Below are 57,671 nucleotides of genomic sequence, written 5' to 3'. Positions count from 1 at the left end.
CACCGCCGTCCAGCCCATAGTTCGCGATTGACCAGAACAGAAGCATAAAATACAATATCATCATAACTGTGACAATCAGTATCACTTTCCATGTTTTCATTATCGCCCCCATCCGTACCCGTAGATATCCGGGTACATCCCGTTTTCCATCATTGATTCCATGTACCTCTCATACGCCTGTCCATCATCGTGTCCGATAAACCACGCCGCTTTGCCGCATAAAGTCCAAAGTAAAGCTCCTGTCACGATTGCTGCCAGAATCACGACCAACACATCTTTCAGATTCATGTGCGTTTCGCCTCCCCTGCCAGCACGACCTGGTACATTCCCTGCCATTTCATCCGCTCCCGCGCATAGCGGTTCACCCTTGCTTTCGGCAGCCCTATGAGCGTTTCAATTTCTGATGCCCGGTATATTCCCATATACCGCCCTCTCTTATAGATCTTATATGCACATGCTGTCCCCCTCATCTCCTCCGCTCCTTTCCAAATTCCAGTGCAGGGAAGCGCCGCTTACTTTCTTTTACGTCCACTTCTTTCCCGCTGCTATCGCGCATCCCTGCTGCCTCCTGTACTCCTTTTCTCTTCTCCGTCCCATAAATCTCCGCATTTGTGATGCAACATCTGGTTCCCTTCGCGTTCTCGACGAGAACATGGTGCGGGTATTGTTTGATCACTGTTGCCCGGCGTTGCGGCGCAGTCTTTTGGTTTTCATCCTTCTGTGCCCATGCTTCTCGAATCATAATCTTATCTCCCGGTTTCAATTTTTTTACTGGTAACATCCTGTGCTTCCTCCTTTGTTTCCCAAAACACAAATCCTTCCGGCGGTACCGTCCTGCTGCCTGGCTGTACTTTTTCAATCTCTTTCCCGGCATCACCCCAATCTGCAGACAAATGCTTTTTTTCATTTACGCTGTCTTTCCGATATGTGACCTTTTCCCGCGTCCATCCGGGATACATCCGCCGCATCCGCTTTTCAAGCATCCTTATCATTTCCTTCCGGTTATCAAGATTCCCGTTATCGAGCATCTGATGGTGCCAGACGCACCCAAGCACTCCATTCTGCTCCACTCCCATCCCCAGCTGAGAACGCGGGACGATATGCATGATCTGCAGTGCCGTCCGGCAGTAGGCCGGGTCTTCCGGCGGCTCATATCCGGCCGCGCAGAAGACGCAGGTTTCATTATCACGCTTATGTATCGCTTTCCGGTCTTTCGCTGTAAATTCCAGCTGCCGCGTCAGCTTCTTTTTCACTCTCTTCTTCATCCTTTCTGTCCTCTTCTGTTTCTTTTCCCATCTGGTCGATGCTCATCTGTCCCGGTATCTCTTCCGGCGGCGCGGGAAGGATCTCAAACTGCAGCGCCACATATCCTGGCACCAGCCCACCGTGGTCGTTTATCAGGTGCGTTATCCTGATATCTATCTCTGCGCCGGTCTGCTCCCCATCCTTCTGATGCTGCAGTCGCACTGTATTCCCGACCCGGTACGGGTCATGAATGCGGAGGATTAAAAAACGCTGCCCTTTCCGGATGTCCGTCATCACGTTCGTTCCCATCGGATAGGTATAGACTGCGTCCTCCGGCGGCAGTTCTATGGGGCGAGGTTCCTTTTTCTCCGGTTCCTTCCACGAAATCCCGTCTCCTTTGGACGTTCCGTGTGGCAACAGCTCCGGTCCGATCTCTTCCGGAACACCTGCTGCCTGCTCTGCCTCTTCCTGCCTCATCTCTTCCCGCTCTTCGTTTTCCGGAATATTCTTTTCCGCGCCCTGGCTTCCCGGTTTCGGTTCTGCCGCTTTCGTTACTTTTGACTTCGGATCGAGTTGCACCGGTGCAACTGAGCTGTTTTTGCCGTAAGTCTTTGCCCAGCTTTCTTCCGGCGTGTCTCCCTCCATCAGGAGGCCTATTGCTTCCATCATGTCATCCCAGGAATATTTTTCTTTTTCCCCGGACCGGACATTGATCAGCGCAATGTCCTGATCTGCGCCGTGCAGGGTAATCATCAGGCGTCCGATCCCAGCCACCCTGACGCTGTGCATTCCTTCGCCCGCAGGTGCCAGAATGTCCATGATCTCCCGCGGAAGCTCCGGCCACTTCTCCTGCTGCCACCCATTCCATATCTGCCACACATTCCATATCTTCCGGTGCAGCTCTGGAATGTCATGCCCCAGCTGGTACATCGCCCTTTTCAGGCTGTTGTCCAAAAGCTCTGTGTCAAAGTCCTGCTGCTCCATCATCACTTCAAGGTCCGTGACTTTCTTTTCCTCTTCCACTTCGTCCTTGATCTTCTGGATATCCGACTTGCTGTAATCCGGCGTCAACTCTTCTGTGATTTCTTCCGGGAGCAGTAGCATAACGGATAACTTCGCGCGCCCCATTCCCCGGTACTGGTCTTTCAGTCGGTCTGAATAGCCGTCTTCTGCGAATCTGTCATTGATCGCAATAAATCGGGATACCGCCGACTTGTCCAGACCATATTCTGCGGCGGCAAAATCCGTTACACTCTTGTAGCCTGACTCCTGCAGCACCTGTGTGTCCCGTGCAATCTTTAAGTAATAGCCGATCTGTACAAAGCCTTCCTCAACCCGCTCCACTACTGCATCCATTGATGCCTTAAAATCCACATAACTGTTCTGGATTTCCGTTTTTTTATAATTCAAAATCTCCATCATACTGCCTCCTGAAGTTCTACTTTCTCTTCTCCCAATGTTCCACTTTTTAACCGGTCTATATAGTCATTCAGCCATTTTTGCATCCGCTGCTCATCTGGCTTTCTGTCATGTGCGCCGTACCACTGCCGGATCCGATGCTGTTTTGCATCGATCTCCACTGTGATATATGGGATTTCCGGTGCTTCCTGCTGCCGCAGGAATAAAATATAGCTCTCGCCCTCATTGTGCTTTCGGAGATAATTGTCCCCGCCCACGCAATGATGCAGCAGCCTGCCTTCTGTCACGATCTCTTCCGCCGACCTGGCGGGGCGGATCAGGAACGCTTCGTCATCCCAGAAATACTGTCTTCTTAGCTTCCTGTAATTGATCCGGATATTCGGGAACCGGATCGCAACCTCCGTCATCCGCTTATCCACTTCTTTCTGGTTCTGTTCTGTAATCATTGCCGTATGCGCTTCCTCTAGATTCCTGGGTTGCAGATAAACGGTGTTTGTCATGTCATATCCCAGTGCCTGCCTCATGGTCAGGTAGTCAACATACGTTGTTGCTGTATTTCGAAGCATGTTCACAGCGCAGCTGAGGCCTGTCCCGTAAACGCACCCGGAATATTTCTGCACCCGGTTCAACAGCTGCCGGAGACTCATATAATTCAATGCGATTTCCAGCTGTCCACGCCCCAGCTGTGTTTCTGTCAGCTGTTCTATCTCTTCCTCCGTCCACGCTGCGTTCATCCGTTTTTCCAACTGCAGCGTTTCCAGTGTCGGGATATCTCCGTGTTTTCTGATCAAAAGCCTGATATGCTCTTTCCGGATTCCGAGAAACTGATCCAGCCGCTTTGCAGACTCATTATTCACAATGCCGTATTCACAGCGAATCAGCTTTTTTACTACTTCCGTCAGTCCCATTTTGACCAGCATTTCCAGCTGCGGCGTCTGTATGTACCGTCTAAAATAATCTGCCGGGTTAAACTCGCTGACCTGGGAAGCATATTCCCGGATCGCACTGTACTGGAAGATCGTCCCCTGCAGCTGCCCGTATGTCTCTGCCATAACCGGCGCGGCTTCAATGTTTATATTCACATTTCCATACAGGTTGCAGTCATCCCAGAAGTCCTTTCCATCGACATAACTGTGCTTGTGATAATCCGTCTGAATTTTTTCTCCCGGATAAAAATAGGTCCTTGCAATTTCCACTCTGGAGAGCTCTTCGCTCGCGTTGTGCATTTCCAATCCCTTTTCCCCGGCGATCAGCCCCAGCCGCCAGACTTTAGACACCTGAATGTATCTCAATACCATTCCAACCTCTTTGTATTTCTGTCCGAGGAACAGATGAATTTTTCTTTCCTGCTCTCCGTGGACCTTTCCCTGGCACTTGTACTCCCCGCGTGTCCCGCACATCGGACACGTTCCGAAATCTCCTTGCCTTGGTTCTTCTTCCAGATGCTCAAACTGGGATTCGTAGGAGATCCCGCTTTTCCATCGGATGTCCGCGACACCCCCGCATTTACTGCATGCGATCTGGGCGCGGCATCCACGCTTTTTGTAGTACAAATAATGTCTTTCGCGGAAATACAACCGTTCTGCCCGATCCAGAATCAACTGCTCCGGGAGCGGTCCTGTGTGCTCCGCCCGATCTTTCAATGCCCGCTGTCTGCGCTCATACTTCCTGTTCTCGGCTTCTCGCCGTTTTGTCAGTACGATATTGTTTTCATGTGTATAGATGTATTCCCACCACCTATCTTTCGGCCAGATGGGTTCTGTACAAAATTTCCTGATCCTTCCCAGATCTGCTTCGTCCAGAAGGGTATTCTTTGCTACAGCCGTCTTGTAAAAATCCTTCCGGTCTTCCGGCTCATTCCAAATCAGCCTTCTGTCATAATAGTGGTCCACCTCAATTTTTTGCTTCGTCCACTCATCGGCTTCCGGAAAATAGTTTCCAAAGTCCTTTTTCGTCAGCACGATCCGAACCAGCGGGATTTCTTTTGCATCCCCGCGATTCCTGTATACCTCCAGAAGCAGGTGCTGCTCCCCTGCGATCTCTTGCAGTGCCGTTACGCCAACATACTTTGCGGTGCGCTTTCGAACTACTTTCGGCAGTGTCAGATACGGGATTTTCTCAATCGCTTTTCTTTTCATGCTGTCCGCCTACTTTCCCAGATAATATTCTGTGATGATCCGGCGTGCCGTCGCCATTCCGGGAATTCCGAGTGTGCAACGGCCGGCAGTGACACCTGCTGCCTTTAAAATCTCCTTATCCACCGGGTGCTGGTTTCCAAACGACCATTTCAGCAGCGCAGCGATACACCCCTTTAGGCTCTTCTCTTTCTTTCGCACTGCTTCCGCCGTCTCCGGGTGCTCCGCGCACTGGATACGGATATAGGTCAGCCAGTCCTCCATGATCTCCTGCGGCTCCAGCTCTGCTGCTTCTACCTTTAATTTTCCAAGCGCTGCCATGATGGGTGTGCACAGCTCCGGCGCTGCGCCGTCTATGTAGTCCTCTGCATCCTCCCGGTCAATTCCGTTTTCTTCTGCGATGCCATAGATTGCATCGATATCTCCTTCCGCCAGTTGTGCGGCGGCGGCACGGTTCAATTCTTCCGCAGAGTCAAATTCTCCGAATTTTTCAAACAACATTCCGATCCCTCCTTGCGGGGCAGTCTGCCCCGCTGTGTATTCCGTGATATATATTGCATGGTCGTCATCATCAACGGGTTTCTTGAGGTGTTTCAACCATTTTTTTCAGTTTCTCCTGCATCCAGAGCTGGTATGAGTGCCCGCCAGCCCGCATAAAGACCAAATGCGGAGCCATTTTCAGCACAATCTCCTGCCATAAATCCTTGTGCTTTATATCCTGCCCTTTTGCCGTCTTCCAGCCCCGCTCCTGCCACTCCTCCAGCCATCCGTTTTCAATGGTGCTCCGTATCTGGCTGCTGCCCGCATGGGCATTAATCACACAAGGCAGCCGCAGTCGGTCCAACGCCGCAGACAACGCCTGCATAATCAGCACGTTTTCCTTCTCCGCCTCCCAGTCCCCAACCTTCCATAGGGTCACAGGGTCGCCCCGCCGGGTAACAAATTCCAGAAGGTACATCCACCTGCCTCCCTGCTGCCTGGGACCGTGTACTGTTGTCTCTATGTACAGGTTGACCTGCGGGTACCGGTTGACCTGCGGGCTACTTTCCATGGTGTTTCCCTCCTTTCTTCCGCTTCCGGCTGTATCCGGGCAGCATGACCAGCGTATAGCAAAAGGTCTCGTGCCCGTCATAGCCGCTGATGCCCCGGCGCACACTATCCCGGTCTAAGTAATACCCTTTTGGGATTCTAATCTGCCCCAGCTCCCGGCTCTTGATCATCTTCGGTTTCCCGATTGTCGGCTTTTTTAATCCCTGTGACGGATACCAGAGCTTTTTCGTCTCCTTTTCTTCTGTCTCCATCGTCCTTTTTGCATATTTGACAAAATACTCCGCAATCTTCCGGTAATTTCCATCGGTGTAGAGCGGGTCTACATGGATTCCGCCCTGCTGCCAGCACTCCCGCAAAAGCTTTAGGTCTGTTTCCTGCATGACCAGGTGGTGGTGCCACGCTCCCTTCTTGCCGACTTCCATTACGCGAATGTACTTCGGCGGCGGCATCCCCAGCTTTTTTAAGCGGCGTTTTAAACGGTCGTAGAAATTTTTGAAATCCTTCTGCATCCTGTCAGAACCTTCCGGCCGGTTCTCTTTTTTATAATCCAGCGTCACCAGTAGGTCCCCATCTTTAAAATTTTCTGCCATCAGCCATCCCAGCATCTGTGTTGCCCGCCTGAGGTTACCTTCCTTCTGCGCCGGTGTCGTCCCGTTCTTTCTTTTCTCCCTCGGCCCTTTCCTCCCCGTCCGGCGCTGCCCCTGCAACACTGTCACCGTCCGTCCAGCTTTGATCCGTTTCTCCACTACCGCCATATCATCTGTGCCCCTATCGTTAATATCCTTTACCAAGCTTTTAAGCGGATTTTCCCGCTTTTTTCTTGATTTTTTCGTCACAGAGTGATATATTTTGAGTAGGTTATTTTCGTCTCTGGACGATTAGGACATGCGCGCCAACGCATGTCCTTCTTTTTTATGTATTTCTTTTATGTATTTCTGACTGACGCTTCATAAAGCGCTTTCTGCACCAACTCTTCCGGAAAGGCTCCATTTCTCAAGATCTCTCCCTTTCCGCCACGCACTCCGAACAGCTCCTCTTTGATATCCTCTGACAGCTCCATTGTCACAGCAACGCTGCGTGCCACTTCATACCGCGCTTTCGCCTTGCCGTACTGCCGCTGCTTCATCAGGTCCTGGAACTCTTGCGCCATCCCTCGCAGTTTTTCCTCAGCTTCTTTTTCTGTCAACATCTTCCTCTGCCCTGCTTTTTATAATCTCCTCTACCAGTTCCCGAATTTTCTTCTCCACAGGGCTTTCTTCATAATCAGATGACGCATGTCGAATTCCCACCTTTACCGCATGCATAATCTCTTCTTTCGCACTTTCCACATTACTTCCATTTTCCACTAACGCTTCCATTATTGCTTGTACAGCTACAGCAAGGTCAGTCAGCACCATCGACCTTTTCCCTTCCACTTTTACACTTCCCATATGTGATTTAATCATTGCATTCTCTCCATTCCCGCCTTATACTAAAGGCGTAATATTTTTTCTTTGGCGCTGGTACTTTGGTCGGTTCAGCGCCGCTTTCTTTTCCGGCTTCTTAATTCTTCCTCGCGTGCCGCGCACAGCACTGTTGCCACAAAGCAGCCGCCGGCAGCAACTGTCAGTACCGTTGGCGTGATCATCATGCCAAACGTCTCCCACATAATCAGCGCTGCCGTAATCAACACCGATCCGGTCATCAGACACACATCAGACTTGTCCATCTTTACTTTCACCTCCTGTTCTCCAACTCGAATATTGCCCACCTCAGCGCCGAAGCCGCTTCGGTATCCTTTTTCCGCTCTTTTTCTTCCAGCAGCTCATAAAGCTTGTCGATCTTTCTCTGTTCATCCATGAGTTTCTCATCTCCCGAGCATCTGCAATAATTCATCATCTGTAAAATGCAGCACCTTATCCAGCGCCCATATTTCGCCCAGCCGGATTGTTTCGCCCTCTGCCTTTCTTTTTGTGAGGGTATTTATATTGATTATGTTCCGGCGGTCAAGATCTCTTCCCGTCAGCCCGCTGCGGGCCAACCCGATGTTGATAACCCGCCGGACGGCTTCTTTGCGGTCCGCATAAAGACCGATTGCTTTTGTTTTTGGCATGACGTTACCTCCCGCTTTTCTTTCCATTTGTTATTTCGGTTGTATTGATAACCGATACTCCCACTACGTTGCTGTCGCCAAATATAGAAAAGGAGTTTCAAAAGCCGTCTCTTTTATTGGTGAATCTCTTCGCCAACTTCTCGTTGATGTAGTGAGCGAAACAGCCAAAAAAGCTCTGTTTCCTTAATTTCTTTCCGCAATATTGACAGTAATGGTCTGTTTTCAGAACAACTCCCTTGCAATAAGCACAGTGATAAACTTTTTCTTGGTCAGAAATTCTATCATTGTGCTTTTGGGCATTCTTTGAAGCATATCCCATCTTCTCTCCACCTCCTTTGGAATCAATCCGATCTTGCCTTTCCGTAGCAGCAAGGCTTATACTTATGTCGAGCCCCAGAACACTTGGAGGAAAATAATATGCTCAATCAATCAAGCGTCCCTTTCGAGGATATTCTTCTTACGCCGCGTGAAAAATGGATACTATTTTCGCTGAGGTTTTATAAATCCCGTAAAGGAGATGTATTCTCTTTGCAACTATGGAAACTTAAAGAATACGATCTCATTTCACAAAATTATAAAAACACTCGGGATAAAGAAGGATGCCCTATTTCGAATGGAACATACTCTCTTACCGACAGGGCTGTTCGATTCAGAATTTACAGGTATAAACAATTCGTCCATCGTTACTTGACGCCTATTGTCGTAGCATTTCTAACATCCATAGCAACAAATTTGTTAAAAGAGCTGTGGTTGCCGGAATTGCTAAATTTCTTAAAGGGTCTTCCTTGATATCTGGCACTACATATTTTCTTATGAAATGTACCATCAAGATTGTTACCGCCACTCCTGTAACTACTTTCATCTGTTCCCTCCTTTGGAATCAATTTTAGATCACTTTTCGTGATCTATTTCATTAAAAAAAATGAATGGAACGCTCTTTTTATAGTACCTTGCTAATTTCATTTTCACAGGGTCACGCGGAATCCTTTTTCCAGCCTCATACATTGACAAGGCAGATTTACTAATTCCAAGAGCTTCCGAAACCTCTTCCTGCGTTCGTTTCCCTCTTAATCTGATAAGCTTCTCGCCCATTGCCTTTGTGTCAATCTGCAACATCATCATCTCCTTTCAATCACGTTTCGTGATCTGTTTGTAATATACACGATTCGTGATCGTTTGTCAATCACGTTTTGTAAATTATTTATTGATTTTTGTTCACGTTATGTGTATATTATAAATAGATAAGCAAAGTGAGGTACTCAAATGGGAAATTTCAATGATATGCTCAAATATCTGCGTGTGCGTGAAAAAATGTCACAGGCTGAACTTGCTGATAAGTTGGGGGTCTCTAAATCAACCGTCGGTATGTACGAACTTGGGAAAAGAGAGCCTGATTTTGAAACGCTTGAAGCGATCGCTGATTTATTTAATGTAGATATGAACTTTTTACTTGGCAAAGTTGGAAGTGAACTATCTCCAAAAGACGAAAGGGACATCGCTAAAGACCTTAATAGAATCATGACGGAAATCAAAAAAGGTAACAATGGACCACTTTATTACAATGGAATAGAAATGGACGACGCTTCGATAAACCTGCTACAAAACGCTATCGAATATGCATTGCGCGAAACCAAAAAAGAAAACAAAGTGAAATATAATCCGAATAAGAACAAAAAGTAGGTGATACGGTTTGGAAACTATGGATCACAAAATTTTTCGGCTAATCCGGTATTATGAACGTTTAACCGGCAGCCGTGACCCAGTTAAAATTGCACAGGCTGCAGATATTCGAATTGTAATTCTACCTCTCGGTAAAATCGCAGGCAACTACAAACTTATAAATCGAAAGCGTTGGATTTTTATAAATGATAACATCCCTGTCGATAGCCCGTTATTCGAAGTAGTTGCTGCACATGAATTAGGGCACGCCCTCTTACATCGAAAAGAAAACTGTGCGTTTATAAAAAATAAGACACTACTGTTAACATCCGGAATAGAACAGGAAGCAAATAAATTTGCTGCCTATTTACTCATATCTGATGATATGCTTCAGAGCTATTCAGGATATACGCAAAGCCAATTTTGTACTTGCACCGGATATCCGAAAGAACTGATTGAACTAAGAATGAAATAAAAAGGCAAAGGATGTGCGCGAATGTCATTAGAAAATAACTGTCAATCAACATTTTCTTTAGATGCTTTCAGTGATATAGAATATCGAGCACTAAATAGATTAAATAAAAGTAATATTGACGACCAATTTTTTGGAGAACTTTCTGTTCGTATTGATCGAAAAGCATTTTGTGACTTTTGTTTATCAAAGCACTTAATACGTTTCTCATCCCCCGCAGAAGACGAGAAACTAACCACCATAAAAGAATGTAAAAAATTTCTGCAATCTGAATCTTTAAAAACATCTGGCTCTAAAACTGAATTAGTTAATCGAATAAATGAACGTTTTTCTTATTTTTTTGGTGCTAAACATTTTGTTCTTACAGAATACGGACATACCTTTTTGCAAGCTTATTGGGATCGCAGAGCACAGGATAATATATTGTCCTCCGAAGAAGATCTCCAAAAAAAATTAACAAAATACGAAATAACTAAGGTAGAATATAATTCTTTTCGAAATGGTATTACCACTTTTATCCCATCTACCAATGATGTAATATGGGGTATTTTAAATCAACGTACACTGACATATTTTTTTTCAAAAAATTATCCTGCATTGCGCAATAATTATCTATCTATAGCATTATTACTTTTTGAAGAAAAAAATCACGATGCACTGCAATATTTTTTAATAACTATTTGTTTCGATGTAAATGGATACTCATTACCATCTGGTAAACCACATTTAGTTTCTTGGATTGCTGAGATAGTGTATTCGCTTCGTGAAGAATACAGCACTGTTATTGCATCAGTCGCATATTCTCAATGCATAATTGCAAAAATTATATCTGAACATGATTTTATATCTATGATTGAAGAAATAACAATTGCTCCATGTCGTCCAACGTATATTGATTGCTCAAATATTTTAGGACACTATTTTCCTGAATTGGATACAGATTATTCAAGTTCAAAAGAAACTGCTAATGTTCTTCAAACAAATACATCACTAAGTTCCCGAATATTCGAGAAATGCAAGTTTATTCTTTTTTCGTTTCGTGCGAAACTAAAACAACTATTATACAAATAGCGGCTTTGAAAGGAGGATCATTTATGCCTTTACCGAAACAACACACCTACACATCTGAAGACTACTGGAACTTACCAGACAGTCAGCGTGCAGAGCTGATCGATGGACAGCTCTACAACATGGCTCCCCCCAATCGGATGCACCAGGAAATTTTATCCGCCCTGCACTGGAAAATCCGCTCTTACATCGCGGAACACGGCGGCTCTTGCAAGGTCTATCCCGCCCCATTTGCCGTCAATCTGGATGCAGACGATAAAGACTGGGTTGAACCGGATATCTCCGTTATCTGTGACCACAACAAGCTCACAGATCGGGGCTGCACCGGTGCTCCGGACTGGATCGTGGAAATTGTATCGCCGTCCAGCCGCCGGATGGATTACTCCATCAAAAACACGATCTATTCCGGTGCAGGCGTCCGGGAATACTGGATCGTCGATCCTGCAAAGCAACGTACCACCGTGTACCATTACGAAGAAGATGCAGCTCCGATGATCTATCTGTTCGATCAGCCGGTTTCCGCCGGAATTTATACCGATCTGATGATCTGCATCGCTGATCTGCTGAATAATTGAAAGGACTTGAACATTTTGTTAACATCAACAAAATGATAGAAAAAGCCCCGGTGCTACCAACACCGAGGCATTCTCAGAAAACTACGCAGACCGGATGGTCAGTATAATCTTCTCACACAAAAGAAATTATACCACAAACCTCCGGCACCTGCATAGGTGTATTTTTTATACCCAAAAAGGAGGATTAACTATGGCAACAGCAAAAAAACTCCCGTCTGGATCGTGGAGATGTCAAGTCTATGATTATACCGACGCAAATGGGAAGCGACACTATACGTCTTTTACCGCACCAACAAAAAAGGAAGCTGAATATAAGGCAGCTCAATTTATGGTGGAAAAACAATCTTCTTTTAAAGGAGATATGACTTTCAAAGAAGCGCTGACTGCGTATATTGACCAGCGCCGCCCCGTATTATCCCCGGGTTCAATCAGGGAATACGTCCGCTGTATAAAAAATTACGATGATATTAACAATATCCGAATCTCACAGATTACGCAGGATCTGATTCAGCAACATGTCAATTCTTTCAGCAAAGACCATGCCCCTAAAAGCGTCCGGGATAATCACGCTTTGATTACTGCTGTCCTAAGCAAGTACCGCCCTAATTTTGCCCTAAACACAACCTTGCCGCAAAAACGCAGACCAAATCTTTACGTTCCGACGGACGAAGATATTAAAAAGGTCATGAACGCTGCCGCAGGCTCAAAAATGGAAATTCCAATCTTGCTTGCGGCATTCGGGCCGATGCGCCGCGGGGAAATATGTGCCCTCGAATATGATGATATATCCGGAACACGCGTCCATGTACAACGCAGCATGGTAATGGATGAAAACAGACAATATGTAATTAAACAGCCAAAGTCATATGCTGGCGATCGCTTCATCGATTATCCTGAATTTATCATAGATAAAATACCGAAAGCCCCTGGCAGGATAACAGACCTAAATCCAAACATGATCACCCAGCGCTTCAATCATGTTCTGAAACATGCTGGTGTGCCACACTTTCGTTTCCATGACTGCCGTCATTACTGCGCATCCATCATGCACGCGATCGGAGTTCCCGATGCTTACATAATGGAGCGCGGTGGTTGGGGAAGCGACGCAGTCTTAAAAAATGTCTATCGACATACCATAGACGATAAGCGCAGTCAGATGACGAATAAAACAAACAGCTATTTCGAAAGCATGCAACACGAAATGCAACACGATTCAAATATATCCCAGTAAATACAGGTGTTTTACACAACTCCCTGCAAGTTCAAGTCTTGTCACTCCGATTATCAGAAAGAACCTTGAGAGATCGAGGTTCTTTTTTTCATGCCAATAGAATGTTCGCATGGCGTGCATTCTATTATTCATGGCAATAGAATGCTCACATGGGGTGCATTCTATTGTATTTCCCTGAAATCCTCAAAACATTCTGATTCAAAAAGCATCCGCAGAAATCAGCGACCCTGACAGCCTGTCGCCGCTGATTTCTGCGGATGCTTCTTTTCTCCATCTCTCTGTCTGTTCATCCAACCAGGCTGCACCGGACCGTCACACGCTTTCTTCCTCCATAGGTACAGGTAAACAACGTCAGATCCCAGTCACCGGACAGCATCTCGTCTACTGCATAGGGATTTAAGGTTTCTACCTTTTCTACCTCATATTCGTATACGTCGCCCGAAACCGCTGTAAACTTCACCGTTGCACCCTCCGGCAAAAGTCCGATATTGCCAAAATGCCGTTTATAATTATGGGCGGCAATAATCAGGGAATTTTCCTCTGCACTTCCGGTATAGCGGCAGGGTGCTTTTTTCAAGGACGGATAGCTCCAGGGATCCGCCACCGGCAGCGTAAGCTGCAGGGACGGAATTTCCAGCTCGCCAATCCAGCAAAGCCCGTCTGCCTCCACAAAGGCCATCCCGCTGTTCTCATCCACAGGAAGCGCCTCCGACTCCTGCTCCACAGCAGTCAGCTCTTCTTCATAGGCCTCTAAAGACGCCTCCACCGCAGCTTCGGCACGGCTGCTATCCCAGATATTATACGCGGAGATCCCCACTGCTCCTGCTGCCAGAAGGATCCCAAGCCCCATCAGAACCTTGGAACAGTCTTTTTTTTTTCGACCGATCCACCATCCAAGAAACAGCAATCCTGCTCCTACTGTGGAAAGTGCCAGGATCGGCCAGCGCAGCTGTCCTGTCTGAGGCAGCTTCTCCGGTGTTTTCTGCTCCGAAGTGATTCCCGGTGTAACGATGGTCTCTGTCTTTTTCGGCGGCTTTTTCACCTCCGGCGTAGAGGGTTCCTCGGATTCTTCCGGCGGATACACCGGATCCGGAATTCTTTCGGCCTTCGGATTCACCGACATGTCATATAGCAACTGGGCGTTCAGATTCGTCGGGATCGAAACCAGAGACGGATCGGTTCTGTATTTCTGCATCTGACCCGGAACCAGCAAATACAGACCGGTCTGCAGCCCTGTCCAGCTGATCTTTCCGTTTGCATCTGTTCTTTTCGTATCCCCGGAAATGTGATTTGCTCTCTGATACTCCAAAAGCGCTGCCGAAGCATCCTTAGACTGCTGTGCCGTCAGGTTTTTCAGCTGCACGCTGCAGCCCTCAAAGCCGCCTGTCAGCTCCAGCACCGTATATCCTCCCCGATCCACCATTGCTGCAACCTGATACAGGGTAAACTCTGCATTTGCAACGGGCTCGTCTCGCATGGTGTCAAAAAGGATTTCGATGGAGCCTTTTTTGTCCGTATCCACGTCCTGCATCAAATTGGACGAGCTGCTCTGACTCTGCTGTGCACAGACGTCCTGCTTCCAGCCGCTGCAAAGGGACAATACCATGGCCAGCGCAAGCAGCCAGCCCTTCACCCCTTGTCTGATCCGGATTTTTCTTCCTTTCATTTTCTTCCTCACTTTCTGCTGCAGCTGCAGCCTACCTTTCTCCTGCCGGATACGCTCCTGCACCCCACCGACAATGAAATTTCCTGTTCTCTATCTATCACAATCTCCAACCATCTATCGCAATCTACTGCACCCGCTCCCCATGGATCAAAAGACGATGGGAATTGACTCCATAGGGCGTACAGGTAACCAGTGTGACCTGATCCTTGTCAGACTCTGCTGTCAAACCGTTTAACTCCTCCGGAAGCACCACATCTGTCTGGGTCACTTCATAGACCAGCACACGATCCAGCACCGTGATCTGAAAGGTATCTCCCACCTCCAGCTGATCCAGATCGGTAAACAGCTTTGCCGAGGGAAGCCCCCGATGACCAAACAGAATCGCATGAGTTGTTTCGCCTCCAACCGGCAGGGAGGTTCCCTCCAGATGACCAACTCCAGATTCCAACGCCTCCTCCGATACTCCGTGATAAATGGGAAGCTTCAGCTTTATTTTTTCAATTTCCAGATATCCCATCACACCGCTGTCCTCTGCCAAAAGCAGCTCATCATAGGATTTTCCGTCGATCAAAAGCGCCTCCTTTTCCGCCTCTCCCAGCATATCGAAGCTGATGCCAAGCTCTGCCAGCTTTTGATTATACCGGTCGGCTTCTGCCAGCAGGGCAGCCCGCCTTTTTTGCTCCATCTGCGCCTGTGCTTCCTGATAGGCTGCGATCTGCCTGCGCTGTTTTGCCTGTTCAATCCAGTTGCTGACGGAGGGATATAACAGGACACCCAGCCCTGCCAGACCAAGAAGGATGGCAAGGACTGCCAAAATTTTTCGTTTCATGCACTTCTCCCTTCCGCTTTACCAAAAACAAAAGATCAGGCTTCCCACCAGACGCTTTGCCGGTGACAGCTCCTTTGATACAGCTCCTGCAAGCTTTTCATAACAATCCAGTACAAACTGACACTCTTTCTTTGTCAGCCCCTGATCACTATAACATGCCTTCAGCACGATATTTGCCAGCTTCTGCGCTGTCTTCTCCGAAAATACCGGATATTTCTTTCCAAGCTGCTTTGCAAAGCGCTCCTCCTGACAGCTGCATACACTTTTTTTGTTGAATTTCTGCAGAGCGGCAAAGCTTCGATAAATCCTTTGGATCTGCTCTCCCAGCGTTTCTCCTTTTCTGCCTCTTCTCCGTCGTTTACAGAGGATATGCCGCCGGATGACTGCTGCGATCCCACAGGCAGCTATCGTCAAGGCCACCGCCACCAGTGCTTTTTTCACCACTTGGAATATTCTGCTGCCGATTCCGGGGGTCTCAGCCTCTGGCGTGTCCTCCTGATAAAAGGCTTCCTCCGGGGTGTCCGGACTGTCTGCTTCCTTCTGACTCGAGGCTCCATCACTTTCTGTTACCAGGGCTGCAAAGCCCGGTGTCGCCTCCACTACGGTCCATCCGATTCCTTCCCGGTAGACCTCTGCCCAGGCATGGGCGTTGTCATCCTCCAAAACTGCCTGATAGCTGCCGTCCTCCTGTCCTTTAAAGAGACTTGCCGGCGCTGCATAGCCCACCACATATCGTGCCGGCATACCGCAGGCACGCAGCAGCATGGTGGCCGCCGCTGCAAAATGAACGGAATTTCCTTCTTTGGATTCCTTTAAAAACCATTCTACAAAGTCCTTCCCCTCGGGCACAGCCTCCGGTTCCCGGACAAATTCATAATTTCCTGCCAGCTCAGAAACCACTGCGGTTTTGATCTTTTCCCAGTTTTTTTCTGCTTCCTTTGGATCTGCACTTTCCTTTGTTTCCAGCTCCAGGTCAAATTTCTCCTGCAAATAACTGAGATTTTCCGGCAGGCTGCTGTAATGTGCCTGCACATAGGCGGCATAGGCGCTTTCCGCCTGATCCAAAGTGCTTTCCTGCTGCTTTGTTTCGTTCCAGTCCTCTAATGTTTCCTCCAGCTGCTTTCTGGGATAACAGGAAAAAATATCCTGCTGGACGCTCTGACCTGCCAGTGCGCCGTCGCCTCCCAGCACCTGATAATAATCGTTTAAAAATGCTCCATAGGGAACATAGGTATAATTCGGATTTGCCGCCAGATTCTCCACCTGCAGGGTCACAGCAGAGGAGGCTGCATTCGCCGCAAGCTCCGGCTTTGCATCGTCTCCCTCTCCGGTAAACACCACGTTTTCCGCATAATAGGTTCGCAGAAAGGGCAGATTTTCCACCCCAAGGGATACATTTCCATCCAGCTTCCACAAGGATGCTGCCTGCACAAAGCTCTCCCCGTCTGCCTCCTCAAAGGCTGTCCCGGTGTAATCCGTGCCGATAAAGCCCTTTAAATACACGGTCTCTGAGGGTTTTTCCGAAACCGTAACCTTCAGGGCCTGTACCTTTCCAAAATAAAAACCATCCTGATCTGTCAGTGTGCCATCTGATACCCCTCCGCCGACTCCCTCAACGGAAAGCTTCAGCCTCCCTCCGGAAACCGCCGGAAGCAGCTGCCAGACTGCCTGCAGCACACCGTTTTGCGTCTTCATCCCTGCCTCCTGTGCCTGGAGCAGGGTATTGGTCAGGGGCCGCACCAGCACAAACGCCAACAGCGACAGCACTACAGCCTGCAAAAGCAGCCAGACATTGACACTGCTTTTCATCTGCTCTGTCATCTGCCTTGCTTGACGAGCACTGTCCTGATCCCTTTGATCCGCCCGACTGACAGCGGCGGCACTGAGCATTCCAAGGGTTCCCAACAGGATCAGGAAAAAGCTGAAAAAGGAGGGTGTCCCTCCGGCAATTCCGATTCCTGCCAGCACCGGAAATTCTCCTGCCAGAACCACTGCCGGATTGGTCCGATAACAGATCCCGGCAGATAACAGCCCCGCCAGCAAAAACAGGATAAACCCGAAAAATACCGTCATCTGCATCGCAGATGCTGACGCCTGATACAGGGCAAGGGTACCGTCATAGGCCTCATTTAACCGAGTGCGTACCCCGTTTACAGCAGACATATACCCGGCGATCACATCCTTTTGCAGCAGCAGCAGGAAAAGGCTTACGCCGATCAGGGTTCCCAAAATTGCAAGAAGCCGATACACCCCTTCCAGGGGCAGTCTGGAAAACCCGATCCAGAACAGCACCGAGACAATCAGAAGTATCCAAAAAACAGGGACCAAATATCGGATTCCAAAGCCACTGAGAAATGCGCTGCAAAGACCACCGGTGAGGCAGAACAGACAGATCAGCATACCAGCCAGCCGCCACAGCTTTTTGACCAGCATACCGCCGGGTTCTTCTTCCTGTAGAATCCGACAGGTAATCCTGCCTACCGCTTCTTTATCCAGCTGTCCCGGCTCCTGCCCTTTCTTCATTGCCTCTCACCTGCCTGACTGTTCCTTCTGCATCTATTTTCCAGAGCTGCCCGCCGACTACCGGCTCTGTTACACCGCTGCCTCTGCCCTTTTCCAAAAGATCCTCTGCCGGATACTTATTTTTCCCGGCAGATTGCTTTTGGCTCTGCTTTCCATTCTGCTCCAGCTCTTCCTTTGTGGCGGTAAGACAAAGCCGTTTGAGAAAGACCCACAGCTCCTGGACTCTGGAAATCTGCATTCTGCACAGCTGCTCCTGCTCCTGCCAGAATACCTCATATTCCTGTTCTGCCGCCAAAAGCCTCCAGCAAAAATCCGCTGTCTGCTCCAGCAGCCGTTCCAATTTACAATGATCCCACTTTTCCTGAGGCGGATGATACAGATCCACCTGCAGCAAAAGCACCTCCCGCTTTGGCAGGCTGAATTCCCGCACCAGCATTTCTCCGGTCTTTGCAGTCAGCTTCCAATGCACTCTCTGCAGCGGATCTCCATCCCGATAGGCACGGACCTCGAATACCTCCGAGCCATCGTCCCCGCCTTTTTTTTGGGAATGCTGATCCGAATCCCCGCCGGAGGCAAGCTGTGCCGGCGGGATCCATTCCTCCGCCTGATGTACCAGGGGCACGGACAACACCTGCACTTTTTTGTCTGTGATCAAAAGCTTCTTTGACCATAACCGAAGCCAGTCCCGCACGGATGCCGACTGGATCCAGAACTCATAAACACCGGAATACCTCACCGGAATGCAAAATTCCAGCACACCGGTCCGTTTTCCACCTGCCATTCCCATGCTTTCCACGATGCCCGTGCTGTTATCCAGAAGATCCCGCCAGCCGACGGTAACCGCCACACAGGAGGCCGGAAGCAGGGAAGCATTTTTCAGCTTTACCCGAAGGACGATGGGCTCTTCCTTCCCCACCGTCTCTTCTGCAGGCTCCGGCACAATTTCTACCTTCCCAGCCAGGATCTGAACCAGAATCCACATGGAAAGCGCCAGCAGCAGCTCAAAGCCCAGCAAAAACGAGGCAAAGCCCCCGGGAGCAGCTACGCCCCAGACGGCAGTCAGAACCACCGCCCCTATATAAATTGCTTTTTCCTTCAAGGCTTCACCCTTTCTCCGGAGCAGGGGCCGGGGTCTCCTTTAAGATCCGCTCCAGCACGGCTGCTGCACGGAATCTATCCATTCCGGAGCTTGATACAGGCTGTACCCTGTGGGCCGCAACATCCTGAAATTCTGCCGCAACATCCGCAGGGATCACAAAGCCGCGGCCTTTCCGATAGGCTCTCGCCTGCGCCATTTTCAAAAGTGCCAGAGAGCCTCTGGGACTCAGCCCAAGCTCCAATGCGTCATTGCTTCTGGTGGCCCGGGCCAGACGCACGATATAGTCATATACCTGATCGTGTACAAACACTTCTTCGACTTCTTTTTTCATTTCCATCAGCTCCTGACTGCTGATGACAGGACGTACATCCTCCAGCCCGTTTCCGCTCCGGCGGCTTTTTAAAATATCCATTTCCTCTGCGGCATCGGGATATCCGATCCCAAAGCAGATCAGGAACCGGTCCAGCTGGGATTGGGGCAACAGCTGGGTTCCGGCAGAGCCGACCGGGTTCTGGGTGGCAATGACCAGAAAAGGAGACGGTACCGGTCTTGTCACACCGTCTACGGTTACACTGCCCTCCTCCATTACCTCCAGAAGCGCCGCCTGGGTCTTGGGAGAGGTACGGTTGATCTCATCCGCCAGAAGAATATTGCACATGACTGCGCCGGGACGGTATAAGAAGGCGTCCTTTTCCCTGTTGTATACGGTAAAGCCTGTAATATCGGCCGGTAAAACATCCGGCGTAAACTGCACTCTGTTCTGCGCCACACTCATTGCCTTGGCAAAGGCCAGCGCCAGGGTTGTTTTTCCCACTCCCGGAACATCCTCCACCAGCACATGTCCGCCGGCAAGAATGGCGGTCATGAGCTTTTCCACGCACTCTGTTTTTCCGATAAATGCTTTTTTTACTTCTTCAATTACTTTCTGCGCCTTGTTTTCCTGCATGACTGACTCCTTTTGCCTTTCTTTCGTTTTTCCCGGACATCTCCACGGCTTCTTTGCCGTTTCACGATCAGCAGGAAGATGGATCCCTCCACTCCTGCCACGATCAGCAGGGATACCAGCAGCCACGGCCATACATCCACGATCCGCTTCGTGATGGTCTGGGACTGTACTTCATGCACCGCATTCTGTTCTGCCAGCTCCTCCGGCGGGATGTACTCGGTCCGCTCGCCACGAACCAGCAGCCGGTGGGTGTTGATGGCATAGGGAGTACAGGTGACAAGGGTACAGTAATCCTTTCCTTCCACGATCCCGATGTCCTGGGTTTCCTCCGGAAGCACAACCTTGATCTGGTCTACCTTGTAAGCAAGCACCTCATCCAATACATGGAGATAGAACACATCGCCCTCCTCCAGTTTGTCCAGATCCGTGAACAAAACCGCACTGGGCAGTCCACGATGACCGGTCAGCACGGAATGGGTGCTTGTACCGCCGATCGGATAGGAGGACTCCGCCAGATGACCGACGCCCTTCTGCAGCACATCTTCGCCGGTTCCGCTATATATGGGAAGATATACGTCAATTTTCGGAATTTCGATAAAACCAATGCTCTCGCCCACATCCACCAGATCGAGGTAGCTGATTCCATCCTCTCCCTGCATGGCACTGGCTTCCACTGCTGCATTGAGCTGTTCATTATATTTGCGGACTGCTTCCTTGGCAGCGTCGATCTGCTCCTGATCCATCTCTGCAACCTGCTCATCATAGGCGGCAATCGCCTGACTTGCATGGGACTGGGCGATCAGGTTGCTGACAAAGGGATACAGGGTCAGACACAGACCTGAAAAAAACAATATCGCGATAAACCAGGCTCTTTTTTTATCCATGGCAGTAACCTCCGGACATTTTATAAGGAAAGGCACAGATCAAAGGCCTGCGGCAACCGCCGCTTCTGCATTTTCTCTGCGCCGTTTTTTCGTGGACATCCAAGGGCACGGGAGAGCGCCCGGATGTCCTTTTCAGGAAGGGAATGGGAAAACACAACACGGAAAAGAAAATCCCAAATTTTTCTTTCCCGATTACCGCAGCCGCAGCCGGTTTCTAAGACCGACGGCGATCACCGCAGTATCGCTCCCTTCAGGGGGAAAGGGGGTTCTGAAGGAGCGATGCACAGGGCGGGACGTGACCCCCGTCCTGTGCCGGAATCTGTTTGCGCCACACGAAACGCGATACAGACCCGTTGCTGATAAAATTGCAGCTGTACTTCACAACAGCTTCGCAGCATCCATAGAAGAGATAACAAAAAGGTTATCTGTCTGAATTACTCTGCTTTTTTCTTCTTGCCGGTGATCAGCAGGATCACTGCTGCTGCCATCATGGCAATACCAGCGAAGGTAAATACGAAGGTACCGATACCACCGGTGGTGGGAAGGGTGAAGCCTTTTTTGTTAATAACTTTCTGTACTTTTATACCTTGTTGAGTAGTTGAATCTGCGGAAGTAAATGTAGTTTCTTTAATCTCGCTCTTTACCTGTTTTTCTCCATTTCCATCTTCTACCCAAGCCGACTCAGTTTTCGTAGTTGTTGTATATTGAACATTTAATATTACCGCAATCGGTTTTTTCAACAGATTATATCCATCATTCGTTTTTGTTTCAACCAGATAATAGGTACCATTGGAAAGTCCTTTATGGGTTACTGTACCATCCGTACCTGTTTTTAATGTCTTAATATTTTTCCAGGATTTTGTCTTATCTAATCCTGCAGGCGCGTCTGCTCCCGAAATGGCACCCTCTGTTCCAGCAGGAACCTCCTGATAAAGGTCAAATTCAACATTTGCTAATTTCTTAGTTTCAGATCCATCCTCACCGGTCTTTTCAATTTTTACTGCAAAGGTATATACGACAGTACTGTTCTCGATCGTATTTTTTCCTTCTTCTTTATCTTTGTTCGGGTTATCTGGATCATCAGTAGTATTTGGTGTAATATTTTTGGAATATTCCAATTTTGCAGTATTCCGATTGCCAGCTGTTGTGTTAAAAGCAGTATCCTTTAATGTCGCATTATATGTGATGACTAACTGTTTTCCTTTATATGCCTCCATCTGAGCGGGAGTAAATTTAATTGTAAATCCATCTGCTCCCAGTGCTTCTGTAGAGTATGCCTCCACTACAACAGGAGTACCATCGCATGTAATTTTAATAGAAGATAAGTTATCTTTTAAATTAGTAGGTGTATCTGTTACGGTAAATGTTTTCAGCTTTGTAATATTATTCGGAACATTTACAGTAATTTTATAAGGGATTTCATCTTCGATGCTGTAATCTGCATCCCTTCCCCATGGACCATTGTTTTTCTTCTGAACCTCTTTTTTTAAATCAGGGCGTTCATTAGTTATCTTAATTGTGATATTGGCATCTGTAGTTCCATTGTATTTAATTTTTCCTTCATTAGTTACTTCAAATGGATATGCAGTGGCACCGTCCATAATATAGCCATCTCCAACAAATGTTTCAATCAGACGATATTTACCTTTGGACAGTCCATCGATTGTAATCTTTCCTTCGCTATCTGTTGTAAGAGTTAAGTTATTTCCAGTATCATCACCCTGCGCGGTGGATTGCTTCGTAATATTAATCCACTTATCATCTGTATCAGATTTTTTTTGCAGAGCAAACACAGCGCCTGATATTTTTTCATCATCCTTCACGCCAGTTTTTTCTAAGCTTATCTTTCCATATCCTGTTTCATTTTTGGGATAGACATGGATATCATATAACCAATCCGAGCCATCTGTAGTAGTCATAGGAACCGATAACAGAAATGGTTTCATAGGTATTGTAACAGCATCCGGAACAGTTGTTTCAATTACAACGTAAAAACCAAGATCGAGGTTAGGGAACGTTGCAGTTCCGTTTGCGTCAGTTTTCTTTTCTGCAATAGTTTTTTTAACAAAACCATCTTTAATACTACCTGCTTCATCTACATAGCCATCAACCGCCGGTAAATCTTTTGGATCTGCATTGTAATAATTCTCCATGCCATCTTTATCTACAACCTGATAAAGTGTAAATCCTGCACCTTTTAAAGGTACTGCACCAGTCGGAAAGTCGCTCGTATCTGCTTCTGTACCGTTTCCTACAATCCCCGTACCATTACCGCTTGTATACTTATGAATCGTAACCGTTCCCGTCTTATCCGGATCCGTATCAATCGTCGGCATTTTTGCGGAAGGTTCAGCCGCAAATGCCGTCATTGTCATCATCGACAATGTCATTCCCAGGGTCAGGAGCCCTGTCAGAAGCTTTTTCATTCTCTTCATTGTTTCAATTCTCCTTTTTTTGTTCGGCTGTCCTTTTGTGTTTGGGACAGCCGAATTTTTTACTTCTCCTGCTTTGTACGTTTTGCTCCGTACTTTGTTTCTAAGGTTTTCGCCTTATGCAGCTGCCGGACATAAGCCCCTGCTCCAACAGCCGGTGTTTCATACCTCTGGGGGTATTATCTCTTCTTCCGAAGCTTATCGTCCCCCTTTCTGCATTGCAGCGTGAAGTATGTACCCATAAGGATTGCCTGCGCCATCAGCGCAATGCCTCCCATAGTAACCAATCCAAACCCTGATCCTCCTGTTGCAGGAAGGATCAGCTGCTTTGTGTTGTAGATGATGAGGGGGATTTCATTTTTTCCCTGTAGAGATATTGGAGTCCAGGTTCCTCCTGGTTCCTTCTCCATCTTCCATTGCACCTGATTCGATGCATCAATTTCAATTAAGATCGAATCACTCAGCAGGTTGTAGCCCTCTGCAGCCTTTGTTTCTGTCAGTCTGTAGGTTCCCTGACCGAGTTTTTCAAAGGTAGCAATGCCTTTATCGTCAGTAATTTGCGGGCTACCGGCTTGTTCAAACCACTTTTCAGTCGAATCCTTCTTTTCCAGCTTAAACTCTACTCCGGAAAGTAATTCTTCCGTTGTGTTTTTACCCTTTTTCGTAATTATCAGGTTCAGCTCTTCCAAATAGGTATTGGTCACTGTCATATTCACCGTCGGCTGTTTGTCGGTTTCCCTTGAAAAGTCAATGCCTGCTTCTGTCGGATCTGTTGCTGATGTTGTGGTCGGATCTGCCGTGGAACCTGTTGTTGTGGCTGCCGAAGTTTCCATGGAATAGGCTACTCGATAGGTTTTTCCACCCACAGTGTATGTCCTGCCGGAAGCAATCTCCTTTCCTTCGGCATCCACTTCCATAACCCGATAGATCCACGGGACTTTAGATTCTGCTTCTGCTGCACTGTTCACATATTGCTCCAGATTCGTAAAGGTATAAGACCAAACGTAGGATGAACCACTATACTTGGGAGTAACTTCAACCCATTTTTTCCTTGAGATATTGCCGGAATAGTCAACCGCTTCCCACGTCGCAGTTAGATTATCCTTCGCTTTTCTCTGCAGCTGCAAATAAATACTCTTCGGAAGCTGTTTCAGATCCGTAATCGGCGTGCCATCTGTCTTTACCCATTGTTTAGTTACAGCGATGTTGCCGGTCGGTTTGTTATTATTTCGAAATACCACGACAGGATTTTTTGTCATATCTGTTTCTGCTGTAATGGTACCGTTTACGGAGCCCTTCTTTGCATTAAAGGATGATGCTTTCTCGTTATTGATCAGAACCTCCTTCAGGGAAGTGCCATCTGTCGGTTTTTCTTCTATAATCTCATAATCTGTTCCGATGGGAATTCCTGTAATCGTATGGGATTTTTCCTGCTTTAAGCGAATTTCTGTTGTAATGGAGTCTCCTTTTTCCAATGACATTCCTGCGACATTTGTAAATTTAATTTGAAAGGTATAGGTTCCGGTCAGATTATCCGAATCCTCCGTCTTCTCCTTTTTGATCGTAAGGGAACCAACCTTGACTTTATTTACAAATACCGCTTTTAATTTTGTAACACCGTTTTCATTATCCGGATTATCGTAGGAACGGAACACGATGGTATCTTGAGTTTCTACACCCGCTTCTTTCGCAAACTGCGTTGAAGTATATCCGGTGTTTTTATTCTCATCCGTAAATACCTCTTTTCTGCCATCCTTGATCTGCGTTCCGCGTACGTTGGAAACCTTTTGCTCTGATGGAATCTCTACCGTCTTTATGTTTTCCGTTTTGGTTACCTTGTCTACTATATGTCCGTTTTCATACAGGCTCCAGCTTGTTTCAAATGCAGGAGAATCTATTTCCTCCTTCACGGAAATGTAGCTGCCGCGGCGGAACTGATTTCGGAAGGTTGCCGTCTGACCATCCGCCAGTACAAAGGTTCCATCTTCTCTAATCACGCCGGTATCTGTACTGTAGGAATTGCTCAGAGAATAGACTGCACCCTTTGGCTTCTTCAGGTTTCCGGATGCAACAGAATCATAATCCGGAATGGCTTCCTGATTCACCTTGAATCCGATATGCTGCGTTACCTGCACGCCGGAACGGAATACAAAGTCATCCAGATATATGTTTCTGGGATAGCTGTAATTAAATTTGATGAATCGTATATGGCTATAGTCAAAATCAGGGCTTCCTTTTAATTTGCTTAAGTCAACCGTCAGAGTATTCCATGCATTTTTCTTAAGGGTTGTGTTTCCGTATAGCTTTCCGGATAACAAGTCTCCGATCTTGTTCCCTTTTGCATCCTCCAGCTCCAGATAAATACATTTCGCTGTTGGAGTATCGTCATCATCATAATATAGCTTGAAATCCAGATACTTATTCGCCGCAAACGCATCCAGAGTTTCACCTGATTGATATGGGATAATACCAAATCTCGAGTCTTTGTACACTCCAGTCGTATCCTCTATCGGTGCATACCAGTGCGCTACACCGTTTTGACCCTCTTTACCATCCTCTCGCTTAAATGTAATATCCGAGTTTTCAGGCTTTAATACTGATGAACCGCGGTCAAACCTGTTAAATGGCTTTGTTACTACTGATGTTCCACTTCCTGCTGCGGTTGTTCCATAGTGTGTCGCCTGATTTTGGATCGTAAAGGGGAATACGGAGGCATCCTCAAAGGAATCCTTAAACAGCTCATTTACCTCACTTTTATCTACCTGCTTTTCTACTGCAAACTCGTTATCATCCGGGAAGTTGAAGGTAATCTTCATATTAGATTCCCACATACCGCGTTCCATATAGAACATGGTAAGGGTATGCTCGGCTAATCTATCCCCCTCCAACGTGAAGCCTGTTGTTTTACGAGGAGTTACCGTTGCGTCTGCCGCACTTTTCTTTACCGCACTCACGGTTGCCTTATTTTCAGCGAAGTTCAGCGTTCCTTCTACCCTTCCATGATCTCCGCCAACATCCAGTGCCAGCTTCCCATCAATAAATACCCATACATCATCATCTCCGGCAAACTCAAAGATAATCGGCACGTCTTCATTATTATTTCCTTTAACCGTTCCATTCTCTGTCAGGCGAAATTTAATCTCCAATTTTGTGCCAAATCCAAAATTATATTTTGTTGCGATCGATCCGCCAGTGGTTTCATTAAATGGGAAAAATCCATATGAATCATTCTTTACGGCTCCACTAGCCTCAACATTCTTCGCCCAGTCCTTATTCTCTGTATCCTTCAGATAATATTTCCCGGTTGCAGAATCCTTCTGCATCGCAAGTGTCGTTTCGCTGCTGTCAAAGCACCAGTATGCTACTCCATTCGTCGGTTTCTGTTTAAACGGGAATAATACATTATGATAAACCTTACCCAAGACCGCATTTTTGCTGTTTTTTCCCAATAAAAATGCTTCGTCAAAATGGGGTTCTGCACTCTCGCCATCTGCAGTCATCAGCGTTCCATTGAAAAGTGCCGCATTTACAAGGCCCTGTGCTGCACATGTATAATCAACCTGATTTCCACCCGCATCTATCGCAGAGTTGTTTGTGGAAAAGAATTTGTTATAGTCATCACTTCCATATAGATTCAATGTGCTCCCGATATTATCACTGTTGAACCGACAGTCCCATTTGTCAATACTCGGCTGAAAATGCCCCGTATAGATCGGAATGGAAACCTGATTCTTTTTATAATAATCACTCAATGCCTGATCAAATTGTCGGAAAGTGACCCAGTTGCGATGAGACATTCCCTTCTCACCCGGATAGGAATCCCGATTATTACCGTTCAATTCATAATCCGTGTAGTAGTCATAGAAGGTAGAATCTACATACAGGATATTCGAATTTGCTGAAAAATCACTTTCCGTAATATCAACTACATCGACTTTCTCACCAGCATCGGTTTTCTTATACTTCTCTGCATCCCGAACCGTATATGCTTCAGCCCAGTAACCGCCTCTATATTCATTATCGTATACAGCAGTATCACCGGCGTCTGCATAGAAGCAAGGTTTTCCTCCATACGTTCCCGCTTCCGGAATCGTCAGAATAGCTGTTCTTCTGCCACAGAAGTCGCCAGACCAGCTATCCTTATTTTCTATCGCATCAGCAGAGAAAATAATTTTATCAATTCCCTCATCTTCCGGAATCCGCACATACCACACATTGTCCCAGGTCTGTCCATCCTTTTTGTGGGACTTTGCTTTTATCATCTCTCCACGCCGGTACTTATTAGTTTTTTCGTTCCATGCACAAAAATAAACCTTCGCATTGTCATTTTTCGGGATGGAATTTTGTCCACCATTTCCTCCATCTGGCGTATTCAGCTTTGAATAGGTCGCATCAAAATAGATTTTCTTTCCGGTTCCATATTCGCCTGTGACATTTGCTATGTTGTTCGTCACCTGAAGCAGGTTACAGCCCCGATCTGTCCAGAAAAAATGATAGATATTGCCCTTGGGATCATTCACTGTCAGAACAGTCTGCTGGGTTGTGTCATCGCCCGTAAACGTATAGCTGTACAAGCTCTCATGAAACTTTGGATCTGGTTTCAGCTCCTCTCCTGTTTTTGATCCAATCTGCAGAGTTACCTTCTGGCTTCTCTCTTCTACCGGAAAATGCTGATTATCAAAATAGAGGATTTCGTCTTTCAGACTCTCGTTGTCCGGTGTTGTGCCCCAGCAGCTTATAGTAGTTGTTGTGCCATCGTCGTTCTTCAACTCGGTAGCCCCATACAGGAAGGTATCCACAGAACCAGCTTTATAGGTTACAGGAACTACATCAGGGTCTGCATTGGTATTGTCTTGTCCGAAATAGTAAATCCCTCCCAGCTGTTTTTCGGATCCATCTGTTTCATCTGTTGTAAACTTCACATAGGGTTTTGCTTCAATTTTCTCCTTTTCTAGTTCTGCTGTAAAGAGGTTCGAAAAATCAGTAACACCATTCATCACGACGGATTCCGTTGTTCCCGCAGAGAACTCGCTGTCCGAGGAATAGACTACCTTTACCGGGGTTGTGACATTACCAGTAAAGTCATAGAAATACAAAGACATAAACTTATTCGCGATTTCTGCAGTAATGTCTTTGACAATGTAAACCTTTCTATTACCGATCATTCCTGATGCTTCAGTATCTCTTGCAAACACCTTTCCGCCAGCAGCAGAAAAACTTATACCAGCAGAAGAAGAACTCTTACCTGCTAATTGTGTTCTATAATAATCTTTCGCATTAATCCCACCACTACCGTTCCAATCATTTACATAGGTAAAGGCAAATTCCTTATTACCATTGTTGCTGTCAATTGGCCATCTCCAATAGTCTTTGCCATAAACGGTGACTTTTTGACCCGATATAAAACCGTCCACACCATTCTTAAAAAGATATATAGGAGTTTTTGTAGTCCAATTCGGTCCTCCATCCAAATTCATCCCTGTCGTATCCAGATATACATAGTTAGAATCCAGTCCTCCTGCTGCCTTCCTGAGTCTAACCTTCGCCACACGGCTGGCTTTTCTCATTTCGCCGCCCATGTCGTACAGGTTTCCGTCCTGCTGGATTTCTTCTGTTGCTTCCTTTTTGACAGCTTCCTTGGAAGGAGCTTGCTCTTTACTGCTCTCCTCTGTGCCGGTTTCTGCTTCGGTCTGTTTGGTCTCTTCTTCCGTTTGTTTGCTTTCCGATGCAGTTTCTCCGTTGTTTTCTTCTGTATTTTCCTGTTTGGATCCTTCTGTGGCAGGCTCGGTTCCCCGTTCCAGGGTTTCAACGGTTTTCGCCTCAACCGTTTCGCTCAGCACCTCCAGGTGAAAAAAACGGGTCTCGCACCTCGCTTCCTGCTCCCAGGCTGCTTCTGCTGTCGGATCGCTGTCCAGAGTGTTTCCTTCGGAACCTGCAGCATCGTTTTCTGTTTCCGGTGCAGAGGGCACATTGTTTTCCGTTTCATAGCTTGTCTCTGTGCCGGTCTCTGTTTCCGGTTTGAAATCTGCTTTGGTCTCGGTTTCTACCGTGGTATGTGTTTCTGCAGCAGTTTCCGTCTGAGGTCTGCTTTCTGTTTCAGACTCGTTTTCTGTCTTCGTCTGTGTTTCGGTTTCCGTCTGTGTTTCGGTTTCCGTCTGTGTTTCGGTTTCCGTTTCCGTCTCGGTTTCCGTTTCCGTCTCGGTCTCTGTTTCCGTCTCGGTTTCTGTTTCGATTCTTTCGATGGTCATCTGATAGCAGGGTGCTGCCAGACTGTTCCAGTCAATTTCAATGACATCTGTTTGGATGGTTGCATCAAAGGAGGTGCCCAGGAAAAACTGCACATGGTCATATGCCTGATCCAGGGTGTACTGGTAAATATCCTCGCCTTTGGAGGACGCAATCATCCGAACCGGCTCTGCAGAAAGCTCCTGTCTGCCGCCCTCCTGCTCTGTCCAGGCGTAAAGGGATACGCCCGACTTTAAGAACTCCGGATCCTCTTTGATCTTCGATGCATCGAAATAAATCATATAATGAAGGTTTACCCAGCTGCCTGTGGATTCTTCTCCGTCCACTTGCTCCAGTACAAAGCAGGGTTCCCGGAAGTCCCATTCCGTATAAACCGGTGTGGTCGCTTCCGTATAATCCCATCCATCTGTCCCGGCCATAAATGCAATATATTCATAAGGTCTGTCCAGACAGTATTCGTAAATTCCATCGCCCTTATCAGAGGGCTTCATTTCAACCGGTGCGTCCGCTGCACTGTCTTCTTCCGAATCATATGCATAAACGCTGACGCCGTTCTTACAGAACTCACTGTACTGACTTCCATCAAAATATACGGTATACAATCCGTAAAAGCTGCCTGTCCCGGTCAGGTCTTCTCCCTGAAGCCGGTAGCAGGGTGCCTGTAAGGACCAGTCTATCGTAAGCTCCCCTGTGGTGTTTTTGTTTTCTTTTTTCTGTCCCTGGCAAAATACAACATGCTGATATTTCCGGGTCAGACCCAGCTGCCAGACCTCCTGCTGTCCCTCTGCCTTTTCCAGCTTTACCGGTTCTGCTGCTTCTGCCTCTGCTGCATCGTCATAAGCGTATGCATAGATCCCTTTGGATGCCAATGCCTCTGCCGTGCTGCTTCCTGAAAGATCCAGGTATACGGCATATGGAGTTTCTTCCTTCGCTTTCACTCTGTTTCCTTCTGCAAACATGCCAGTTCCCGATACCATTTCCAGTATCAAAAGTAAGCTCAGAAAAAAGCTGACAGATCTTCTTATCTTTTTCCGTTTCTCCGGTGATATTGTCGCTTTCCACATACCGATTTTCCTTTCCCCCTGTTTTGTTCCTTCTGTTTCACAATGGTTTTTATGCCACATTTTCACTTTATCTAAATTGTAGGATTTTTTTTGTGCAAAAGCAATACCATAGGCATATTGAATATTTCAGATTTATATTAAAAATTTAAGAACTTTTCACAAATGTCATTATTAAATTTATATATATTCGTTTTATCAATTATTTTTTTGTATTTCATATATTTCCTATCATCCTAACATGTTAAAAATAATGTTTCTGGTATTGCATATCACGTTTTTATATTGTTTTCAGGGATTTTGTGAATTTTGCTGTATCTGCATTTCCTGCCGCTGACAGTCTGCATAATTGTGCTGCGTGGGATAAACTTCATTACAGTTCACTCGTCCCCTTCTGCGTTCAGATTCCATAAAATTTATATGTTGTAAAAACTGCCGTTGAATTTTACAGCAGTTTGGGATATGCTATGAGCGAAAAGAGTTGCGAAGATTGAAAAACAAAATTTTTCAATCGCAAGATTTGTGTCTGCGCGCACTTGACACAAACTCGACATGCGCCAAAAACGTGCGCAGAAACGCGAGGAAAATATGCCAAATATCAAACCCATTTCCGATCTGCGAAATTACAGTGACGTGCTGCATGATGTAGCTGTTGGTGCTCCGGTTTTTCTGACGAAGAACGGACGCGGCAGATATGCAATTCTCGATATACAGGACTTTGAAAAGACACAAGCAACCATCCGGCTGATGAATGAACTTGCAAAAGGCCGCAAATCCGGCGAAGAGAAAGGCTGGCTGACATTAGATGCTGTGGAGAAGAACCTCGGGATTGATCATGAATAAGCTGCATTTATCCGAAGAAGTCCAAAATGATCTCTTAGAAATCAAGACCTATATTGAGGAAGAATTATTAAATCCATCCGCAGCATTGGCAACCGTAAGCAAAATTACAAAAGTCCCCGTATTTTGCAGAACCACGCTCAGGCCGGAGCTTTGCTATCTTCGATTGCAGATATAGAGAGCAATTATCGATTTATTGTAAGCGGCAACTACATCAGCTTTTACCGTGCTTACGGCAACGAAGTTTACATTGACCGTATTCTCTATGCCCGCCGCGATTATATGCGGATTTTATTTGGAGACAGTACAACAAAGGAATAACTGTGGAACACCTCAAAAGGCCGGTCAGAGAATCTTTCCCTGACCGGCCTTACTCAATCTTATTCTTTGACAAACAACTCGTAATCATTCCACGCCCTTTGGTGCAAAGGGATCCTCATAAATTGCATACACCCCCGGACGGCAGAGCTGTCCGGAGCCGTTGACCGCGGAGCGCACACCGTCGATTGCCGGGTCGGAATAGGTGCAGAACCATTTTTCCATCCTGCCCTTTAAAAGTTCTGTAAAGCTTCTTCCGGGAAATCCTACAGGCTGCTTGTCGGAAAGTCCCGTCAGCTTAAGGATCGTCTGCATATAGTCCAGATTAGATGTGTCTATGTTCATTGATAACCTTCTCCTTTAAGAGACTATTATACTCTACTGAGTGATTTTCCAGTACCCCTTTCGGTCAGATCCTACTCTGATAATTTTTCCATTTTCTTTTAGAGCTTTTATAAGACGGCTTACCTTTCTTGCACTTATATCCATTTGTTCTGACATTTGCTTTGCTGTAATGGAAGCATTTTCCTCCAATAATCCCAGAACTTTCATCATTTCTGAATCATCATCGCCAATTTCATTGCCATTATCATCGCCATTGGCAATGATAGTATTATCTTTTGGCAATGAAAATGGGAACTCAACTTTTATAAAATGTTCTGATATATGAAAAATACTTTTATCATACTCTTTTAAAATTCTACTCATTCCTGATCCTAATTGTTCTACAAGACCCACATCTTTAAATACACGCATCAATTCACGATTTCTCGGCATACTACTACAACTAAAAAAATCTTCCTTGCTTTGCCCCGGAAGCAATCCACCATAAGATGTAAAAATCATTTTGTCATTAAAAATTTCAAAAACAGGTGGTATCTCCCTCGAAAAATCAGAATGTACAATTGCGTTTATCACAGCTTCTCGCATTGGAATAGGTGCAATTAAATTTTTTTCTACTCTCTTGGTATTCGTTACTTTTGCTCTGGTTATATTTTCAATTTTTAACTTTTCCAGCACTTGATGCGTTGCTTTGATTAAAGAGCAATAACCATATTCTTCATTCTCAATCAGATCCACTTTATCGCTTCCAGCATATTTGGCAACCTTAATAGATACTCCATTTTCATCAGCAAGCAAATATGCAACATTGTTTATGCCACCATATTCTATGCAATTCTCGATATGCAGGATTTTGAAAAGACACAGGCAACCATCCGACTGATGAACGAGCTTGCAAAAGGCCGGTCAGAGAATCTTTCCCTGACCGGCCTTGCTCAATCTTATTCTTTGACAAACAACTCGTAATCATTCCACGCCATTTGGTGAAAAGGGATCCTCATAGATTGCATACACCCCCGGACGGCAGAGCTGTCCGGAGCCGTTGACCGCGGAGCGCACACCGTCGATCGCCGGGTCGGAATAGGTGCAGAACCATTTTTCCATCCTGCCCTTTAATTGAGTTACCAGTTTTTTATATTCCGGTAAACCGTACAGATTCTTCTCTTCTCCCGGATCGTCCACGAGGTGATACAGCTCGTGTTTTCCATAGGGATAACGGTGCACATATTTCCATTCTTTCGTCCGGATCATGCGGACAGGCCCGTATTCGTCGAAGATCACGACCTCGTCGCGGTGCTCCCTCTGCTCGCCTTTTAAAAGCTCTGTAAAGCTTCTTCCGGGAAGTCCCGCAGGCTGCCTGTCGGATAGTCCCGTCAGCTCCAGGATCGTCGGGAGCAGATCGCAGGCGCTTATCATTTCGCTGCAGACGGTATTTGCAGGAATGTGCCCCGGCCAGGAAATCAGAAACGGCACTTTAACTGCGGAATCATACATATTCATCGGGAATGTCCCGTTGCCCTTCCCCCAGACGCCGTGCTGTCCCATGCTCATTCCGTTGTCCGCTGTAAAGAGGATTACGGTATTGTCTGCCAGCCCCTGTTCTTCTACTGCATCCAGCAGTCTGCCGATCTGTTCATCCATCGCACTGATCGCCGCAAAATAGCCCCGCAGATTTTCTTCCCTCTTACCGGTTCCATATACCGCGCCGGTGCGCAGATCGGGATGATCCGGCACGTTGGGAATACTGGGAAACGTGCAGCCATCATAGTAATCGATCCACTTTGCAGGATGGTGCTCCTTTTCCCAGGGTGAATGGGGTGCAGTATAGTGGACAGACAGATAAAACGGGGCATCCCCTTCGCCCAGCTCTTTTAAATATTCCAGTGCACGATCCGTGATCAGATCTGTCACATATTCCCCATGATGCACGGTGATTTCTCCATGGTCCACCATGTCCGGGTGGTAATAGCAGCAGCCGCCCATGCCGATGGTGTACCACTCCTGAAAGCCCTGCTGCGGTTCGATGCTGTTGCCCAGGTGCCATTTTCCGGAGAGTGCACAGTGATAGCCGTTTTGCGCCAGAATGTCCGTGTAGGTGGGCTGACCTTCCAGATAGGAAATCGGCTTCCGTTCCTGCTTATAGCCCTCGAAATAAGGATTTTCCTTTCCCTGGGCGGCAAATTTCTCGCCGTCTAAGTTTCCGCTTCTGAGCCAGTCCTGTACGCCGTGAGCGGAAGGCATTTTCCCGGTCAGAATGGATGCCCTCGCCGGAGAGCATACCGGCGAGGCACAGAAGAAGCTGTCAAACCGCATTCCCTGTTCTGCAATTCTGTCCAGGTTGGGCGTATAAAGCTCCGGTGTCCCGGCGCAGTGCATCGCCCAGGGGCCCTGATCGTCTGCCAGAATCATGATAATATTCGGTTTTTTCCCTGTTTTTTCCATATTATTAGATTTTCCTTTTTACTGCTTTGCTTTTGTTTTCTGATACTCTGCATTGACTGCCTCAAGGATCTCTTCACCGCCCTGACTTCTCCAGGACTTGCTCAGCTGCTCTACACCCTCTTCGATGGAAAGCTTACCCTGCAGCATATCCGAAAAGTACTGGGTGTAAATATCGTCCACTGCGGCGCCGTTTTCGATCTCAACCTGCGTTTTCTGCTTAATCAGGTTCGGAACCTGGCACTGGGTCGCAAGATCAACGGTATGCAGCGCACGTTCCCGGTTCGGATCGGTTACAGGGATGTAGTTGCTCTCCAGAGGCCAGTAGAAGGAGCCCCACGCCAGCGCGTGCGCCCAGCCATTGGGCGAGAAAGCATCCTTTGCACGCTCTTCTTCGTTGAAGACGATTTCGTCGCCATCCTTGGTGTAATGAATACCTTCGATACCAAGACGCAGCAGGTTATTTCCTTCCTCCGAAACCATGAAGTCCACAAATGCTGCCGCTTTGTCAGGGTTCTTGCAGGCTGCGGTGATACAGGTCATCATACCGCTCTTGCCCTGCTTGCTTAAGCCTCTCGCGCCGTCCGGACCTGCGGGGGAAAGATCATAGCAGATCGAAGCGTCCGGGAACAGCTCTCTGACGCTGTTTTCATGACGGGTCACATGACGGAACAGGGGTGCAGGCATCATGCCGGCTTTGCCCTGATAGAACTTTTCTTCTTTTTTAGACATATCATTCAACATCAGCTCCGGATCGATCGTACCTGCATCCCACAGCTCTTTGATGTAGGTCATGCCCTTTACAAACGCAGGATCTTCAAAAACGGGGATTACCTGATCGTTTTCATCCAGCGAATAGTCCGCATAGGGTAGTCCGTATGCGAAAAATACCCAGTCAAACTGTCCCGGCTTTTCTGCCGTGTAGCCGTATGTATTATTCTGTCCGTCGCCGTCCGGATCGTCGTTTGTGAAAGCGAGCATGACGTCTTTCATTTCATCCAACGTCTGCGGATAGGACAATCCCAAATTATCCAGCCAGTCCTGACGCATCACGATCAGGGTATTGGCCACACTGTACTGTGCAATAAACGGCATGCCGTAATATTTTCCATTTTGTGCCGACCACTCGTAATTTTCCAGCCATGCCTTCATGCTCGGGAAGGAATCCATGTAATCATTCAGCGGAATAACCATTCCATCATCAATCCACTGCTGGGTTGCGCTCGTCCCGTATGCACCAGTTACCACATCCGGGAAATCGCCGGACGCCATCGCAACGTTGACCTTTTCCGTATTGGCTTCCGGAACGATTTCAACCGTCAGGTCTATGCCGAGTTTTTCGTTGATCGCTTCAATAATGCGGTCGTTATCCTGAATTGCTTCTGCCGCAGCGTCGCCGGTCGTCAGCCAACGGATCGGAACCCGCTCTGCAGAATCCGCAGTGTTCTGACCACCCGAAGCGCTGTTGCCGCAGCCTGCTGCCAGAATCGTTGTCGCTGCCATCGCTGTTGCCAGAAATGCACACTTACTTCTTTTTCTCATTTTGTTCCCTCTTTCTTTCCCTTTTATATTTTACCCCTTCACTGCGCCTGCCGTCATCCCTGCTGTGAAATATTTTTGGAAAAACGGATACGCGCACATGATCGGAATAATTGCCAGCATCACAGCCGCCATCTTCATCGGCTGTCCTAATAAAAACAGGCTTTCTCCGCCGCTGGAATATGCTGCGTCATTCTGAAACAGCATCGACCGTAAAAACAGCTGCAGCGGCCATGCTTCTTTCTTATTGATATACATAATCGCCGAGAAAAAGTCGTTCCAGTGATCGACTGCATAAAACAGCGTCACCGTCGTCAGCGCCGGTTTGGAAATCGGAAGCATGATCCTAAACAATACGCCGATCTCCGTACATCCGTCCAAAAGCGCCGCTTCCTCCAGCTCCATCGGAAGCTCCAAGAAGAAGTTTCTTAAAATAATCAGGTTGTAGGTGTTGACCGCCGACGGCAGGATCATCGCCCACAGCGAATTCATCAGATGCAGATCCTTTACAACGATGTAGGTCGGAATAATTCCGCCGGTAAACATCATCGTAAACACTGCCAGAAACATGAAGAACCGCTGTCCCTTTAAATCCTTTTTCGACAGCACATACGCCGCCATCGTCGTAATCAGCATGTTGATCAGTGTGCCGACAACCGTGATAAAAATCGAGTTCGCATACGATCTCCACAGATCGAAGCTTTTTAACATATAGGCATAGCCTTCAAACGACCATTCGTCCGGCCATAAATGGATGTTCGTCGCCAGATAGCTTTTCAGCGAGGAAAACGAAACAACCAGGCAGTCCCAGAACGGGTAAAAGGTTGTCAGCCCCAGCAGAATCAGAAAAATCAGATTTACTGTGTCAAAAATCCTGCTGCCGACAGAAACCTTGATTTTTTTCGGCTTTTCCCTGCTCATCAGTAAATTCCCTCCTCTCCTGCCATGCGTGCTGTCTTGTTTGCAATGACAACCAGTGCAAAGTTGATCACGGATTTAAACAAGCCGACCGCTGTCGCCAGCTCAAATTTGCCTTCCTGCAAGCCCATCCGGTATACATAGGTATCGATGATATCCGCCGTCCCGTATACGCCTGGATGATACAATACGAAAATCTGTTCAAAGCCCGCCTGCATCAGTCCGCCGATTCTCGTAATCAGCACAACGATAATAATAGAACGGATACACGGCAATGTGATATGTAACAGCTTCTGCCACCGGTTCGCCCCGTCCACGGTCGCCGCCTCGTACAGCTGCGGATCGATTCCGGTGATCGCCGCCAGATAGATAATCGTGTTCCAGCCGAACGTTTTCCAGATCATCGAAACGACCATCGTGCCGACGAAATACTTTTCATCTGTCAAAAATCCGATCGGTGCAAAGCCGAGCGCCTTGATGACGCCGTTGACAATACCCGAATCCATCGATAACAGGCTTGTCAGAATACCGCCCAGAACGACCCAGGAAATAAAATTCGGAATGTAAATCGCTGTCTGGATGACCCGTTTTACCTTTCCAAGCCGCAGCTCATTTAAAAGCAGCGCAATGATAATCGGAAACGGAAATCCGAAAATCAGTCGGATCAGGCTGATCCGGATCGTGTTCCAGAAAACGGAATAAAACTTTTCCATTCCAAACAGCTTTTGGAACATTTCCGTCCCCGCCCACGGACTTTTCCAGATTCCAAGCATCGGATTGAAATCCTTGAATGCAATTGTTACGCCGTACATCGGAACGTAACAGAAAATGATGTAATACAGAATCGCCGGAAGCAGCATCAGATACAGATATTTATGCTTCCAGAAATACAGTGCTGCCTTCTGCAGGCCCCCCTGCTGTCGGCCCTTTGAAAGTGCTGCGGTTTTTTCCCTCTTTCCCGTCATGTACCTTCCTCCCTCTCTTTTTTTCTGAAACAGTCCTGTTCCGTAAATGCTGCCCGCCTGGTGGCTGCAGCCCCTTTGCGTTTTTTTGTTTCCGTTTCTGAGGTCATTATATAAAAACACAGCTCTGTTAAAAATTAAAAAATCCGACCTATTTTGTTACATTTATAACGATTTCAAAAAAGCCTTGATCTATCACCCCTTTATTGACTTTTTGCAACTTTTTGACTTTATTTTTTGCAGATTCATCGGATTTTTGCTATCCATTTTTGCACTCCCTTTCTTTTGCTTTGTGCATTTTTTCGGTATAATGGCGTCAGAACCAATCAAAGGGAGGCAATTGTTTTGATATCATTCGATCGTTCCATGCAAAAGAAAAAGCTGAAAAATATCATTCGCTCGAGACACTTTTCTTCCTGTTTTTTTATTCTGACACTGTTATCCACGATCCTGTTTTTTGTTTCCACGCTCTTAAGCATCTGGCAGAACAACCTACAGTTAAAGGAGCAGCTGGAGGCAAAGGCAGACGCTGCCTATTCCAATATGGAAAATACTTTTTCCGTTATGAAGGTAGGCTCTGTTTTTATCGCAAAGCTTGCCTCCGTAAATCACATCCTCGTTTCACCGGATCCTACCATCGATTATTTTTCCCGTATGATCAGTGATATTTCTCCTTACACACAGCTGTACTCCTTTGAAACGATCTGCCTGTATTTTGACCGCAGTGAACGGGTTTTCGATTCCAGCGGAGGCATGTACACCTACAGTGATTTTTATAACCCGGATTTTCTCCAGATCCTTTCGGAAATGGACACGGAGGAGGCCTGGGTTGTAAACATTCCTTATGAGCGCTACTACAGCCCGCGTCCTGCTGTACCGGTTGTGGTCTATGCCCACAGTCTGCCTTTGTATTCCTCCAATCCGAAGGGCTATATCACAATTTCCTATGCCATGCGGGAGCTGCGCAGGGATGCTGCTGCCCTTCTTTCCGACAACGACAACAGCTATCATGCTGTCGTTACCTTTTGCGATCAGCTTATCTATGCCACGGATGCAGCTCTGTACGAGCGCTGGGATTCTTCTCTGTCCGCTGATGAAAATGAAGCCCTGCTTTTTCCCGATTATAATGCCTATCCTGCCGTTCAGAACTCCAATACGCTGCAGTGTACCTACTATGTGTCCACCACAGAGCAGTTCAAAGCAGTTACTCCCTTTCTTTTAAGACGTTTTTGCGAATACTTTTTTATACTATTCTGTTGCTTTTTACTTTCTGCTATCTACAGCATGGTTTTGTTAAAACCCGTGGATGACATTATGGAAAAACTCGGCATCACGCCCTACACCCTCGGTCTGTCCGACGATCATGATGAATTTTTCCGCTTAAACTCTGCCCTGGACAGTCTGACTGCCCAGGTCTCAGAGGTGCATTCCGTCCTGCACGAAAAAGAACAGCTCGTCCGGGAGCGTCTGCTGCTTGGTATCCTCCATGCCTCTGTCGATGTCACTGCCCTGCCTCAGGAATATATGAAATACGGTCTGGTCTTTCCGTACCGCTTCTTTTCCCTGATCCTCATCCACATGCCTGCCCTCGAAAGCATGGAGGATTTCGCAAAAAAGGAGCAACTGCGTCTCGTTGTCCTCTCCAGCGCTTCGGAGGCATTTTCCGTCCTTGGCAAAGCCTACGGCATCCATACAAACGGGCAGAATATCTGCATCTTGCTCAATACCTCCATCGCAGATGCAGAGCTGACGGCAGAATTAAAGCGCCTCTGCAGCGCTATTTCCCAACGCATGCAGCAGACGCTTTCCATTGATCCCTTCTTTTCCATTGTATTGTGTGAACAGGCATCGCCCTCCTACCAGAAATCCTGGCAGCTGGCCCGCAGAAACCTTTTGTTCACTTCTCCGGAAACAGAGGATTTTATGATCATCGGTCATCAGGAGGATCTGACCTCCTCCCTGGATCCCAACCTGTCCATCCAGCTTTCTCGTGCGCTGATCGACCGCGATCAGACGGTTGCCCGCAAAATCGCCGACAGCTTTTTTTCCCGCTATCTGGAAACAGCAAACACCCAGGAAGCCCGAAAGCTTACAACGATCCTCCTGTGCGAGGTCTATGTGGCGCTGCTTGATTTCGGGGATGACATTCCGGACACCCAGCTGAGCCCTTACCTCAAAAAGCTGGAAAATGCTGCGGATCCTTCCGAATGCAGCCGCATCTTCTTTTCCTGCATCCAGGGACTTTTAAATGCCAAAACAAAAACCTCCATGGAAGCCCACACTTATATCTGCCAGGCAATTTCCTATATCCAGCAGCACTACAGGGAGGAGCTTTCCGTCCCTCAGATCGCGGACGTCGTCAGCTTAAACCCGGTCTATCTTTCCAGGCTCTTCAAGCTCGACACCGGAAAAACGCTCTCCGAGTACTTAAACTGCTACCGCACGGAATGTTCCCTCGCGCTGCTGACCGACACTGCTGATACGATCCAGTCGATCAGCCAGAAAGTCGGCTACTCCGACGTCCGGAGCTATATCCGGTTCTTTAAGAAATATTATGACGTGACACCCAGTGAGTACAGAAGGGGGGCGGTTGGAAAATGATTCCGGACAAGTCATTGCCGCAAATAATATTTGATTTTTGCCACGAAAATGCCAAAGCTGCCGCACAGTGAACCTTTGACGGCAGAGCTGTCCGGAGCCGTTGACAGCGGAGCGCACGCCGTCGATCGCCGGATCGGAAAAACGCTCTCCGCATACTTCTTGACAGAACAAGCCGCCTTTTTTATACTTATAGCACTTGTAAAAACGTTACTGTTCACCCACGCCATTCGCAATACAATAGAATGCACGCTCCGCGAACATTCTATTGTCATGAATCACGCCTTGCGGCAGAACGGAGGATACTGTGACAGACAAAAAGCTGATTTCATCTTTACAGGGGCTGCGGGCAGTTGCATTTCTGAGCGTGGTCCTGTCCCATTGCGGCGCACCGTGGCTGGGGCCGTGGGCAATTTCCGTATTTGTGGCGCTATCCGGTTTTCTGATGACCTGCAACTATTACGACCGCCCGCGCACAGCACCGGGACTGCGGTCTGCCATGACCTTTTCCCTGCAAAAAATACGCAAGTTATATCCGCTGCACCTTATTATGATGGTTGCTGCCCTTCTCCTTGTGCTGAAGGGTCTTTGGGCGCAGCCCTCTGCCCGCGGGGTGCTGTCCTGTGCAGCAGAGCTTGGGGTAAGCATTTTCCTGCTGCAAACATGGATCCCCTCCAGCCGTTTCTGGTTCTGCTTAAACGGAGTCGCGTGGTATCTTTCGGTGCAGGCTTTTCTGTATGCTATTTTTCCCGGTCTGCTCGCCCTGCTGAAAAAAGTCGATACTCGCAGGCTGCGCTGCATCGCTGCCGCGATTTTCTGCGCACAATTCCTTTTCTCCCTTGCAATCTGGAAGGCCGGACTCAGTGGAAAGTCCATATTTTACCTGACCTATCTGTGTCCTCTTTTCCGGGCAGGAGATTTTGCCATCAGCTGCTGTATGGGCTGCCTTTACCACAGCCGCAAGGAGGAGCGCATACCGCACGGTGCCTTTTCCCTTCTGGAGCTGGCAGCTGTGCTGTTTTCGGGCGGTTGCTTTTTCATCGCTGCCAGACAGGTAGGAGCTTTGGGCGCGGTAGCCTTCCGGTACAACGTGCTGTTCACCCCCTCTGCGGTGCTGCTGGTCTGGCTGCTCGCCGTGGGCAAGGGAGTGATTTCCCGGCTGCTTTCCGCAAAGCCGTTTTTGTGGCTGGCCGGGCTGTCGCCTTACGGCTTTCTGATTCATCAGGTACTGATCCGGTATATGGAGTTGGCTGCAAACAAGCTTGGTCTTACGGCACATCCTGTGGTCTGGACCCTGACCGTATTTTTGCTCACACTTTGCCTGAGCAGCTTTTACAAGGCGTTGGAGCACCGGGTGCGGAAGCGTCATGCCAAAGCTGCCGCGCGGTAAAGGGGATCCGTTTATCCGAAATTTGCAGCGAAACTTAGCAAAACTTAAATTTGTTGTTTTTTCTCTTTTCACAAAGAAAAAGCACTGTCAAACCCAAAATCCTATGGCTTTCAGTGCCTTTTTTACATATTTTTCTATTATAGTTCTCTCACATGCTTATATAAGTGAAACTTAGCGAAACTTAAATTATGCCCAATACGGAACATATTTTTTATATCTTGGTGCTGTATCCGGGTCCATTACTTTAATATATTCACCTTCAATTCATATTTCTCACAAAAAGACAGTTATTTGGGCAAACTCTCTGAAACACACAGCGCCCCATACCCCACCCGCTCATTCGGATAGTCCGTCTCGCCCCGCAGCTTCTTCGCGCCTTTTCGCAGATATGCCTTTAGTTTCTCCCCGTACAGATACGGATCATTTCCCTTTTCAATTCCCCACTCCATCAAAAGTGCCGCTGCGCCGGAAACGAGCGGTGTCGCAAAGGAGGTCCCGCTTACGCGCTGCGTGCTCCCCTCCGATGTCGGAACCAAAAGATCGACCCCCGGCGCTGCCAGATCCGGCTTGGAGTCCGCAAACATCAGGCGGTTTTCCCTGTTTATTTTCTCGCCTCTTCCCGAAAAATCCGCATACGCTTCATAATATGAGTGGATTGCTCCGACCGAAATCACCTTTTGCGCCGTCGAAGGAATCGTCATCGTCAAAAGCGGATCGGGCCGTACAAACCGCGTATCTGCAGAACGGCTCTGCTGGGTCGGTAAATACAACTGATAGCTGCCGAGCACGATTTTTTCCGGAATCAGGTGAAAGGTCCAGATTCCGGACTCAATATAACGATCCCGTGGGAGCAGGTCAAAAAAAATCTCCTGCCAGACAGAGTACGGCGACGGCTGCCCGGCATAAACCAATACCTCCGTCCCGTTTGTCAGCACATCCTGCCGTCCGTTTTTATCTGGCTGTACGATGATTTCCTGTCCGGATGGTGTCTGCAAAATCACTGTGAACACATCGGCATAGTTTTTCCACAGCTGTATATTCAGCGTCCGCTCATATTCCCCGATGATCAGCTCAAGCGTTTCCCTTTCCCTCTGCAGATTGCCGGACAATCCGTCAGCACGGGAACTAACGTCCGCTACATTTTTTTCCAGTTGTCCGGACGCATGACCGCCTGCCGCACCCTCGTTTCCGCAGCCTACACAGATTGCCGTCCGCCCGCTTTCCGCTGCATTGTCCAGAAAACGACACAGCAGGGAGGAACCGTCATGCGGTCCGTAACAGTTTCCGTAGCTGATGTTGATGACGAGTGGCTGCCCGATTTTGGCAGCTTTGGAAAGCGACCAGGACACTGCGCTCATCAGCTGCGTCGTATGTGGATAGCCATTCTGTTTTTGGGAAAGCTTCACGACCAACAGCCCGGCGCCCGGCGCAGCGCCCCTCAGCCGGAGATTTGGATTGCCCCCGGCAGCAATCGCCGCCACCGCCGTTCCATGTCCGGAGCGGTCGATGCTCGGCACAAGCTCCAGCGCCCCGTCCCGGCTTTCTGCCTGCAGTGCCTCGTCAATCTGTTCCTGTGAAAACTCCCGTTCCAGTTCCTGATCCCACAAAGCCAGAATCCGGCTGCTGCCATCTTCCTTTCGAAAATCCGGCATCCGATAATCGATCCCGGAATCCAAAACAGCGATCAACACGCCTTTTCCATCCAGGGGTGCGCCCTCATCCCCCTGCGAAAGAAGAGGCAAAATACAGCTGACACGCTTCGCCTCATACAAACCGGTCTGCAGATTTTTCGGCATCTCCACATATTCGATCTCCCGGGCAGCCACGAGCGCTCCGATCTGATCCTCCGGAAGCTTTACAATTGCATAGCCCGCCAGAAGCTTTTGTATCTCCATTCCGGGTATCTGCAGTCCGTCGATGTCCCCACTGTATTTGACGATGACCTCCCGCAGGTTTTTGTCCCTGGTCACTCCCACATCCAGAACCTCCGAGCGTTCCCTCTGTCCTTTACTTGCCGACAGGCTCAACAGCAGCAGATCCTCCAGCTTTTCTGATTCCATGGCAGATCATTCCTTTTCTGCAGAGGCTTCTTTCTTATATTTATGCCGGTAGCATCCGATGGTGCCTGCTTTTTGCGGCATTTTTGTCGGACGGTCATCATGGTTAATGTTTTATTCTCATCTCAGCTGCCAATTTTTTCAACTACAACCTTGCTTCTCTTTTTATAAAAAGCGATACCATAAAGCGTCATATTGTGGCGGCCATCGTTTTTTAGATATTCAGAATATCTTCGGTTTTTGATTTGTTCTATTGCCTTTTCACAGGCTTTCTCCAATCCATTCGCTTCTTTTGAATATTTGAGTTCGAGGATAATACCTGCATCCGGGTCTTCCGGTTCAATAATAATATCAGCAACCCCCTCTCCTGCTTCCACATTTGACCTGACCACCCAGTCTGTATTTCCTGTTAACAGACCAACCAAAAGCGTATGATAGGAACTCTCCTTTTCTTTCTCTGGTGCTTTCGTGTCGAAAACACTAATCGAATTGCTGAGAGTCCGAATGGCAAGTTGATCCCCCGTGCCATTGAAGCATGGACTGCTGCCAGTTCAAGATTAAACGCTTGCGGTTTCGTATCCTGATGTTGTCGCAATTTCATAATATTTGCAGGCAGCCTCCGGATGGTTCTTTTCCATCACAAGATCTGGCAGAACTCAAACTGTTCCCCCGTTGGACTTGCTATCTTGAAATACCGGATACCGTTGTCCCAAAATCCTGCGATCCCTTCAATACCATCGGTAACGATCTTATATCCGTTCTCTACGCAATATGCATAGTCAGACTCAATGTCATCAGAAGCAAAACTATAGTGATCAATTCTTCCGGAAACCTCATCCGGGAGTCGAGAATCTGATGGGAATATTTCAAAAACAACATCATCATTTTTCAAAAAATAAACAGTATCGTTTCCATTTTGAAATTTGCCGGTCACTTCAAAGCCAAGCACATCTACATACCACTGCACATCTCTTTCAACATCATTGGTAGCAATACCAATATGTCCGATCCTTCTGTTTTTAATCATGAAAACACCTCTTTCTGTCATAGTATATTATCTATCGCCTGTTATTTCTGATAAATAATTCCACCTCATTCTTACCCGGAATAGACGGTATGTTTTTTCCGGGGCCAGGTCAACAAATTCCTGCTTCTCAGCTTCATTATAACCAGTTTACACACGTTTCTCAATCCAATTTTCCCCTGGGCACAAGACAAAACAGATTTTAACGATCTGGTTTGATGGACAGCATTGGTGCTGAAAAAAGATAGAACACCTGGAAAAAGATATGGAATTGCGGAGAAAAGTCTGCTAGAATACGTGTCGTGTAAAAAGCTTTCCGTACAGAAAGGATCATGAAGGATGTATCAGAATTATATTTTTGATTTATATGGAACCCTCGTAGATATACATACGAATGAAAAGAAAGCGTATCTCTGGAAAAAAATGAGCCTGTTCTTCGGGATGAAAGGCGCTGCCTATGAGCCGAAAGAACTCCGGACAGCGTATGAGACAAAAATCAAAGAACAGGAAGCTGCACTTAGAACGGAATGCTACGGCAGCCATGTGCCGGAAATCAACATTGCCGATGTGTTCCGGCAGTTGTTTGAGGATAAAGCTGTTTCGGTAACGGAAGAAGAAATTGCGGATCTGGCGAAAATGTTCCGTGCGATTTCAATAGAAGAACTGAGCCTGTTCCCGGGCGTGCCGGAAATGCTGCAGCGTTTAAAAGACGCAGGAAAGAAGGTTTTTCTGCTGTCCAATGCACAGGCGCTTTTCACCGCACCGGAAATTTCCCTGCTCGGCCTGACGAAATACTTTGACGGAATCCTGCTCTCGTCAGATGCCGGTGTGAAAAAACCGGATCCGGCATTTTATGAGATGCTGCTGAAGCAGTATCACCTCAACCCGTCAGAATGCCTGATGACAGGAAATGACGACATTGCTGACTGCCACGGTGCCGCCTCTGCCGGAATTGCAAGCCGTTACGTGGCAACGCGCCAGTCACCGAAAATGAACGGTTCGCTGCCGAAAAACTGCGAGAAAATCGCGGAAATCGCGGAGCTGTTCTGATGAAAGAGCACTCAGCGGCACTCCTGAAAAACAATAGAATGCACACTCTGCGAGTATTCTATTGTCATGAATAATACCAAAAATGGAAGTATCCGATGTGGAGAATACTTCCATTTTTGCTTATGGTTAGAAACTCTTAATCTGCTCTTCGTCAAGTCTTTTGAGAATTTCACATGCCAGCTTAACAGCGTTATCAAAATCGGCATACGCTGAAATTCCGTAATGTGTATGTGCATAGCGAACCGGAACTCCGATAACGATAACCGGCACCGCTTTTTCAGTCAGATGTATCGCTGCACCATTGGTTGCACCAGCACTGCGAACTGCATCCTGAACCGGGATCCCAAGTTTTTCTGCCAAATCCAGCGCATATCTTTGATAACGCGGATTGGTAATCATACGGGCATCTATGTGACGCAGCATCGGTCCACGTTTGATAGCAGTCTGAACCATATACGGTTCAACGCAGGTATCATCTGCCGGGCATCCCTCAAAAACAATTGCGATATCCGGCTTAATTACCTGTGCCGTCACGGTGGCACCACGTACACCAACTTCTTCCTGCGCTGCACAAGCACCAACAATATCAACATTCAGCTCCTGACCAGCCAGGTTATGCATCGTCTTAAGAATCGCTGCGCATCCCAAACGGCAGTCAAAACTCTTGCCTACCATCAGATCTGTGGTTTCTGAATATGTAAAGGTCACATCCGGCACTACCGGTTCCCCGATACGAATACCGAACTTTTCAATTGCCTCTTCTTTCGAAACAGCTCCAACATCCACCGTGATATCTTTCATATCCAAAGGAGCTTTACGCTCCTGTTCTGTCATGAAATGCGGAGGCTTGCTGGCAGTAATTCCCGGAATATATTCTCCGAATCGGTTGCGAACCCAGACTTTATGTGCCGGAATATTGTGGTTAACCCAACCTCCGATCTGAATAATGCGAAGTGTTCCGTTCGGGCAGATTGCCTGCACCATAAAACCAACCTCGTCACTATGTGCGTCAAGCTGAACAACCGGACGCTTGCCATTATTTTCTTTACGGCGAATATACAGGTTGCGCATACAATCTTCTGTAATTTCTCCAAGTCCTTCTGCATAAGGACGAATCGCCGCTACCACTTCATCTTCGAAACCAGATGTACCGTTTGCATTTGAAATTGCTGCAATCATTTCCAGCGTTGTTTTTTTATCCATTCTAATCTCCATTCCGCAGGCGCTTTGCGCCGAAGGAATCGCGTGCGATCAATAGCTACTTTGTGACGCCTGCGGCACAAATAGCTGTGTGAAAAATAAGCGATCACGCTTATTTTTCACACTACACCTTCCTTTTTTCTCAGTATGGCATATTACACGTAGAATATCAAATTATTTTCCCATTTCGGAAACTTTTATTCATGACAATAGAATGCTCGCAGAGCGTGCATTCTATTGTTCGTCTCGATATTTTCCGTTTTCAGAAACGCATCGGATGTGAAAATTTTGTACCGTGAACATCCGTATATCCACGATTTATGGCCAAGGGGGAACTACATAGACTTAGAAGCAATTCCTATGAAAAAATGTCACCTTACACAACACTTACAAAGTTTATACGCAACTATTCTTTTACTTCCTCGCAGATCTGTCTACTATAAAGGGTAAACAGAAAAGAGGAAAATTATGATTGAACAGAAAATAAGAAAAAATAAAGAAGTACTGGCCCTGATCCGCAAGGGAAATGATAATCTTGGAGCGATGGGGTATACGGATCATTCCAAGGCTCATGCAGCCATGGTGGCGGACCGTGCCGCCTATATCCTGAAAAAGTTGGATTATCCAGAGAAGGACATTGAACTTGTAAAGATTGCCGGTTGGATGCATGATATCGGAAATGCAATTAACCGGACACATCACGCAGAGTACGGGGCATTGCTTGCCAATGATATTTTAAAAGAAACCGATATGGATATGGAGGACCGGATTACGGTCGTTTCAGCGATCGGACACCACGATGAATCGACAGGCGGGGCGACTGATCCGGTTTCAGCGGCATTAATTATTGCAGATAAGACAGATGTACGCCGCAGCAGAGTCCGCGAGAAGAATGAAGCAACCTTTGACAAGCATGACCGGGTGAACTATGCTGTTATTGATGAGAAGCATGTAATTGCCCTGAATCTGCAGATTGACACCAAAATTTGTACCATGTATGAATATTTTGAAATCTTCCTTGGACGGATGATGATGTGCCGTGGGGCAGCAGATGTCCTTGGAATGACCTTTAAACTGACTGCGAACGGTTCCAAGGTATTATAAATGATCAGGCATAGACCGCTTAGGAATTAGTGCCTGTAGCTTCAATTGCTTCTTCTTTCGCAGTTTCCACTTTCAAAAAATAAAAAAAATTGTGTTTTTGAAAGCGACATCTTGCATATCCTATTATCTGCCAGTATACTAAGTACAACGAGGTGGTTTCGAAAAATAAAAAAATTTCAATTTTTGAAAGTGGGCAACTATATGAAAACAATCACGAGAGCAAAATATCTCGATAGAATCATTGAACTGAATGGCACTCCTGACATCAAGATCATCACAGGTATTCGTCGATCTGGTAAGTCCAAACTGATGCAGGCGTATATTGCGTATCTGAAAAGCAATTTTGAAAACATCAATATTATCTTCATTGATTTCATGGATTTGGCGTATGAAGAAATCAAGGAATACCATGCCTTACACGCCTATGTGGAAGAACATTATCAGGAAGGCAAAACGAACTACCTGTTTGTAGACGAGGTTCAGATGTGTCCCAAGTTTGAGCTGGCAATCAACAGCCTGTACTCTAAGGGAAAATACGACATCTATGTAACAGGCTCTAATGCTTTCCTGTTGAGTGCGGATCTGGCAACTCTGTTTACCGGACGCTATATTGAAATTCATGTGTTTCCTTTCAGCTTCCAGGAATATTGCCAATATTATGATGATATTAGTGACAAAGATAAGCTCTTTGATGAGTACGCTATCAAGGGCGGTTTAGCAGGTTCCTATGCTTATAGAACCGAAAAAGACAGAACAAACTATATAAAGGAAGTCTACGAAACCATTGTTACAAGGGACTTAGTACAGAAATATGCTCTGCCAGACACTTTGGTTTTGCAGCGTCTGAGCGAGTTCCTTATGGATAATATCAGCAATCTGACTTCTCCTAATAAGATCAGTCAGCTACTGACAGCAAATGAGACTCCAACCAATCATGTAACCGTCGGCAAGTACATTAAGTATTTGTGCAATGCTTTTGTATTTTATGATATTAAGAGATACGACATCCGAGGTAAGAAATACCTTGAAAGCTCTGAAAAGTTCTATTTGTGTGACAGCGGTATTCGATATGCAATACTGGGGAGCAGAAATATGGATTATGGCAGAGTATATGAAAACATCGTATGCATCGAGCTTCTTCGCCGTGGATATGATGTTTATGTCGGCAAGCTCTATCAAAAGGAAATCGACTTTGTTGCTCAGAGAGGTAGCGAGAAGTTTTATATTCAGGTCAGCGACAACATTTCCGGGCAGGAAACATTTGAGAGAGAATGCTCTCCTCTGCTTCAGATTCGAGATGCTTATCCGAAAATGATTATTGCCAGAACCAAACATCCCCTATATAGCTATGAAGGAATCGAAATTCACGATATAGCCGATTGGTTACTACAAGAATAACCGGATTTTTTCAACTTACGCTTTATCTCTTGAACAGATTAACTATGGTCGTTATACTTAATATACAAGTGTGACGATCGTACAATTTGAAAGGAGACCAGCTATGAAAAAAGTATTATATGAAGAGTTGCTTCCAGAAGAATTTGTCCAGAGAATGCAGGAGATGCCGGTTGCATATCTGCCTCTTGGTACATTAGAATGGCATGGTCCGCATATGCCTCTTGGAGCCGATGGAATCCAGTCAAAAGAACTGTTTGTCCGGGTAGCGGAAAAAGTTGGCGGTGTGGTACTTCCAATACTCTTTATGGGTCCTGACCGTGTATTTCATGACCATGAAAAGTCATTTTATGGAATGGATATCAATACCGAGGGCGCACTGCATACCTATTACGTCCAGCAGCTGAAAGGCAGTGCTTACTGGCTGGAAAAAGAACTGTTTCAGGACTATCTGCGCAGTATTTTTGCCCAGCTTTCCAGAGCAGGAGTGCGTATTGTCGTCGGACATGGACATGGACCGTCAATCCATGCATTTCAGGAACTAACAAAAGAAGCAGAAGAAAAATATGGTCTGCGTATTTTTACGGCCTGGACATATGCGGAAGATGAGAAGTTAAAATATCAGAATGACCATGCCGGAGCGAATGAGACTTCTATCGTTATGGCTGTGCGCCCGGATCTGGTTGACTTTGGACAGGTAAAAGAAGATGAAAGCAATCTGATTGGAATCGCAGGACGCCACCCTGTCAGAGATTCTTCTGCGGCATTCGGTAACGAAATCCTGGAGTATACAATGAAAACATTAATTTCAGGCATTGAAAAAGAGTATAAAGAAATAAAAGACAGACAGAACTGAAAAAATCTCCATTGGCTGACAAAACCAATGGAGATTTTTAATGAGTGCTTATCGTAACACTTCGCCGAAAGCCTGACCGGTTTGAGCAAAAAGCTTGGTTAGATCCTAATGTTCTCAGAAACAAGGTGGTCACTACTGTTTCCAACACTGATACGCAGTTTCATTCCGCTGCTGACGATTTCCATGTTTTTGCCATAATATGAGAATTCTTCCTGGTCAATAAAGAAATCTACATCCTTCTTCTCCCCCGGCTCCAGGAACACCTTCCTGAAACGGATAAGCTCTTTCTTTGGACGTACTACAGATGCATATAATGTTTCATAATAACACTGGACTACTTCTGCTCCCGCAACATTCCCTGTATTGCACACATTACAATGTACATGTACTTTTTTATCCTGTCCTATCTGCACATCAATGTCCGAAATATCAAACTCTGTATAGGACAATCCATAACCGAATGGATATAACGGCGTATTCGGGATATCCATATATCTGCTGGTGAAACGGTTTTCTGAATTATCTTCTGTAAGTATATGTCCGGTTTTTACATCCCAGTAGCTTATGGGCACCTGTCCCACACACCATGGAATACTCACAGATAATTTGCCGGAAGGGTTTATTCTGCCATACACAATATCTATGATTGCTTCAGCTCCCATAGTTCCTGGTCTCCATGCCATAATGACAGCCTTGGATTTTTCTGATATCCTCCGCAGGTCCAATGGTCTTCCTGCAATTACCACAGTCACGATATTACTTGTACGTTCTGCTATTTTTTCAAATAACACCTGCTGCTCTTCCGGCAAAGTCAGGAATGCCCTGCTGGCAGCCTCTCCTGACTGGGATTCATGTTCACCCAGTACACATACAACCGTATCTTCATGGGTTATCGTTTCCAGCCACTGCTCATCCCTTGGCTTGTCAGACAATTCCTGTTCCACCTGCCATACCTTACACTCTTCATCAGAAAGAATATTGCATCCTGTAATACATTCTGCTTCTATCTGCTTTTTTTGCAAAACATCTTCTATTGTTTCAACTGCCTCATGTTCTCCAAAAATTGACCAGCGGCTTAATAGTTCTCTTGACGCTGTATAAGGACCTGCCCAGATAACTTTCTTCTTCCTGCTTAATGGCAGCAGCTTTTCATTTTTCAAAAGGACACAGCTTTCGCCCGCCAGCTGATATGCCTTTTCCCGGTTATGCAAAGTCAGTTTTCCACTCTTTCCAAGACCGGCAAACGGATTTTCAAAAAGCCCCAGCTGATTTTTCATCATCAGGACCCTGAATGCACTTTCATCAACAAACGCTTCCGGAATTTTGCCGCTTTCTACCAGTTTTTCAAGACACAGCATATAAGCAGGACTCATCATATCAATGTCTACACCGGCTTCTGAAGCCTGGATTGCTGCTTCTTCCATATCAGCTGCCACTCCCTGTTCTTCCAGCTGGCCTATGGAGCCCCAATCTGAAATTACAGTTCCCTCAAATCCTTCCTTATCCCGCAGAAGCCCTTTAAGAAGTTCCTTATTTCCGCTTATCGGTTTACGGTCAATAGCATTAAAAGCTGTCATGACCATAGCAGGCTTTGCTTTTAATGCCATACGGAAAGGTTTTACATACTGTTCCAGAAATGTCCGCTTGGATATTTCAACATCATTATATTCCCTTCCTGCATTCACTGCCCCATAACCCGCAAAATGCTTCAGGCATGCCGCTATTCCGGCATCATCTTTCTGCTGATAGCCATCTACCATTGCTTTTCCCATGATCCCATTTACATATGGATCTTCTCCAAAGGATTCCATCATCCTTCCCCATCTGGGATCTCTTGAAACATCAATCATAGGAGAAAATGTTGCTCTGAGCCCTTCTGAAGATGCCTCTGAGGCAGCTATAGAAGCCGCCTCAGACACCAGTTCCGGATGAAATGAACACGCCTGCCCCAACGGAATCGGAAAAATCGTCCGACATCCATGGATAACATCTGCCATAAAAAGAAGCGGAATATGATGGGGATGCTGTTCCATATATCTGCTCTGAATATCATAAATTTTATCTTTACCGATCACTCCAAGCACTGAACCGGCATATTGAATGATCCATTCCGGTGGTAACTGTTCGCCAACAACACCGGTGAGTACTGCCTCTTTATCGAAGTATACACCGGTGAGCTGCACCATCTGTCCTATTTTTTCCTGTAATGACATTTCTGACAGCAATTGCTGTAATTCATGTATTTCCATAAATATAGCCCGTCTTTCTGCGAAAGACACCAATGCGTCATGAAACACAGGTTCTGTCCTTCGCTATCTAATTTTTTGCCCTTCTGATATTATTTACCTATAAGACTGACACACTACAGAACACGTGGGGGTAAGTGGCGGGGCTGTATAGCGGCGACCTCGTATAAATATTTGTTGTCGGTCATCCGTTAAGGCATCAATGAGTGGCGCATAACAGTAGCCCGTAAACTTATCTCTTCCGAAGTCGACTCGATCTCGCCGGATGACCAGTCACTGTCAGTTTTATAACTATAAATACCAGGAGGTAGTTTCTTGTCATTTAAAATTTTTAAGTTCAACTGTTGTGGACTTGATGTCCACAAAACATGGATCTATGCCTGTATCGGCATCACTGATTCCAACAATCGCACGGAGTATAAGCAAGCTCGCTTTTCTTCCTTTACCAAAGGATTGAATGAGCTGTGTGACTGGCTTGCAAAGTACAACTGTAAAGATGTTTGCATGGAATCAACTGGTAAGTACTGGATCCCTGTTTTCAATATCTTAGAGCAACACAGTTTCTGGGTTACTCTATCCCATCCCAAATACACAAAGCCGATGAAAGGAAATAAGACCGACCGTAAAGATGCCAAATGGATTTGTGATCTTTACATGTGTGGTATGGTCAAACCTTCCTTTATTCCACCTGCTGACATCCGGGAGCTTCGCGATCTTGTAAGATACCGTTTCAAGCTCACTTGTATGATTACTGGTGAGAAGAACCGTGCTCAAAATTGTCTTACCGTGTCTAATCTTAAGCTTGATGATGTATTTTCTGATGTATTTGGTAAATCATCTCGTTCTATTACAGAACATATTTTACAACACCCAGGAGAAAAATTTGATATAGCACCTTTTGTTGATAGCAGATGCAAAACTCCTATCACAGAAATACAGGCTGCTGTTGATGGTGCCATCTCGAAAGAACAGGTTGTAAAACTTAGACAGTGTCTTGACCACATTGATGAACTCAATAAGCACATTTCAGAAGTAGAACAGGAAATCCTTCGTCTCAGTGATAAATATGAGGCTGCTTTAAACTTAATAAGGACTGTTCCCGGATTCAATAAGAATCCGCTGACTGCTATCCAAGTGCTTTCAGAGATTGGTGGTGATATGTCTGTCTTCCCCACAGCAAAACACCTCGTCTCCTGGGCCGGATGCTGTCCCCGTAATGATCAAAGCAATCAAAAAATCAAATCCACTAGGATTTCCCGTGCTGGTTCTTATTTTAAACCAGTTCTGGTACAAGTTGCAAATGCTTTAATCAAATCGAAGAAGCATTCTGAATTTACCAGCCGCTACAAGCGTATCAAAGCACGCCGTGGTCACAAGAAAGCCATCATTGCCATCTGCCGTATGATCCTGACCGCTATCTGGCACATACTTTCAGATTTAAAGCCATATACTCCAGAAGGTTTTCTTGAATCTCGTCCTGTGAAGGAAGGAAAAGTTCTTTCCACTTCACAGGCACTTAATCTTTTGAAACAGCGAGGCTACATCATAAAGGGTGAACCTTTAGCAGTTTCCTGATTAGGTGTTGCGTTAATATTTAATTTTTCAAGCCACCCCAAGGATGGTTCATTTGTTATGATCTATTTTTCTCGGATAACCTCTACTTCTTTGTTTCAAACTTATACCCCTTCTTTCTGCGAAAGACACCAATGCGTCATGAAACACAGGTTCTGTCCTTCGCGATCTAATTTTTGCCCCTCTGATATTACTCTATCACAATTTCCAAATCCTCATAAATGCCAGCTTTCAGACTATCTCCGAACCTGTAAAACATCGATATCCAATCTTCTGCCGCGCGATAAATCACAGCGGATTCCTGTATTGGGTCAACGATCCAATATTCTCTCACGCCGCTTAAAAGATATAACGCCTGCTTCCTGCCGTAGTCTATTGACTTGCTGGACGGTGACACGATCTCGATAACCCAATCCGGCGCGCCATGACATCCCTTTTCGTCAATCTTCTCTGGGTCGCAGATCACCGATATATCAGGTTCCACAAGATTTTCGTTCCCGTTTGCGTCCTCTAAAAATACTGCAAACGGCGCAGGCAGCACTTCGCATCTTCCCTGTTTCTTTCTTATATAAAGGTTGATCTCAGTTGTCAGGAAATTAACAAGTCTCTGATGTCGTGTACTCGGCGGAGCCATCCTGTAAAGCTGACCACTTATCAGTTCTGCACGCTGTCCATCCGGCAGTGCATAGATATCTTCCAAAGTATATTCTGTCTTTTTGGGTGATGGCATTGTTCCACCTCCTGCGTCCTGTTTTCTTTCTAATTTCTTTCTGAGGTCTGACCCCAATGTAGATATCGTCACCTCGCTTTCTGCTAATCATACTATAATTTTACTTCTCAGTTTTATTATAACCAGTTTACACACGTTTCTCAATCCATATTTCCCACGAAAGTCCCCGCTGTCTGATCTTCGCTCATATCCTCAGGTACCAATGTGCCACATTGCTTTTTCCCGGGGTCAGACACCAACAATTGCTTCGCGCAGATCATGAACGAAGCCCTTTTACAAGATCAGTTTTTCTATAATGCTACCGTCCTTCCCAACTGAGATTCACTTCCTCAGTTACGGCACATATTACCGTAGAGTTTTGTACATAGCAACTGGATTTTTATTCAAACATTCCCGATTTTGCAATCTTTTTGACCGCCTCAATTGCCACATCATAGCTTACATCTTCTTCCAAGATACGGGCAGTGATATTTTCGTAATCCTCTTTATAAACTTCGTTTTCTATCAGAAACTTCAACATCTCAGGCACGTTCACATCCGGCTGTGCAGATGGGCAGATATTTGTCATTGCTCTCACGCCTCGCACTTCTTTTATAAGTGCTTTAAACTCATCCGTCTGTGGAACAATCTGAAGCAATTTATAAATATCATAAATGTGGCGTGAATGCTTTTTCACCCGCCCCTGCATATAGTAATCACAAATGGCAAAAACCTTGTCTGCTAAAGTACGTTCAAGCCCCTGCACCTTCATTTCAAAAGGTTCCAGGCAAAAATTTTCAAGTTCTTCCGGCGCTTCTTCTGCCATCATGTCTCCAATATAGCTATGGACTGGCAGAACAACAGTCGGAAAAGACACTTCTGCAAATGAAGTTTCCATCAACACAGCAGTCTGGACAGCATCATCCGGCTCTGAAAGTACAGATTGATACTCCAGAATATAACGGTTGTAACTTCTCCTGCTGCGGGTGTCATCAATATTCGGGATGGACAGTCCTAACTGCCCCGCAATCGCCTTAATGGATTCCTTCAGCTTTTTCATCTGCCCCTGTGTCAGCTTGGAGTCTATCGTAATGTCGATGTCCTCAGAAAAACGCTTGATTGCCTTATGACATTTGGAAAGTGACGTGCCGCCTTTGAACACAATAAATTCCTGACGCTCCGACAGTTCCCGCAGAATCATCGTCACATAATAATCTTTCTCTGCAATAATCGGCAGGATGTGAAAGTACTCACTTGCCAGATTGACTGCGTTTGTAAATTCTTCTCGATTCTCATGCAGATACGCCATTTAACAATCCTACCTCATACATATTTTTATAAATCCGCTCAGGATAGTACGGTAAAAACGGTCTCATGCTTTCAAATCCGATGCTTTTCTTTTTCATATAGCCGATCAGAAGGTTTGTCAGTTCTTCTCCGTCTACTTCTGAGATATCTACAATCTCCTTTAGTAAGTCCAGAAACTGAAGCGTTGCCGCATTTTTCTCATCTATCGCACAATATGGTTTCCTTAAGATTACACGCAGACTTGCCAATTGTGTTTCTCTGTACTCCGTCGTGGCCTTATTCGTGTAAATCTCATATACTCCGGGAACCTGAGTGGTCAAACCGAGCTGGTTTGCAAATAAAATTCCCCCAACATAACCACAGCAGTTTCCCCCGTCTGACAGATACTTTTTTCTGATAACTTCATCAACTGACAAAGTGGAGCCTGAACGAAACATTGACTTCTTTGGAATATAATATATCCCTGCATCAAAACGCTTCAGTTTCCCGGATTCTGTTAGCTTCTTCATCTGCTGCCGAACAGACACGGCTTTCATACCGGGAATATTCAATTCCGACAAAAAGATTGGTTCATTCGGCTGGTAGTTGTTTTCTATATAGCTATACACATCATTCATCAATGCCATTCTCTCTGCCTCCTTTGATACTTTTTAGAAGTATATGCTTTCTTTATTGTTATAATACGTCAAAGATATCAAAATTGCAAGTCTTCTGGCACCTCAATCAGCTCAAACCTATATGTTTTTTTATTGTTTTTTCCCGGGGTCAGGCACCCACATTTCCACTCTCAGAATCCGAGAATCGACTTAAAATTCCAGGCTATTCGCATTCAACAAGAAATACTTCATTCCCATGATGACAAAACCTTCCTCATTTCTCCAAGGCTTCTTACTGCCATTTACAATGACAATCTTCTTAAAAGAGTCTGGGATATTACGCAGAGAATTAAACTCCTGAGTCTGCTTTTCTTCCGAAGTCATGTCATAAGCAACCTGAATGTAATACCTCTGGTTGCCTTGATTCACCACAAAGTCAACCTCCAGCTGCTTACGAACACGCTTGCCCTCTTTATCCTTATCGAAGATATCCACGACACCCACATCAACATTGTAGCCACGGATCAGCAGCTCGTTATAAACAATGTTCTCCATGATATGAGTAGGCTCCTGCTG

55 protein-coding genes and 1 pseudogene (1 of these 56 running past the window's edge) are annotated in these 57,671 nt (G+C 46.4%); 15 read left to right on the top strand and 41 right to left on the bottom strand.

Annotated features, from left to right (window positions below; all coding sequences use genetic code 11):
• From ACLTOQ_RS02000 to ACLTOQ_RS01930, 15 genes are all read right to left on the bottom strand, one after another.
• Positions 1-100, bottom strand: partial view of a hypothetical protein gene (locus ACLTOQ_RS02000; protein WP_262585478.1) — the 5' portion only. It extends 23 nt beyond the left edge of the window; only the first 100 of its 123 coding nucleotides appear in the window; it begins with the start codon at positions 98-100; its stop codon lies beyond the left edge, outside the window.
• On the bottom strand, positions 100-288 hold the full coding sequence (locus ACLTOQ_RS01995) for a hypothetical protein (protein WP_262585477.1): 189 nt from the start codon (positions 286-288) through the stop codon (positions 100-102). The genes ACLTOQ_RS02000 and ACLTOQ_RS01995 overlap by 1 nt, the downstream gene beginning before the upstream one ends.
• Positions 285-470: a hypothetical protein gene (locus ACLTOQ_RS01990; RefSeq protein WP_262585476.1), complete on the bottom strand. Its 186-nt coding sequence runs from the start codon at positions 468-470 to the stop codon at positions 285-287. The genes ACLTOQ_RS01995 and ACLTOQ_RS01990 overlap by 4 nt, the downstream gene beginning before the upstream one ends.
• The gene (locus ACLTOQ_RS01985; RefSeq protein ID WP_262585475.1) at positions 467-742 is read right to left on the bottom strand and encodes a hypothetical protein; all 276 of its coding nucleotides are present in this window, start codon (positions 740-742) and stop codon (positions 467-469) included. The genes ACLTOQ_RS01990 and ACLTOQ_RS01985 overlap by 4 nt, the downstream gene beginning before the upstream one ends.
• A gap of 4 nt (positions 743-746) precedes the next feature.
• Positions 747-1,265 (bottom strand): HNH endonuclease, encoded by a 519-nt coding sequence (locus ACLTOQ_RS01980; protein WP_412318600.1) that lies wholly within the window; start codon positions 1,263-1,265, stop codon positions 747-749.
• Positions 1,192-2,667: a hypothetical protein gene (locus tag ACLTOQ_RS01975; protein ID WP_412318599.1), complete on the bottom strand. Its 1,476-nt coding sequence runs from the start codon at positions 2,665-2,667 to the stop codon at positions 1,192-1,194. The genes ACLTOQ_RS01980 and ACLTOQ_RS01975 overlap by 74 nt, the downstream gene beginning before the upstream one ends.
• Positions 2,664-4,802, bottom strand: coding sequence for a PcfJ domain-containing protein (locus ACLTOQ_RS01970; protein WP_412318597.1), 2,139 nt, complete (start codon positions 4,800-4,802; stop codon positions 2,664-2,666). Before ACLTOQ_RS01970 ends, ACLTOQ_RS01975 begins: the two co-directional genes overlap by 4 nt.
• 9 nt (positions 4,803-4,811) lie before the next feature.
• Entirely contained in the window at positions 4,812-5,300 is a 489-nt protein-coding gene (locus ACLTOQ_RS01965) for a hypothetical protein (RefSeq protein WP_412318596.1), read from the bottom strand.
• A gap of 70 nt (positions 5,301-5,370) precedes the next feature.
• Entirely contained in the window at positions 5,371-5,850 is a 480-nt protein-coding gene (locus tag ACLTOQ_RS01960) for an RNase H family protein (protein ID WP_412318594.1), read from the bottom strand.
• Complete coding sequence (locus ACLTOQ_RS01955) at positions 5,840-6,604, bottom strand: hypothetical protein (RefSeq protein WP_412318593.1); 765 nt, start codon at positions 6,602-6,604, stop codon at positions 5,840-5,842. Before ACLTOQ_RS01955 ends, ACLTOQ_RS01960 begins: the two co-directional genes overlap by 11 nt.
• Before the next feature lie 170 nt (positions 6,605-6,774).
• Entirely contained in the window at positions 6,775-7,038 is a 264-nt protein-coding gene (locus ACLTOQ_RS01950; RefSeq protein ID WP_412318591.1) for a hypothetical protein, read from the bottom strand.
• Complete coding sequence (locus ACLTOQ_RS01945) at positions 7,016-7,294, bottom strand: hypothetical protein (protein WP_412318589.1); 279 nt, start codon at positions 7,292-7,294, stop codon at positions 7,016-7,018. Before ACLTOQ_RS01945 ends, ACLTOQ_RS01950 begins: the two co-directional genes overlap by 23 nt.
• 71 nt (positions 7,295-7,365) lie before the next feature.
• Complete coding sequence (locus ACLTOQ_RS01940) at positions 7,366-7,569, bottom strand: hypothetical protein (RefSeq protein ID WP_412318587.1); 204 nt, start codon at positions 7,567-7,569, stop codon at positions 7,366-7,368.
• Positions 7,566-7,688, bottom strand: a complete 123-nt coding sequence (locus ACLTOQ_RS01935) for a hypothetical protein (RefSeq protein WP_262585464.1) — start codon at positions 7,686-7,688, stop codon at positions 7,566-7,568. Before ACLTOQ_RS01935 ends, ACLTOQ_RS01940 begins: the two co-directional genes overlap by 4 nt.
• Positions 7,689-7,695: 7 nt before the next feature.
• Entirely contained in the window at positions 7,696-7,941 is a 246-nt protein-coding gene (locus tag ACLTOQ_RS01930) for a hypothetical protein (protein ID WP_262585463.1), read from the bottom strand.
• Between ACLTOQ_RS01930 and ACLTOQ_RS01925 the strand changes: the two genes are divergently transcribed.
• The gene (locus tag ACLTOQ_RS01925) at positions 7,940-8,128 is read left to right on the top strand and encodes a DUF2321 domain-containing protein (RefSeq protein ID WP_412318584.1); all 189 of its coding nucleotides are present in this window, start codon (positions 7,940-7,942) and stop codon (positions 8,126-8,128) included. The two genes, ACLTOQ_RS01930 and ACLTOQ_RS01925, sit on opposite strands and share 2 nt — an antisense overlap.
• On the opposite strand, the gene ACLTOQ_RS01920 is transcribed toward ACLTOQ_RS01925, so the two are convergent.
• The 3 genes from ACLTOQ_RS01920 to ACLTOQ_RS01910 form a co-directional block, all read right to left on the bottom strand.
• Positions 8,039-8,260 (bottom strand): hypothetical protein, encoded by a 222-nt coding sequence (locus ACLTOQ_RS01920; RefSeq protein WP_412318762.1) that lies wholly within the window; start codon positions 8,258-8,260, stop codon positions 8,039-8,041. The genes ACLTOQ_RS01925 and ACLTOQ_RS01920 overlap by 90 nt on opposite strands.
• A 375-nt stretch (positions 8,261-8,635) precedes the next feature.
• Entirely contained in the window at positions 8,636-8,803 is a 168-nt protein-coding gene (locus ACLTOQ_RS01915) for a hypothetical protein (protein ID WP_412318583.1), read from the bottom strand.
• Positions 8,804-8,832: 29 nt separating this feature from the next.
• On the bottom strand, positions 8,833-9,057 hold the full coding sequence (locus ACLTOQ_RS01910) for a helix-turn-helix transcriptional regulator (protein ID WP_412318582.1): 225 nt from the start codon (positions 9,055-9,057) through the stop codon (positions 8,833-8,835).
• 147 nt (positions 9,058-9,204) lie between these two features.
• On the opposite strand from ACLTOQ_RS01910, the gene ACLTOQ_RS01905 reads away from it, so the two are divergent.
• The 5 genes from ACLTOQ_RS01905 (at position 9,205) to ACLTOQ_RS01885 (ending at position 12,946) form a co-directional block, all read left to right on the top strand.
• The gene (locus ACLTOQ_RS01905; RefSeq protein WP_412318580.1) at positions 9,205-9,621 is read left to right on the top strand and encodes a helix-turn-helix domain-containing protein; all 417 of its coding nucleotides are present in this window, start codon (positions 9,205-9,207) and stop codon (positions 9,619-9,621) included.
• Positions 9,622-9,640: 19 nt separating this feature from the next.
• A complete protein-coding gene (locus ACLTOQ_RS01900; protein ID WP_412318751.1) occupies positions 9,641-10,075 on the top strand; it encodes an ImmA/IrrE family metallo-endopeptidase in 435 nt (144 codons plus the stop codon).
• Between the two features lie 21 nt (positions 10,076-10,096).
• Positions 10,097-11,143 (top strand): SAP domain-containing protein, encoded by a 1,047-nt coding sequence (locus ACLTOQ_RS01895; RefSeq protein ID WP_412318578.1) that lies wholly within the window; start codon positions 10,097-10,099, stop codon positions 11,141-11,143.
• Between the two features lie 23 nt (positions 11,144-11,166).
• The gene (locus ACLTOQ_RS01890) at positions 11,167-11,715 is read left to right on the top strand and encodes a Uma2 family endonuclease (protein WP_412318577.1); all 549 of its coding nucleotides are present in this window, start codon (positions 11,167-11,169) and stop codon (positions 11,713-11,715) included.
• Between the two features lie 190 nt (positions 11,716-11,905).
• Positions 11,906-12,946: a tyrosine-type recombinase/integrase gene (locus ACLTOQ_RS01885; protein ID WP_412318575.1), complete on the top strand. Its 1,041-nt coding sequence runs from the start codon at positions 11,906-11,908 to the stop codon at positions 12,944-12,946.
• A 286-nt stretch (positions 12,947-13,232) separates the two neighbouring features.
• Here ACLTOQ_RS01885 and ACLTOQ_RS01880 read toward each other — a convergent pair whose 3' ends face one another.
• From ACLTOQ_RS01880 to ACLTOQ_RS01845, 8 genes are all read right to left on the bottom strand, one after another.
• Entirely contained in the window at positions 13,233-14,612 is a 1,380-nt protein-coding gene (locus tag ACLTOQ_RS01880; RefSeq protein WP_412318573.1) for a sortase domain-bontaining protein, read from the bottom strand.
• A 124-nt stretch (positions 14,613-14,736) separates the two neighbouring features.
• Positions 14,737-15,441 (bottom strand): class C sortase, encoded by a 705-nt coding sequence (locus ACLTOQ_RS01875; RefSeq protein WP_412318572.1) that lies wholly within the window; start codon positions 15,439-15,441, stop codon positions 14,737-14,739.
• 18 nt (positions 15,442-15,459) lie between these two features.
• Positions 15,460-17,964 carry a DUF3488 and transglutaminase-like domain-containing protein gene (locus tag ACLTOQ_RS01870; RefSeq protein WP_412318571.1) on the bottom strand — a complete coding sequence of 835 codons (2,505 nt, stop codon included), beginning with the start codon at positions 17,962-17,964 and terminating at the stop codon, positions 15,460-15,462.
• A complete protein-coding gene (locus ACLTOQ_RS01865) occupies positions 17,930-19,063 on the bottom strand; it encodes a DUF58 domain-containing protein (RefSeq protein WP_412318570.1) in 1,134 nt (377 codons plus the stop codon). Before ACLTOQ_RS01865 ends, ACLTOQ_RS01870 begins: the two co-directional genes overlap by 35 nt.
• A 4-nt stretch (positions 19,064-19,067) precedes the next feature.
• Entirely contained in the window at positions 19,068-20,009 is a 942-nt protein-coding gene (locus tag ACLTOQ_RS01860) for an AAA family ATPase (RefSeq protein ID WP_412318568.1), read from the bottom strand.
• A complete protein-coding gene (locus tag ACLTOQ_RS01855; RefSeq protein ID WP_412318567.1) occupies positions 19,982-20,893 on the bottom strand; it encodes a class C sortase in 912 nt (303 codons plus the stop codon). The genes ACLTOQ_RS01860 and ACLTOQ_RS01855 overlap by 28 nt, the downstream gene beginning before the upstream one ends.
• 434 nt (positions 20,894-21,327) lie before the next feature.
• Positions 21,328-23,328, bottom strand: a complete 2,001-nt coding sequence (locus tag ACLTOQ_RS01850; protein WP_412318566.1) for a SpaH/EbpB family LPXTG-anchored major pilin — start codon at positions 23,326-23,328, stop codon at positions 21,328-21,330.
• A gap of 176 nt (positions 23,329-23,504) precedes the next feature.
• The gene (locus ACLTOQ_RS01845) at positions 23,505-30,635 is read right to left on the bottom strand and encodes a SpaA isopeptide-forming pilin-related protein (RefSeq protein WP_412318565.1); all 7,131 of its coding nucleotides are present in this window, start codon (positions 30,633-30,635) and stop codon (positions 23,505-23,507) included.
• A 585-nt stretch (positions 30,636-31,220) separates the two neighbouring features.
• On the opposite strand from ACLTOQ_RS01845, the gene ACLTOQ_RS01840 reads away from it, so the two are divergent.
• Positions 31,221-31,475, top strand: a complete 255-nt coding sequence (locus tag ACLTOQ_RS01840; RefSeq protein ID WP_117960988.1) for a type II toxin-antitoxin system prevent-host-death family antitoxin — start codon at positions 31,221-31,223, stop codon at positions 31,473-31,475.
• Positions 31,476-31,625: 150 nt separating this feature from the next.
• Positions 31,626-31,793 (top strand): type II toxin-antitoxin system RelE/ParE family toxin, encoded by a 168-nt coding sequence (locus ACLTOQ_RS01835; protein WP_412318564.1) that lies wholly within the window; start codon positions 31,626-31,628, stop codon positions 31,791-31,793.
• Between the two features lie 84 nt (positions 31,794-31,877).
• On the opposite strand, the gene ACLTOQ_RS01830 is transcribed toward ACLTOQ_RS01835, so the two are convergent.
• The 6 genes from ACLTOQ_RS01830 to ACLTOQ_RS01805 form a co-directional block, all read right to left on the bottom strand.
• Positions 31,878-32,135, bottom strand: a complete 258-nt coding sequence (locus ACLTOQ_RS01830; RefSeq protein ID WP_117960984.1) for a hypothetical protein — start codon at positions 32,133-32,135, stop codon at positions 31,878-31,880.
• Between the two features lie 33 nt (positions 32,136-32,168).
• A complete protein-coding gene (locus ACLTOQ_RS01825; RefSeq protein WP_412318563.1) occupies positions 32,169-32,930 on the bottom strand; it encodes an ATP-binding protein in 762 nt (253 codons plus the stop codon).
• Positions 32,931-33,098: 168 nt separating this feature from the next.
• A complete protein-coding gene (locus tag ACLTOQ_RS01820; RefSeq protein ID WP_412318562.1) occupies positions 33,099-34,574 on the bottom strand; it encodes a sulfatase-like hydrolase/transferase in 1,476 nt (491 codons plus the stop codon).
• An 18-nt stretch (positions 34,575-34,592) separates the two neighbouring features.
• Positions 34,593-36,113: an extracellular solute-binding protein gene (locus tag ACLTOQ_RS01815; RefSeq protein ID WP_117960976.1), complete on the bottom strand. Its 1,521-nt coding sequence runs from the start codon at positions 36,111-36,113 to the stop codon at positions 34,593-34,595.
• A gap of 30 nt (positions 36,114-36,143) precedes the next feature.
• Positions 36,144-37,031 (bottom strand): carbohydrate ABC transporter permease, encoded by an 888-nt coding sequence (locus ACLTOQ_RS01810; RefSeq protein WP_117960974.1) that lies wholly within the window; start codon positions 37,029-37,031, stop codon positions 36,144-36,146.
• Complete coding sequence (locus ACLTOQ_RS01805; RefSeq protein WP_117960972.1) at positions 37,031-37,993, bottom strand: ABC transporter permease; 963 nt, start codon at positions 37,991-37,993, stop codon at positions 37,031-37,033. The genes ACLTOQ_RS01810 and ACLTOQ_RS01805 overlap by 1 nt, the downstream gene beginning before the upstream one ends.
• A 342-nt stretch (positions 37,994-38,335) precedes the next feature.
• Between ACLTOQ_RS01805 and ACLTOQ_RS01800 the strand changes: the two genes are divergently transcribed.
• Both ACLTOQ_RS01800 and ACLTOQ_RS01795 read left to right on the top strand, forming a co-directional pair.
• Positions 38,336-40,591, top strand: a complete 2,256-nt coding sequence (locus ACLTOQ_RS01800; protein ID WP_147342701.1) for a helix-turn-helix domain-containing protein — start codon at positions 38,336-38,338, stop codon at positions 40,589-40,591.
• Positions 40,592-40,895: 304 nt separating this feature from the next.
• Entirely contained in the window at positions 40,896-41,978 is a 1,083-nt protein-coding gene (locus ACLTOQ_RS01795) for an acyltransferase family protein (protein WP_412270693.1), read from the top strand.
• A gap of 287 nt (positions 41,979-42,265) precedes the next feature.
• On the opposite strand, the gene ACLTOQ_RS01790 is transcribed toward ACLTOQ_RS01795, so the two are convergent.
• The 3 genes from ACLTOQ_RS01790 to ACLTOQ_RS01780 all read right to left on the bottom strand — a co-directional run bounded on the left by ACLTOQ_RS01790 (position 42,266) and on the right by ACLTOQ_RS01780 (position 45,062).
• Positions 42,266-44,038: a S8 family peptidase gene (locus tag ACLTOQ_RS01790; RefSeq protein WP_412318561.1), complete on the bottom strand. Its 1,773-nt coding sequence runs from the start codon at positions 44,036-44,038 to the stop codon at positions 42,266-42,268.
• A gap of 122 nt (positions 44,039-44,160) precedes the next feature.
• A complete protein-coding gene (locus ACLTOQ_RS01785) occupies positions 44,161-44,520 on the bottom strand; it encodes a PD-(D/E)XK nuclease domain-containing protein (RefSeq protein ID WP_412318749.1) in 360 nt (119 codons plus the stop codon).
• Positions 44,521-44,672: 152 nt separating this feature from the next.
• Positions 44,673-45,062 (bottom strand): VOC family protein, encoded by a 390-nt coding sequence (locus ACLTOQ_RS01780; RefSeq protein WP_262585439.1) that lies wholly within the window; start codon positions 45,060-45,062, stop codon positions 44,673-44,675.
• Between the two features lie 336 nt (positions 45,063-45,398).
• On the opposite strand from ACLTOQ_RS01780, the gene ACLTOQ_RS01775 reads away from it, so the two are divergent.
• Positions 45,399-46,109: an HAD family hydrolase gene (locus tag ACLTOQ_RS01775; RefSeq protein WP_412318559.1), complete on the top strand. Its 711-nt coding sequence runs from the start codon at positions 45,399-45,401 to the stop codon at positions 46,107-46,109.
• A gap of 126 nt (positions 46,110-46,235) precedes the next feature.
• Here ACLTOQ_RS01775 and ACLTOQ_RS01770 read toward each other — a convergent pair whose 3' ends face one another.
• Positions 46,236-47,312 (bottom strand): M42 family metallopeptidase, encoded by a 1,077-nt coding sequence (locus tag ACLTOQ_RS01770; RefSeq protein ID WP_412318557.1) that lies wholly within the window; start codon positions 47,310-47,312, stop codon positions 46,236-46,238.
• A gap of 465 nt (positions 47,313-47,777) precedes the next feature.
• On the opposite strand from ACLTOQ_RS01770, the gene ACLTOQ_RS01765 reads away from it, so the two are divergent.
• The 3 genes from ACLTOQ_RS01765 (at position 47,778) to ACLTOQ_RS01755 (ending at position 50,664) form a co-directional block, all read left to right on the top strand.
• Positions 47,778-48,413: an HD domain-containing protein gene (locus ACLTOQ_RS01765; protein ID WP_412318555.1), complete on the top strand. Its 636-nt coding sequence runs from the start codon at positions 47,778-47,780 to the stop codon at positions 48,411-48,413.
• Between the two features lie 201 nt (positions 48,414-48,614).
• Entirely contained in the window at positions 48,615-49,811 is a 1,197-nt protein-coding gene (locus ACLTOQ_RS01760) for an ATP-binding protein (RefSeq protein ID WP_412318554.1), read from the top strand.
• 103 nt (positions 49,812-49,914) lie between these two features.
• Positions 49,915-50,664 carry a creatininase family protein gene (locus tag ACLTOQ_RS01755; protein ID WP_262585433.1) on the top strand — a complete coding sequence of 250 codons (750 nt, stop codon included), beginning with the start codon at positions 49,915-49,917 and terminating at the stop codon, positions 50,662-50,664.
• A 98-nt stretch (positions 50,665-50,762) separates the two neighbouring features.
• Here the strand turns inward: ACLTOQ_RS01755 and ACLTOQ_RS01750 are convergent, their stop codons facing one another.
• Positions 50,763-52,877: a glycoside hydrolase family 3 N-terminal domain-containing protein gene (locus ACLTOQ_RS01750; RefSeq protein WP_412318552.1), complete on the bottom strand. Its 2,115-nt coding sequence runs from the start codon at positions 52,875-52,877 to the stop codon at positions 50,763-50,765.
• Positions 52,878-53,225: 348 nt separating this feature from the next.
• On the opposite strand from ACLTOQ_RS01750, the gene ACLTOQ_RS01745 reads away from it, so the two are divergent.
• Positions 53,226-54,485 (top strand): IS110 family transposase, encoded by a 1,260-nt coding sequence (locus tag ACLTOQ_RS01745; protein ID WP_147622923.1) that lies wholly within the window; start codon positions 53,226-53,228, stop codon positions 54,483-54,485.
• Positions 54,486-54,672: 187 nt separating this feature from the next.
• On the opposite strand, the gene ACLTOQ_RS01740 is transcribed toward ACLTOQ_RS01745, so the two are convergent.
• The 4 genes and pseudogenes from ACLTOQ_RS01740 to ACLTOQ_RS01725 form a co-directional block, all read right to left on the bottom strand.
• Complete coding sequence (locus tag ACLTOQ_RS01740) at positions 54,673-55,212, bottom strand: Uma2 family endonuclease (protein ID WP_412318551.1); 540 nt, start codon at positions 55,210-55,212, stop codon at positions 54,673-54,675.
• Positions 55,213-55,591: 379 nt separating this feature from the next.
• A complete protein-coding gene (locus ACLTOQ_RS01735; RefSeq protein WP_412318549.1) occupies positions 55,592-56,500 on the bottom strand; it encodes a nucleotidyl transferase AbiEii/AbiGii toxin family protein in 909 nt (302 codons plus the stop codon).
• Positions 56,484-57,125, bottom strand: coding sequence for a hypothetical protein (locus tag ACLTOQ_RS01730; protein ID WP_412318547.1), 642 nt, complete (start codon positions 57,123-57,125; stop codon positions 56,484-56,486). The genes ACLTOQ_RS01735 and ACLTOQ_RS01730 overlap by 17 nt, the downstream gene beginning before the upstream one ends.
• 180 nt (positions 57,126-57,305) lie before the next feature.
• A pseudogene (locus tag ACLTOQ_RS01725) lies at positions 57,306-57,671 on the bottom strand (ATP-binding protein); the annotation flags it as partial.

The sequence above is a fragment of the Gallintestinimicrobium sp. genome, assembly GCF_046968865.1.
GTDB classification, from domain to species: Bacteria; Bacillota; Clostridia; order Lachnospirales; family Lachnospiraceae; genus Gallintestinimicrobium; species Gallintestinimicrobium propionicum.
Note: the sequence above shows the minus strand (reverse complement) of the source record. Positions and strands in the feature narration are given on the sequence as shown.

What these genes read in the sequence shown, in the direction of transcription:
- ACLTOQ_RS01995 (WP_262585477.1), bottom strand. Translation starts at nt 288, where the DNA reads ATGAATCTGAAAGATGTGTTGGTCGTGATTCTGGCAGCAATCGTGACA.
- ACLTOQ_RS01990 (WP_262585476.1), bottom strand. Translation starts at nt 470, where the DNA reads ATGAGGGGGACAGCATGTGCATATAAGATCTATAAGAGAGGGCGGTAT.
- ACLTOQ_RS01985 (WP_262585475.1), bottom strand. Translation starts at nt 742, where the DNA reads ATGATTCGAGAAGCATGGGCACAGAAGGATGAAAACCAAAAGACTGCG.
- ACLTOQ_RS01980 (WP_412318600.1), bottom strand. Translation starts at nt 1,265, where the DNA reads ATGAAGAAGAGAGTGAAAAAGAAGCTGACGCGGCAGCTGGAATTTACA.
- ACLTOQ_RS01975 (WP_412318599.1), bottom strand. Translation starts at nt 2,667, where the DNA reads ATGATGGAGATTTTGAATTATAAAAAAACGGAAATCCAGAACAGTTAT.
- ACLTOQ_RS01970 (WP_412318597.1), bottom strand. Translation starts at nt 4,802, where the DNA reads ATGAAAAGAAAAGCGATTGAGAAAATCCCGTATCTGACACTGCCGAAA.
- ACLTOQ_RS01965 (WP_412318596.1), bottom strand. Translation starts at nt 5,300, where the DNA reads ATGTTGTTTGAAAAATTCGGAGAATTTGACTCTGCGGAAGAATTGAAC.
- ACLTOQ_RS01960 (WP_412318594.1), bottom strand. Translation starts at nt 5,850, where the DNA reads ATGGAAAGTAGCCCGCAGGTCAACCGGTACCCGCAGGTCAACCTGTAC.
- ACLTOQ_RS01955 (WP_412318593.1), bottom strand. Translation starts at nt 6,604, where the DNA reads ATGGCGGTAGTGGAGAAACGGATCAAAGCTGGACGGACGGTGACAGTG.
- ACLTOQ_RS01950 (WP_412318591.1), bottom strand. Translation starts at nt 7,038, where the DNA reads ATGTTGACAGAAAAAGAAGCTGAGGAAAAACTGCGAGGGATGGCGCAA.
- ACLTOQ_RS01945 (WP_412318589.1), bottom strand. Translation starts at nt 7,294, where the DNA reads ATGATTAAATCACATATGGGAAGTGTAAAAGTGGAAGGGAAAAGGTCG.
- ACLTOQ_RS01935 (WP_262585464.1), bottom strand. Translation starts at nt 7,688, where the DNA reads ATGGATGAACAGAGAAAGATCGACAAGCTTTATGAGCTGCTGGAAGAA.
- ACLTOQ_RS01925 (WP_412318584.1), top strand. Translation starts at nt 7,940, where the DNA reads ATGACGTTACCTCCCGCTTTTCTTTCCATTTGTTATTTCGGTTGTATT.
- ACLTOQ_RS01930 (WP_262585463.1), bottom strand. Translation starts at nt 7,941, where the DNA reads ATGCCAAAAACAAAAGCAATCGGTCTTTATGCGGACCGCAAAGAAGCC.
- ACLTOQ_RS01920 (WP_412318762.1), bottom strand. Translation starts at nt 8,260, where the DNA reads ATGGGATATGCTTCAAAGAATGCCCAAAAGCACAATGATAGAATTTCT.
- ACLTOQ_RS01915 (WP_412318583.1), bottom strand. Translation starts at nt 8,803, where the DNA reads ATGAAAGTAGTTACAGGAGTGGCGGTAACAATCTTGATGGTACATTTC.
- ACLTOQ_RS01910 (WP_412318582.1), bottom strand. Translation starts at nt 9,057, where the DNA reads ATGTTGCAGATTGACACAAAGGCAATGGGCGAGAAGCTTATCAGATTA.
- ACLTOQ_RS01905 (WP_412318580.1), top strand. Translation starts at nt 9,205, where the DNA reads ATGGGAAATTTCAATGATATGCTCAAATATCTGCGTGTGCGTGAAAAA.
- ACLTOQ_RS01900 (WP_412318751.1), top strand. Translation starts at nt 9,641, where the DNA reads ATGGATCACAAAATTTTTCGGCTAATCCGGTATTATGAACGTTTAACC.
- ACLTOQ_RS01895 (WP_412318578.1), top strand. Translation starts at nt 10,097, where the DNA reads ATGTCATTAGAAAATAACTGTCAATCAACATTTTCTTTAGATGCTTTC.
- ACLTOQ_RS01890 (WP_412318577.1), top strand. Translation starts at nt 11,167, where the DNA reads ATGCCTTTACCGAAACAACACACCTACACATCTGAAGACTACTGGAAC.
- ACLTOQ_RS01885 (WP_412318575.1), top strand. Translation starts at nt 11,906, where the DNA reads ATGGCAACAGCAAAAAAACTCCCGTCTGGATCGTGGAGATGTCAAGTC.
- ACLTOQ_RS01880 (WP_412318573.1), bottom strand. Translation starts at nt 14,612, where the DNA reads ATGAAAGGAAGAAAAATCCGGATCAGACAAGGGGTGAAGGGCTGGCTG.
- ACLTOQ_RS01875 (WP_412318572.1), bottom strand. Translation starts at nt 15,441, where the DNA reads ATGAAACGAAAAATTTTGGCAGTCCTTGCCATCCTTCTTGGTCTGGCA.
- ACLTOQ_RS01870 (WP_412318571.1), bottom strand. Translation starts at nt 17,964, where the DNA reads ATGAAGAAAGGGCAGGAGCCGGGACAGCTGGATAAAGAAGCGGTAGGC.
- ACLTOQ_RS01860 (WP_412318568.1), bottom strand. Translation starts at nt 20,009, where the DNA reads ATGCAGGAAAACAAGGCGCAGAAAGTAATTGAAGAAGTAAAAAAAGCA.
- ACLTOQ_RS01855 (WP_412318567.1), bottom strand. Translation starts at nt 20,893, where the DNA reads ATGGATAAAAAAAGAGCCTGGTTTATCGCGATATTGTTTTTTTCAGGT.
- ACLTOQ_RS01850 (WP_412318566.1), bottom strand. Translation starts at nt 23,328, where the DNA reads ATGAAGAGAATGAAAAAGCTTCTGACAGGGCTCCTGACCCTGGGAATG.
- ACLTOQ_RS01845 (WP_412318565.1), bottom strand. Translation starts at nt 30,635, where the DNA reads ATGTGGAAAGCGACAATATCACCGGAGAAACGGAAAAAGATAAGAAGA.
- ACLTOQ_RS01840 (WP_117960988.1), top strand. Translation starts at nt 31,221, where the DNA reads ATGCCAAATATCAAACCCATTTCCGATCTGCGAAATTACAGTGACGTG.
- ACLTOQ_RS01830 (WP_117960984.1), bottom strand. Translation starts at nt 32,135, where the DNA reads ATGAACATAGACACATCTAATCTGGACTATATGCAGACGATCCTTAAG.
- ACLTOQ_RS01820 (WP_412318562.1), bottom strand. Translation starts at nt 34,574, where the DNA reads ATGGAAAAAACAGGGAAAAAACCGAATATTATCATGATTCTGGCAGAC.
- ACLTOQ_RS01815 (WP_117960976.1), bottom strand. Translation starts at nt 36,113, where the DNA reads ATGAGAAAAAGAAGTAAGTGTGCATTTCTGGCAACAGCGATGGCAGCG.
- ACLTOQ_RS01810 (WP_117960974.1), bottom strand. Translation starts at nt 37,031, where the DNA reads ATGAGCAGGGAAAAGCCGAAAAAAATCAAGGTTTCTGTCGGCAGCAGG.
- ACLTOQ_RS01805 (WP_117960972.1), bottom strand. Translation starts at nt 37,993, where the DNA reads ATGACGGGAAAGAGGGAAAAAACCGCAGCACTTTCAAAGGGCCGACAG.
- ACLTOQ_RS01790 (WP_412318561.1), bottom strand. Translation starts at nt 44,038, where the DNA reads ATGGAATCAGAAAAGCTGGAGGATCTGCTGCTGTTGAGCCTGTCGGCA.
- ACLTOQ_RS01780 (WP_262585439.1), bottom strand. Translation starts at nt 45,062, where the DNA reads ATGATTAAAAACAGAAGGATCGGACATATTGGTATTGCTACCAATGAT.
- ACLTOQ_RS01775 (WP_412318559.1), top strand. Translation starts at nt 45,399, where the DNA reads ATGTATCAGAATTATATTTTTGATTTATATGGAACCCTCGTAGATATA.
- ACLTOQ_RS01770 (WP_412318557.1), bottom strand. Translation starts at nt 47,312, where the DNA reads ATGGATAAAAAAACAACGCTGGAAATGATTGCAGCAATTTCAAATGCA.
- ACLTOQ_RS01765 (WP_412318555.1), top strand. Translation starts at nt 47,778, where the DNA reads ATGATTGAACAGAAAATAAGAAAAAATAAAGAAGTACTGGCCCTGATC.
- ACLTOQ_RS01760 (WP_412318554.1), top strand. Translation starts at nt 48,615, where the DNA reads ATGAAAACAATCACGAGAGCAAAATATCTCGATAGAATCATTGAACTG.
- ACLTOQ_RS01755 (WP_262585433.1), top strand. Translation starts at nt 49,915, where the DNA reads ATGAAAAAAGTATTATATGAAGAGTTGCTTCCAGAAGAATTTGTCCAG.
- ACLTOQ_RS01750 (WP_412318552.1), bottom strand. Translation starts at nt 52,877, where the DNA reads ATGTCATTACAGGAAAAAATAGGACAGATGGTGCAGCTCACCGGTGTA.
- ACLTOQ_RS01740 (WP_412318551.1), bottom strand. Translation starts at nt 55,212, where the DNA reads ATGCCATCACCCAAAAAGACAGAATATACTTTGGAAGATATCTATGCA.
- ACLTOQ_RS01735 (WP_412318549.1), bottom strand. Translation starts at nt 56,500, where the DNA reads ATGGCGTATCTGCATGAGAATCGAGAAGAATTTACAAACGCAGTCAAT.
- ACLTOQ_RS01730 (WP_412318547.1), bottom strand. Translation starts at nt 57,125, where the DNA reads ATGGCATTGATGAATGATGTGTATAGCTATATAGAAAACAACTACCAG.